Raw genomic sequence first — 50,155 nt, 5'->3', positions numbered from 1 at the left:
GATGAAACTATACCACGAATCAAACATTCTCATCAGGGAAATAGATTTTTCCCGATGCAGGCCATATAAAGATTTCGGGCAAGGTTTTTACTTGACCGAAATTGAAGAGCAAGCCACGAAAATGGCCGAAAGAACAGCAACAGCCATTAAATACCTCAAGCCTTATGAATGATAAAAAAATCGAATATCTGATCGAAGGAATCAGTAAAGACATCATCGCCTATTTGATGGAAGACAATGGCCTGAATTTGACCGATGCGATTTCCGTATTCCACAATTCGGAGACTTTTGCCAAACTCTCCGATCCGAATACGGGGCTCTACATAGAGAGTTCAGCCTATGTATACGAAATTCTGAAAACAGAATTAAGATTTGGAAAAATCACGCAGGAATAAACATATTCATAAATCACAAATTAAATTGGACATTTGAGAAAAATATTATAATTTTACATCGAGTATCACTCAGACAAACCCCTGTCAAATAACGACAGTGATTTGTGACTAATTTGTGACCGGGCAAGAAAATCGCACGCCAAGTCCCTGTAAATTAGTGAATTAGGCTACAATATTCTGAACCCAGCGGGTTCACCAAGAAAGTCCGGCAGTCGGAAGGCTGCCGGACTTTCTTTGTTTGCAGGGGCTCCCACCTTCGGTTACCTCCTCACCGAAACCCCGAACCGCCCCGTTGGCGACATCGGCGGCAAACCGCAACATAAACCGACAACAGACCCCGGCTGCAGGCACCGTATTCCGTCCGGCATCCCCGCGGTTACGGACAAGACCCGGACCCGCTGCCGCACGGCTTCCGCAAAGAGAGTGTCGCCGCACGGAACACTCCGGTCTGCGACCGACGGTCAGATCACTGAACCTTCCGAACCTCCCGCCATCAGGATAGGAGCCGTCTGAAAAAAACGGCCCCGATCCTACTCACAGGACCGGGGTCGGAAATCTGTCTGTGCGGTCGCTTACCGGCCGCAGGACAGCAATCAATAGTCGGCGTCCGTCATGTCATTCTGCTGGGAACCCGAATACTTGGTGGCAGGACCCTCCCATTCGATGACGAGCGTATTGCCCGTACCGCTCTCAAAGCCGTAGGACATGTACTTGTCCGTCATCGTGAAGGTGACTTTCCAGGTCTTGTCGTCATTCCGCACAACCGTAGCCTTGGCCTCCAACGGACAGTTGCCGTAAGTGGAACCATACATCGTATAGTTCTCCGTGTATTCGGTCAGTTGCAGGCCATATCCCTGGTATTTCAGCGCCCAGTGGAGGTCTTCGGCTCCGGAGGTGAGGTCGATATCCGACTGGCCGAGGTACGAAACCGGAATCCAGAACTGCGGGATCGAATACTTCGATTCGATGTCGTCGTCACTGTCCTCGGGACGGAAGTAGAAGACGTAGGTGTCAAAGGTGGCACCGCCGTACTGCGGATCGCCGCCGCGCAGCCTGTAATTCTTCTGCATGCGCACCTCCATGCTGCTCACAGTCGCGTCATAGACAACCGACACACCGTCGGACTGCGTAATGGTGATGTGGGGACGGAACGGCTCCACGGGGGTCATGTCGATGACTTCGCTCTGCGGGGTCAGTTCGCCGAACCACTCGCCTTCGAACGCCGGGCCCTCGGGATACTGAACCGAGAAGCGGATAAAGGTCTTCGAACCGTCGACGGTCCGGGCGGTAGTTACCGAGCCGGTCACACCGCTCGTGATGACGGCGTTGTCCCACGTCTTGTAGAGCTGGTAGTCGAAGAGCTGGGCGCGAACTGCCGCGATGTCGGCCGTGCCGCCCTGCAGTTGAGCAGTCGACAGCGTCAGCGAAACGGCATAGTGGCCGGTCTTCAGGTCCTCGGGCGATTCGGCCTCCACCAGACCGAAGGTCAGGATGTTGGAGGTTCCCTCATTGATAAATATCTTCGTCAGGGGCTGCTCCTCGACGGCATCGTTTTCGGTCACCTTGATGTAGTTGAGGCAATCGAAGCCCTCGACAAAGGCGCCCGTGTACGAAGCGCGCAGGCGGCTGTCGCCCTGCCGGGCATCGAGCAAGACGGTCAGAGCTCCGGTCTGGGCATTGATCTCAAGAGTAAGCGTTCCCGTCGTCGAGGCGTCGGACGTCTGGAACGTGCCGTAGACAGCCTTCACCTGCTCGGGATCAGCCGTCGAGAAATCGAAGCTCGTCCCGGCATCCTTGGCCACGGTAATTACCAGCCCGTTGAGACCGTCTTGAGGTTCGGTCACACCGCTCTCGGCGTAGAAATAGTAGTTTCTGGCACCGGTTTCGGGATCGTTCCAGAGCAGCACGCTGCCGATCGAGGTCGGCACACCGTCAAGTTCATACTCGTTGTTCAGCGGCGGAAGCAGGGCCTCGGGGCAACTGTTGTTGTAGTTGACACGCAACGTCTTGCCCGACACCATGGCCACTTCGGCAACGAGGTTCAGCTGCGAAGTCGCTACCTGCAGATCGGCCTGCAGCGTCACCGATTCGGCCTCGGACAGCGTCGACCCGCTGACCTTTATGTCCAAATAGGAGATTTCGAACTCTCCGGTCGCGGGATCGACCACTCCCTTCGGATTGCGGACCTTGACGGCGAGATAGTCGTTGGCACCGAGCATCTCCTCGATCCCCGTAATGCCGGCCGTCGGAGAGAGATAGAAGGTGTACAGATCGGTATCCTCCACCTCGTAGACGGCCGATCTGATATTGATCGGCTCACCACCGTCATACTCGATCTGATCGACGAGCTGAACGGGGGGGGGAACAGGTTTGTCTTTGTCATCCTTTTTGCAGGACGTGAAGCCTACTGCCGACAAAAGGATTGCCCACGTCAGGATACGTAATCCCGACACATAGCTTGTTTTCATAGGACTTGGTTTTTTGATGAGAAAAGAGAGCGCGGGCGCGGACGAGACTCGCGCTCTTTTTGTTGAGCTGAAAGAATTTATCGGAACGTAACTCGCTGAACCGGCTGCTTCGGCAGAGGCTGTGCGTTCTTGCAGTCGATCATCTTCGCAACCCGGCTCCTGCCTTGCGGTTCGAGAGTCGCAGCCGCTTCATTCGTCTTTGCCGGGGACGAGGCGTCGGCTTCGAAGTGTTTGCCGGAATCAACTACCGGAGTATCCGAATTGCCCAGCACGACCGGACCGGTCCACGAACCCCTGATCTTGTGGTGGAGCACATCCTGCCCGTCGATTTCGAAGGTAAACCAGTTGTCGCCGCCATCGGCCTTCGTGATGGTCACGGTGCCTTCGTAGAGGCTGGCGTAGCCATATACCGACGGGATGTTGAGCCAGCCGTCGATGACAAAATAGGTAGGATCGTGATAATACGAGGGATAACCGTTGCCGATGGCGCTGCTGATGTCGAGCCAGCGGCTTCCGACATGTCCCTCCTCGAGCTGGACGCCGCGGTAGCAGACGCCGGGCCACATGGAAACCAGGTAGCGGTTGGGCGAAACGGTGTAGGTTCCCGGCGTGATCTTGTCCTCGTCGCCGGGGTTGACCAGCAGGTCCAGACGGAAGATGTCGCCTGCGACGAGCTTGCCCGGATCATCGTATTCGCCCGTCGGGTCATGCTCGTAGACACCCGTGACCAGACCGAGGTCGATATACTGGTAGCCGCACTCCTCGGGAGCGGCAGGCGCCGCGATCGTGGTGATCTTGTCGACATCGACATACCCCAGGCCTTCGACATAGACCTTGCTTTGCGGGAAGCAGTTAGCCTGCTTCACGTGGTTCAGGTCGAGGTCCAGATCGGACGTCAACGTCGAGGAGCCGTCATTGTCGTCATCATCCGACGTATCCGTAAGGTAAATTTCGCTATCCTCGATGCCGCCCTTGATCGTATAACCGGTCTGCGCCAGAAGGTCGACATGGATGGTGTAGCGGTTGGTTCCGGTCTCCTCGATTTCGATCGTTCCGTCGACGGGATAGGAGTAATAGGCCGTTTGCGTACCGTCGTCCTCGGGGGTGAAGGCGGCATACGTTCCCAATGGAATCACCATGCCGAGGATGGTCATCTCGGAAGTAGGCACCCAGGTACCCTGCTCGCCCGAATAGGAGGCCGTGTAGGTGCCGGCAACGAGCTTGCGTTCATTCCGGGGATCGAGGAACTTGGTGCTGAAGACGGCCACGTTGAGCCCGTAGCTGTTCGGCTGGTTGTTGTCGCCGGCCTCATCGATGATGAAGACTTCGGACAAACCGCTTCCCGTATCGTTCACATCGCCTTCATAGGTGCCTTGGGCATAGAATCCCTTGATCTCGACATCCCGCATCAGGTGAGGCAGCGTGGGCATCGTGGTGCCGTTGCCCACACGCAGATCGCCCTCGAACGAAATTGGATGTTTCACGCCGTCGGTGTCGAGGAAGGCTGCGGAGACGCGGACGAGGTTGTTTTCGCCGCGCGAGATGACAACGTCGCCCGAGAGCGGCATGGTCGTATAGTTCATGCCGTCGAAATAAACGGCGAAACTGTTATAGCTGTAGTAGGTATGGTCGGCGTTGGAGTTGCTCTCCTTGAAGGTGCCGGTAGGGAAGGTCTGCCATTGCGAACCGCTGTCCACGTAGCAGTCGATGACCAGCGCATATCCGGGCTCGGACATGGCGATCGAAGTACCGTACTGAACGTGGGTCTTGACATTGCTCATGGCGAAATAATAGTCGTTCGGGCCGAGACTTGTCTGCCCGATCCACCAGCTGAAGAGCGGCGTGTCGAGGACGATGGCGTCTCCGGTCGGGACCTCCTCGACATGGCAGATGCAGGAACCGTCGTAGTTGGCCTCGAGCGTCTCGCCGGAAGCCATGGCCACATCGAGCGACATCTGGACGGAGGTCGTGGAGGTGAACTGCAGCGACAGAGTGCTTCGGGTCACATCGGCAGCCGTTTCGGGTGAGACCCTGATATTCTTGTATACCAGCGAGTTCCCTTCGGCCGTCAGATCGATGTTCCCCGTCGGGGCAGACGTCTTGATAAGAATATAGTCATCGGCCTGAAGCATGGATTCGAGGTCGGCAATTCCTTGAACAGATGAGAAATAAATGGAATAAACGAGACTTTCCTCGTCGACGGCATAGACAACGGATGCGATGGAAGACTCGACGCCGTTGTAAGAGAATGCGTTTTCGGACAGCGGGGTGTCGTTGTTCCCTTTCTTCTCGTCATTCTTAGTGCACGAGATCATCGGGAGAGCGCCAACTCCAATAACGGAGAGCAGCATGCACAAGGAATAGAGTTTTTTCATGTACTACGAAGTTTTTAGGTGGCCTGAGGCCGGGGTTGTTTTCTTTTTGGGGCCATCACGGATATGAGGGTTGAAAGGTCCCGGGCACCTGCGGAGCATCCATGTGTAGTGTGGTGCGAAGGCGGGAACGCGTGAAATACCGAGCACTTCGCGAGGAAGCCAATCCCAAATTTGCGCCCGTATCATTCAAAAGTGGCTACGCGAGGAACAAGCTGCCTGTTTCCCCTCCTCTCTTCCAATGTTGATGCTGCAAGACGGCCGACTTACACTTTCATACCCATCATTTTCCGAACAAAAGTAAAAACAAACATGGAAAATACAAGTATAAAAAAGGGTTTTTAGGGGTATATAAGTAACAAATTGAAAGCAATTTAACAGTATAATCCGAAAAATCGAAACATATTCTATCTATAAGTCCCGTTGTCGCCCATTTCCGAACAAAATTTCATTTCAGTTATACACATTATGTATAATTATGATTTTCTGACAATTAATGACCTATAATATATACATATGCCATATTTGCATTATATATGACACCGAGTATTTTACGATTTAATTTATGAAAGCGCGTGATTTTTCGGTAAAAACACTCCGGAGTATCACCGCCGGGGAATCGTCTGAAACTCCTCCAGACCGAACGGTTGCATAAAAAAGACGGAACCCGCTTGTGGCGGGTTCCGAAAGTTCATAATGTCGCAAGACATACAGCACTTCCCTTCTCATGCATCGGGAACAAGGTTCTTCCTTTTTTATACAGATGACAGGAGGCCTGCGTGAACAGGCCTCCTGTCGTAAATTTCAATAACGGCATTTGCGCTGAAAGTGTACACAGGGAATCGAATCCCAATTCACAGGTGTATCCGGATGGGGGACCACAGCGTTCGGTCCGGATACATTACATCCCGGTTCGTCCGCATATATCACAAAAGGATTCACCGACGAATACCTTGTGTTTTGAGTGTCAAGGCATATTCATCAGAAAATGCATGTATTTCCGTTTATTAGGGATTTTCACCTTTTCAAAGTCTCCACCACCAATAAGAAGAGCTGATTCGGGCCAGAAGCCCGGAGGACCTATGTAGATTAACTTATCCTCGGTTTGCAAATAGACAAGTTCATCCAAATCATCCAATCCCCCCTTCTCATTAAAAGCTGCATATAAACGGGAAATATTACTTCTCACAAACACAGAATCCCTATAGTCTTTATAGAATCGGGGATAACAATACAGCGTATCCTGACTTGTTCGACAAAGTCCGAATTCAACACTGTTCTTGTCATCAACATGCATATATATCCCGTTTCGCCGGTCGACATAAAAATAGTAACAATCCATATTATTGTTAGCTAAATTCCAAGACCTTATGGTATACAAATCCATCTTGGGCTGTTCGAGGTTGCGAAACTTCTTTCGGGTCAACCTGTAGTGATTGGGATCGGGGTGGTGAGGAACGTAGGATGCACACGAAACCATACATAATGTCACCAAACAGATACAGACAAAATTTTTCATGATCCGATTTATTTATAGGTTATACCTTCCAGTCTGAAAATGTTTTGCAGTTCCAACAACCTCGGCACTGCGTATTCTTGGATTCTCCCCGTCCGGGGCTTTTCAGCATAATGGAGCGGATCGACAGCCCCCGGCTACCCTACCGGTTGGCAAATCCGCGACGGAATCCTGCTGTCGATAATCTCTTTTGGCAAGTTACGATAATTCAGGCGAAAAACTAAATCCGAAACTCACTGAAATGCAATCGGATGGCTGCGGCGGCGGGTAACGGGGCTTCGAACAGTCATAAAAAAGACGAAACCCGCCACAAGCGGGTTCCGTCCGATCCATCGGCTGCGAAACAGCTACGAACGCATGAAGAGCAAGTTCCGCTGTCCGAAGCCGCCGCCCGGGCGGTTGCCGGAATCAACGTTTCGGCTCCGGCTGCATGTCGAACTCGATCACGGCACCCTTCTGAAGCTCCGAATAGTTCAGCACCGTCCGGTCGTAGAGCTTGCCGTTGTAGAGCATGCGGCCCACATAGCGGTTCCCGGGGCTGTTGTTCGGGGCGTCGATCTCGACCGTCTCGCCGTTCTCGAGATGGATCGTCACCCGGCGGAAGAGCGGCGAGCCAAGCTGGTACTCGTCCGATGCCGGGCAAACGGGATAGAAGCCCATCGCCGAGAAGACATACCACGCCGAGGTCTGGCCGTTGTCCTCGTCGCCGCAGTAGCCGTCGGGCTTGGCCGAATAGAGGCGGTCCATCACTTCGCGTGTCCACCACTGCGCCTTGTGCGGCATGCCGGCGTAGTTGTAGAGGTAGATCATGTGCTGTGCGGGCTGGTTGCCGTGGGCGTAGTTACCCATGTTGGCCACCTGCATCTCGGTAATCTCGTGGATGCGGAAGCCGTAGTAGCTGTCGTCGTAGATCGGCGGCACGACGAAGACCGAGTCGAGCATCCGCCCGAACTCCTCGCGTCCGCCCATCAGTTCGGCCAGCCCCTCGACGTCGTGGAACACCGACCACGTGTAGTGCCACGAGTTGCCCTCGGTGAAGGCATCGCCCCACTTGTAGGCGCTGAACGGCGACTGGAATGTGCCGTCGGCATTGCGGCCGCGCATGAGCTTCGTCTCCGGATCGAAGAGGTTGCGGTAGTTCTTCGCAGCCTTGTCGAGCAGGGCGGCATCGTCGCTGCGGCCGAGGTGCTCGGCCACGCGGGCAATGCACCAGTCATCGTAGGCGTATTCGAGCGTGCGCGCGGCATTCTCCGGGATGTTCACGTCGTAGGGGACGTATCCCAGCGTATTGTAGTACTCGTGTCCCCAGCGGCCCGTCGAGCTGACCGTCGGGTGCACCTGCGTGCGGCCGCTCATCATCGCCTCGTAGAGGGTTTCGACATCCCCGGCAGGCGTCACGCCCTTGAGGATGGCATCCGAAACGACCGACGCAGAGTTGTTGCCCACCATGCAGCCGCGATGGCCCGGCGAGGCCCACTCGGGCAGGAAGCCGCTCTCACGGTAGGTGTTTGCCAGGCCGGCCTGAATCTCGGCGTTGACCGACGGATAAACGAGGTTCAGCAGCGGGAAGAGGCAGCGGAACGTATCCCAGAAGCCCGTGTCGGTGTACATGTATCCGGGCAGCACCTCGCCGTTGTAGGGGCTGTAGTGCACCGGCTGGCCCTTTTCGTCGATCTCGTAGAACTTGCGCGGGAAGAGCGTCGAACGGTAGAGGCACGAATAGAAGGTGCGCAGCTGGTCGGTCGTGCCGCCCGAGACCTCGATGCGGCCCAGCACCTCGTCCCAGCGCGCCTGCGCCTTCTCCTTGAGCTGCTCGAACGAATCCTCGCCCAGCTCGCCGAGGTTGCGCAGCGCCTGCTGCTCGGAGATGAACGACGACGCCACGCGGGCCTCGATCCGCTCGCCGCGGCGCGTCGTGAAGTGCACCTTCGCCAGAGCGTGGTCGCCCGTCGCCTCGTGCGCCCCGTCGAGCACCTTGCCGTCGAGCATCACGTCGAAGCCCTCGAACGAGCGGTCGAAGCGGATGACGAACCAGTTGCGGAAGTTCTCCGGCACACCACCGCTGTTGCGCGTCGTGTAGCCCACGACCGTGCGGTTGTCGGGCATCACGCGCACGTAGGAGCCGCGGTCGAAGGCGTCGACGACCACGCCCGACTCGTCCGACTCGGGGAAGGTGAAGCGCAGCACGGCGGCGCGCTCCGTCGGCACAATCTCCGTGCGGATGTCATGGTCGGCCAGGTAGACCGCATAGTAGTAGGGACGCGCCTCCTCGCTCTGGTGCGAGAACCAGCTCTGGCGCGACTCCTCGTCGAACTTGTCGGCGCCGCGCACGGGCATGAGCGAGAACTGTCCGTAGTCGTTGATCCACGGCGAAGGCTGGTGCGTCTGCTTGAAGCCCCGGATCGTGTGGGCGCCGTAGGTGTAGGCCCAGCCGTCGCCCATCCTGCCCGTCTGGGGCGTCCAGAAGTTCATACCCCAGGGCAGGGCGATGGCCGGATAGGTGTTGCCCGTCGAGAGCGAGAAGTCCGAGAGCGTGCCCACGAGCGTCGAGACATACTCCGAGGGGCGCAGCTGCGGCTCGGTATTCCCGCCGGCATCGCAGCGCGCGCAGGAGTGGGTGCCGCAGCATACGGCGGCGGCCAGCAGCAGGGTGAAAAGATGTCGTATCATGATTTTTCGGGTTTTTCGTTTTTTGCGGGTCAGTCAATCGAGTTGAGCAGGTCGACCTTGCCGTCGTTCACCAGCTTGAGGATCAGCTCCCCGAAGAGGGTGTTCTGCCAGGCGAACCAGGCGCGCGTGAAGTCGGCGGCGTTGTGACGCGAGAAGGACTCGTGCATGAAGCCCGTACCGGCGTCGGTGGTCATCAGGGCGATGATGCAGTCGCGGATTTCGGCGTCGTCGGTCGAGGTGAAGGCGCGCATCATGATGCTCATCGGCCAGATCATCTCCACACCGATGTGCGGGCCGCCGATGCCCTCGCCTGCCGCACCGCGCCAGAAGTAGGGGTTGTCGGTGCTCCAGACGAAGCGGCGCGTATTCTCGTAGACGGGGTCCGTGCGCTCGACATCGCCCAGGTAGGGCATGGCCAGCAGCGACGGCACGTTGGCGTCGTCCATGAGCTGCACGCTGCCGAATCCGTCGACCTCGAAGGCGTAGATCTTCCCGTAAACGGGATGCTCGACGACGGCGTACTGCTGCAGGGCGACAGCCACCTCGTCGGCCAGAGCCGTGCAATCGGCGGCAAGCTCCTGCTCGCCGTTGACCGTCGAGAGAATCTCTGCGGCCTTGCGCAGCGACGAGACGGCCATGAAGTTCGACGGCACGAGGAACCCGAAGGTTGTGGCGTCATCCGACGGACGGAAGGCCGACGAGATGAGCCCCACGGGCTTCACCGGATTGCCGCGGCCCACATGGCAGCGCGTGTCGAGCTGACGGTCCGTGACGCGCAGGAAGGTGTAGTCGCCCGGACCCTCCTTCATCTGCTGGTCGCGCAGCGTCGTGAGGATGTTGCGCATGGCCGCCACCCACTCCGCATCGAAGACCGACACATCGCCCGTGGTTTTCCAGTAGTGGTGCGCCAGACGGATCGGATAGCAGTGCGAGTCGATCTCCCACTTGCGCTCGAAGACCCACGGGCTCTGCACGTGGCCCGGGTAGCCGACATCCTCGCCGGCACCCGTCGGGCCGTCGTTGAAGGCGTTGGCGTAGGGGTCGATGTTGATCAGGCGGAACTGCCGGCGGATCACCCCGGCGATCATCTTCTGCAGCGCAGGGTCACCGCCGCACAGCTGCACGTAGGGCCACACCTGGGCCCCCGAGTCGCGCAGCCACATGGCCGGAATGTCACCCGTGTAGACGTAGGTGTCGGGATTGCCCTCCCCGTCCTCACGGTAGTGCACCGTCGTGTCGAGCGTATTGGGGAAGCAGTTGGCGAACATCCAGCGCAGGCGCTCGTTGGTCAGCAGGCCGCACACGCGGGCGATCTCCTGCTCGACGGCTTCCGAGCAGAAGAGCCGCTCTTCCGCCGCGGGCCGCTGGTCGGCATACTGCTCCGGCTCCTGCGGACAATACCACACGTGGGGCTCGTCGTCCATCTCGAAGCGCAGCTCGCCGCCCGCCATCACCTCCGCATGCCCGATCCAGGGCTTCGTCCAGGGGCGTCCGTTGAGCCATACGCGGCGGATGTACTTGTTCTCCGACGAGTTGTTCTCGGCCACGATCGTGAAGGTGCCGCCCGGCACCGCGATCTCCGCGCGGTCAAAGAGCGGCGACCCGAACCAGTAGCGGCCGCCCGCCGGCTCGACCTCGTACATGCCAAGCGACGAGAGAATGTACCAGGCCGACATCTGGCCGACATCCTCGTTGCCCGACAAGCCGTCGGGCTGGTCGTGGTAGAGCGTCGTGAGCACCTCGCGGACCTTCTCGGCCGTCTTCCACGGCTGGCCCAGCATCGTGTAGAGGTAGAGGATGTGGTGGCTCGGCTCGTTGCCGTGGGCATACTGCCCGATCAGGCCCGAAATGTCGGGCGAGGTCTCGGCACCCTCGACCACGGAGCTCACCGTGAAGAGCGAGTCGAGCTTGCCTATCATGCGGGCCCGGCTGCCGAAGCAGGCCTCGAGCCCGGCGACATCGTGCGGCACGAGCCACGTGTACTGCCAGGCGTTGCCCTCGCAGTAGTCGTCGGCGCGGTGCGTCGAGGCAAACGGGTTGAAGGGCGTGCGCCATCCGCGGCGGCTGTCACGTCCGCGCATGAAGCCCGTCGACGGGTCGAAGTAGTTGCGGTAGGAGTGGCTCCGTTCCGTGAAGTAGCGGGCATCCTCCTCGCGGCCGAGCGCCTCGGCAGCCCGGGCGGCGGCGCCGTCGGCCAGCGCATACTCCATGTCGTAGGCCACGGCCTCGTTGAACAGGTCGCACGGGATATAGCCGTACTTCATCCGCAGGCCGTTGCCGCGGTCGGGGTTCATCGCCGTGCGGCGGATTGCCTCGAAGGCCCGCTCGCGGTCGAAGCCCCCGATTCCCTTGACGATGGCGTCAGCGACGACCGGAATCCCCGGATTGCCCACCATGCAGTCGGTCTCGTTGCCCCAGAGGTGCCATACGGGCAGGCGGCCCTGCTCGTCGGCGATCGCGAGCATCGTGTTGACGATGTCGGGCATGCGGTCCGGATGCAGGATCGTCATCAGCGGCATGGCCGCGCGGTAGGTATCCCACAACGAGAAGGTCGTGTAGGTCGTATGGCCGGGATTGCGGTGCACGGCGCCGTCGGCCCCGCGGTAGTCGCCGTTCACGTCGCAGAACTCCGACGGAGCGACCATCGTGTGGTAAAGGCCCGTATAGAAGATGCGCTTGGCCGTCTCGTCCGACGTCGTGATCTTCACCTTCGCGAGTTGCGCGTTCCACGCCGCAGCCGCCGCAGCGGCCGTCGCGTCGAAGTCCCAGCCGGGAAGCTCCGCCGCGAGGTTCGCCTCGGCGCCCTCGACGCTCACGGGCGAAAGGGCGACCTTCAGCATCAGCTGCCCACCCTCCGTCGTGTCGAAGTTCACGCGGGCGTAGTGCTCGCCGACCTGCTCGAACGAGGCGAAGGGGCGCGAGAACTCGGCGACGAACCACACGCGCTGGTCCTTGGCCCAGCCCGACGAGTAGCGCCAGCCCACGAGGCGGCTGTCGCCCGACGGCTCGATGTGGGTCTCGGTGGCCTTGTCCCAGCAGCCGCCGTTCTCCAGGTCGAAGATCACCGCGGCATCGTCCGCAGCAGGGAAGGTGTAGCGGTGGAAGCCCACGCGCGAGGTGGCCGTCATCTCGGCCGTGATGCCGTAGCGCACGAGCGGCACCGAGTAGTAGCCCGGGCGCACGACCTCCTTCGTGCGGTCGGCATAGGACCACATGCCCGAGGCGGGATCATCGGCCATACCGCGGGCGCAGGTCACCTCGCCCACGACGGGCATGACCGTCACGTCGAACAGGTCGCCGATACCCGTACCGCTCAAATGCGTGTGCGAGAATCCGATGACGGTCGAGTCCGACTCGTGGTAGCCCGAGGTCCAGTCCCACTCCTGCGGGATGCTCGTGGGCCCGAGCTGCACCAGACCGAACGGCACGTTCGCGCCCACGAAGACGTGGCCGTGGCCGCCCGTTCCGATTTTGGGATCGACGTACCGGGTCAGGTCGTCGTCGGCCGCGGGCTGCGCACAGGAGGCCAGCCCGAGAGCCGCAATGAGGAAAATTCTTGACAGGTTCATCTATTTGTTCGTTTCGTTGTTGAGTTCAAAAGTCAGTGTGCCGCCCCGCAGCAGTTCGTCGTGCGTGAGGCGGTATTTCGACAGCGGACGGCCGCCGAGCGTCATCCGCCGGATGTAGCCTTCGCCGTGCTTCTCGATCGTGAGCGTGCCCTGCGGCGTGTCGATCTCCGCCCGGTCGAACGTCGGGGCCGTCAGCGTGTAGGCCGCCTCGCCCGGACAGTCGGGATAGAAGCCCAGCATCGTGAAGACCGCCCAGGCCGACATCGTGCCCGTGTCGTCGTTGCCCGGAATGCCGTCGGGCTCGACCGTGAAGTATCGCTCCAACAGACGCCGCGTCTCGCGCTGCGTGCGCCACGCCTCGCCGGGGAAGCGGCTGAAGAGGTACGCATAGGCGATGTCGGGTTCGTTCGCCGGGTCGTAGAGGCCCTCGTCGAAGACCATCTGCAACTTCTCGACGAAGCGCTTGCGTCCGCCCATGAGCCGGACCAGCCCCTCGACGTCGTGCGGCACGTAGAACGTGTAGTTCCAGGCCGAGCCTTCGTGGAAGCCGGGCGCCGCCGAGAAGTTCTCGCCGGCCTTCGGATCGAAGGGCGTGAGGAACGACCCGTCGGGCATGATCGGGCGCAGTGTGCCGTACTCCTTGTCGTAGTAGTGGCGGTATCCGAGCGAGCGTTCGCGGAACAGGCTTGCATCCTCGCGGTGGCCGAGCGAATCGGCCAGCCGCGCCAGCGCCGCATCGGCGACGTAGTACTCCAGCGCGTGCGACACCGAAACGTCGCCGGCCAAATCCTGCGCATAGAAGCCCAGCGGGATGTAGCCCCGCTCGATGTAGGGGTCGATGTCGGGCCGCAGGAGATTCTGCGCACCGGGCGTCGTCGCCGACTTGCGGAAGGCCTCGTAGGCGGTCCCGATGTCGAAGTCGCGCAGCCCCTTCATCCACGTGTCCGTGATGACCGGGATGGCCGGGTCGCCCTCCATCGTGAAGGTCTCACGCCCGTAGAGCTCCCAGCGGGGCATCCAGCCCCACTCGCGGTAGATGTCGATCATCGAACGCACCATCTCCACCTGCCGCTCGGGGTAGACCAGCGTCAGCAGCTGGTGCACGTTGCGGTAGGTGTCCCACAGCGAGAAGACCGTATAGCGCTCGCCCTCGGTAACGCCCACTTCGCCCGAACGCTCCATGAGCGGATACTCGCCGTTGACGTCGCTGAGCAGGTTCGGGTGGATCAGCGCATGGTAGAGCGCCGTGTAGAAGACGCGGCGCTGCGCCTCCGTGCCGCCCTCGACGCGGATGCGGCCCAGATCGGCGTTCCACCGCCCGAGGGCCGCGTCGCGCAGGGTGTCGAACGACGCTCCGTCCGCCTGCTCCGCCTCGAGGTTGCGGCGGGCGTTCTCCGCCGAGACATACGAGATGCCCATGCGCACCTCGATCTGCTCGCCCGCCTGCAGGCCGTCGAACGTGAACCAGTAGCCGATGTCGTCACCCGCCAGCTCGCGCCCGTACTGCGTGTAGAGCTTGTACCTGCCGTTGTCGGGCGTCCACTCGGCCTCGACGCCCGTCATCGGACGCTGCTTCTTCCAGTAGCCCGCGGCCGAGGGGACCTTCGAGACGCGCAGCACGAAGTAGACCGGAAAGACCTTCTGCGGATTGTAGCAGAACGTCCCCAGCAGCTTCATGCCCTCGATCTCGGTGGCGCTCACGCGGCGCACCATCGCTCCGGACTCGTTCGTGAGCCCCTCACCCAGATTCAGCAGCAGGTGTCCCTCGCCGCCCGGGAAGGTGTAGCGCTCGACCGACGTGCGCGGCGTGGCCGTCGCCTCGGCGCGGATGCCGTACTTCGAGAGCGTCACGGCGTAGTAGCCCGGCGAGGCCTCCTCGTCGCGGTACTCCGAGCCGTAGTTGCGGTAATCGACCTCCAGCGCGCCGGTCGTGGCCATCGTTAGCAGCGAGCCCATGTCGGGGCACCCCACCCCGCTCAAGGCGCCGTGGGCGAATCCCGTGAAGAATCGGTTGTGGTACTCGTAGGGCGTCGACCACCAGCGTGCATCCTTGTCGTAGCGGTTCAGATCCGACCCCATCACATTGAAGGGCACGACGGCCATCATGCCGTTCGGCACGACGGCCCCGGGATTCGTCGTCCCGAAGTTCGTCGTTCCGACGAAGGGGTCCACATATTCGGCGGGCGTCTGCGCCAGGGCGGGCGCCGCACCCAGCAGGAGTGCGAGCGCCGCCGTCCGCAGCATTCGTCGCGCGCCCATCAGAGGATCGAGTTTTTCTTCGTGAACTCGATGATCTCGGGGATGTAGCCGAAGGCCAGTCCCGTCACCGTGTCGGCGCAGCCGTAGTAGATCGCCACGCGGCCCGTGGCGGGATCGTGCAGCGAGGCGCACGGGAAGGTCACGTTGGGCACGTCGCCCATGCACTCGTAAGTCTCGCGCGGCGAGATCAGATACGGGCCGCTGCGGGCCAGCACCTTCCACGGCTCGTCGCGGTCGAGCAGCGCCGAACCGAAGGCATAGACGTAGCCGTTGCACGAGCGCAGCACGCCGTGGTAGAACAGCAGCCACCCTTCAGACGTCTCGATGGGCACCGGACCGGCACCGATCTTCATGCACTGCCAGGCCGAGAGTTCGAACGCGGCGGGCGCCATCACATGGCGGTGACGGCCCCAGTAGGTCAGATCGGGGCTCTCAGAATAGAAGATGTCGCCGAAGGGCGTATGTCCCGTGTCGCTCGGGCGCGACAGCATTGCGTAATTGCCGTTGATCTTGCGCGGGAAGAGCACGCCGTTGCGGTTATAGGGCAGGAAGGCGTTTTCCAGCTGGTGGAACGTGGCGAAATCGTCGGTCCACGCCACGCCGATCGTCGGGCCGTGGTAGCCGTTGCACCACGTCACGTAGTAGCGGTCGCCGATCTTCGCCACGCGCGGGTCGTAGCCGTAGACCCACTCCCCGACCTCGGGATCGGCACCCGTCAGGCGGATGTCCTCCTCGTCGATGTCCCACTTCAGGCCGTCGACCGAGAAGCCCACGTGCAGCCGCATGCGGCGGTTCGTGTCGTCGCAGCGGAAGACGCCGGCGTAGTTGTACTCTCCCTTGCGGAAGGGCACGACCGCCGAGTTGAAGATCGAGTTCGAGGTCGACAGCGCGTCGCGGCCGATGATCGGGTTTTTCGAGTAGCGCCATACGACGCTCCGGCAGCCGGCGGGACGCTCCTCCCACGGCATGCCGGGCTGGGGTTCGCCCATGATTTCAAGTTTCGATTGCATAGTATGTTACTGATTTATTTGGAATTTGTCGGTTCGTTTCAACGGATTACGATCTCGTCCGTAAAGAGCCAGCCGCCCGCGCGGCCGTTCGACACGGCATGGTAACGCACGTAGCGGGCTTCGTCGGAGCCTTTCCATGCGAAGGTGCGGAATTCGGGACGCTCCTCCTCCTGCGGATAGTCGTTCTCGACGACGCCGAGGCTGCGGAACGTTTCGCCGTCATCCGAGACCTCGATTTCGACCCGTGCGGGCAGCCACACCCACGCCGTATACCACTGGATGAAGTCGGCCGCCACCTCGCGGATCGGCTTCACCTCGCCGAGGTCCACCGTGACGTCCACGTCGCAGTCGAGGAAGCCCAGCCAGCGTTCGCCGTAGCTCCACGGGCCGTGCCGGCCGTCGGTCAGCGTGGCGGCCCCGTCGGCCGAATAGGCCTTGTGCCACGGCGTGGCGCAGGTCACCGGACAGCCGACGGCCAGGTGCTCGACAGGCTCCAGCGACTGGGGACGCTCGCCCTCCTCGGATTCGAGGTCGAAGGCATTGTACCCCGCCGCATGCGCCCGTTCGGTATAGATCAGCGCCCGGGAGCGGAAATCCTCGTAGTCGCGTTTCTCCACGGGGCTCCAGGCCACCTCGGCCAGGGCGAAGGCCCGCGGATAGAGCATGTATTCGGCCTGCTCCGGGGTCGGGATGTACTCCGTCCAGAGATTGGCCTGCACACCCAGCACACGGTCGCGGGCCGGCATCTGTTCGGGAGCCGGATCATACGAGTAGACCTTCGACAGCGGAAGGTAGCCCGAAAAGGCCTGCGGCTGGGTCATGGGGTTGTCCTGATAACCGTCGAAGTAGCAGTGGCTGCCGGGCGTCATGACGACGTCGTGTCCCGCAGCGGCGGCCCGGCGTCCGCCCTCCTCGCCGCGCCACGACATCACGACGGCATCGGCCGGGATGCCGCCGTCGAGAATCTCGTCCCAGCCGACCAGCCGGCGGCCGCGCGCCTCGAGGAAGCGGCCGATGCGGTGCACGGCGTAGGCCTGCAGCTCGGCCGGCGTCTTCAACCCTTCGCGCTGCATGAGGGCGCGGCACTTCGGACAGGCCATCCATGCCTGCGACGAGGCTTCGTCACCGCCGATGTGGATGAACTCCGAGGGGAAGAGCTCCAGCACCTCGGAGAAGACCCGCTCCAGAAAGACGTAGGTCTGCTCGTTGCCGAGGCAGAACTCCCCGTTCTCGCCGGGCCTGCCCGAGCAGGAGAGCTCGGGATAGACGGCCAGCACCTCCTCCGAATGGCCCGGCATCTCGATTTCGGGCACGACGGTGATATGCAGCGAGTCGGCCAGCGCCAGCACGTCGCGCACATCCTCCTTCGTGTAGTAGCCGCCCGCAGCTTCGGGATCGTCATAACGGGCATAGCGGTTGCCGCCGCTGCGCCACTCCCGCCACGTTTTGCCGACACGCCAGGCAGCCTCCTCCGTCAGCCGCGGATAGGCATCGACGGCCAGGCGCCAGCCGGCACCGTCGGTCAGGTGCCAGTGCAGGCGGTTGAGCTTGAGCGACGCCATCATGCGCAGCTGCTTCTTGACGAACTCCTTGTCGAAGAAGTTGCGCGAGACGTCCAGATGCAGGCCGCGCCAGGCAAAGCGCGGATAGTCGGTGATCTTCTGCGCCGGGATGCGGTCGCCGTACTGCGCATGCAGCTGCAGGAGCGTCTGCAATCCGTAGAAAAGACCTGCCTCGCCGTGCGAACGGACCGTGATGCCCGCCGGGCGGATGGCCAGCACGTACCCTTCCGGAGATTCGGGCAGCGAATCGCCTTTCGAAAGGAGGAGGTGCAGGTAGTTTTTGGCCGCATGGCGTTTGCGCTCCTCGCGCACGCACTCGATGGGCGTCGTGCGCAGGTAGTCGGCCAAAGGCCGGGCTATGGAGTCCGGCGCGTCGATCCACAGCGACAGGGGCTCATGAATCTTGAAGCTGCCCGGATATTCGCGCACGGCGACGGGTTCGGGAAGCAGCGCATTTTCCCGGGCGCTGTGTTCGCAGGCACAACAGAAGAGTGCCATCGCGGCAATGAGAAGAAAACGGATCGAAGACATAGGCAAAAACCGGTTAGGAAGTCGCCGGGCCGGCGACGGAAAAGACGACGGTTCCGGATCGGGATTCCCGGGACAATCCGGCTTGCCGACACGGGACACGGCATCGGGGAACCGGCTTGCAGGGAGGGATCGGGACACGTTCATTGTCATCACAGAGTTTTGTCCAAAAATACGAATAAAAATGCAAATATAACCATTCCGGCATTCAAAAAAACGGAGACTTTCCTTCAGATACAGAAAGTCTCCGTTCGAACGACGGTTTCACGGCGCCGTCACCGGCACCGTGAAACACTCAATCAGTTTTTGCCGTAGATGTCGAACTCGGCAAAATAGTACCAGGTTACCTGCAAAGCCTCGAACTTGATATAACGGGCCGAAGAGGATTTGACAAGTGCAATATACAATGCCGTGGAGGTCGGTGCAGTGTAGCGGTTCATCTCGCCCCACGAAACCCACGATTCTCCGTCATCCGAGACAGAAATCTTGAATAGCGTAGGAAGATAGCCGTTGTAGTTGTATACAGCCGTCATCTTGAATCCGGCAATGGATTTCTCGGACTGCATATCGATCACAAACGTTCTGTCCACAATGTACGTATTGGTGTTGTTGTCGAACAGGACATTGCCGATGGAAGCGGGATCGATCGTCCAACCCGTCGTGTCGAATTCGGTCCATGACGGATCGACGGCGTCAACAAAGGTCATCCGGTCGAAGACCTTGGTGACGGTAATCGTACATCCCGTCTGCTCCGACATCACGACCGAAGCGTCTTCACCCTCCGGAACCATCGTAAGCAGGATTTCGAACGAAGCAGGATCGTTGTTGGCTCCGAGGAAATCATCCGTGATGGTCCACGCAATCGGATCCGACTCCAGTTCGCCGGCACGGACCGTCACGGTCTGCGGCGTGAAGCGCTCATCATCCGCATTCTCTTCGGGAACACCGGAGGAGAGGCCCGCAAAGGTCAGGTCGCGCAGCGCCGGTTTGTCCAGCACCACCTTGTACTCGTAGCTGATCGGGTCTTCGCTGGCGAATTCCCCGTCGATGTAGCCGCGCTTGAACGATGCCGTAGTTCCGCCGTCAACACCCACTACCGATGCAGTGGCCACATAGGCCTCCTTCTCGACCACTACTTTGGCTTCGGTCTGGCCCATTTCGAGTTTCGAACCTTCGATGTCGACCAGACGGAGACCCAGCTCATAGGTCTGGGCACCCTCCTCTTCGGCCATGAAGGTCATGTCGTCATCGACCAACGATACGGTCACCGACGCCGAAATGGCACCGGCCGGGATGAACAGTTCCGTCTCGCTGATGGCGATGCGGTCTTCGGGAATATTCTTCGAGAAGGCCTCCACCCGCAGCGTGGCATCCTTCGGGCTGGGCGTAGCCAACGCGACGGTATAGGTGCGGTTCAAGGTACCGTCGAGTACCAACGCACCGGTTCCTGCCTCGTAGGAGCCCTTTACGGTAACGGCAGCGGCATTCTCCGCATCCGCAACGGCGACGCCTACCGGGACCTGGGGATAACCGGCCAGATTCAACTCCTCCTCCTCGCGGCAGCCCGCAAGCATGCCGCTGCCGAGAACCAGTGCGGAGAGGAGCGTCAGTTTCCAAATATTTTTCATGGTTGTAGTCGTTTTATGTGGTTATTACAGATCGTCGGGGAAGACATACGGCTTCGGATCGTCCTTCTTGTAGAAGGTAGTCGGATAGGCCAGCGGCGAGCCGTAGAGGGTCTCCACACCCGACAGCATGGAATACGAACGGTCGAAGTTCTCCGGTGCGAGCGCGAAGCCCATGATCCAGCCGTAATTGCGGTCAAGGATGTTCTGCGCCGTGCTGGAATTCATCGAGGGCCATCCCTGGTTGAACTCGATGGAGATGCCCGAGCACTTGGCATTGGTCATGTTGCCGATCGGATAGGCGCGGCTGCCGTAGTTGGCTACCACCACGTCGATCCATTCGTCGGCATCCACGCCGTCCACGCTCTCTGCTCCGTACATGGAGCCGTAATCGAAGACCGTCACCAGTTTGTCGGGCATCAGCTGCTTGGTCTCGTAGCACAGGCGTGCGGCAGCTTCCTGCGAACGCGAAGCGAAGTAGGGATTCGACAGATCGGGCGAGGTCGAGTACTCGTCGTCGTAGTTCACGCCGTCGAGGTTGTAGGCGTAGACATACTCGGCCACTTCGGCGGCGAAGTCACGCGCACCGATCTCGGAGAGCTGCGCCAGACCGGCCTGGTCGTGGTTGCCGAGCAGACCCAGCAGCACCTTGATACCGCGCTTGCGCAGCGGCTGGAGATAGGTCTCGTTGTTGTCGAGCAGGAACTGCACGTTCGGGTTGCAGTTGACATAGGCACGGCCGGCCTCGGCATCCCAGTTGATGTTGGCTGCGAAGAGCACGACAACATCCCACAGCAGCTTGCCGTTCTCGAGCTTGAAGGTCAGGGCATTGAGCGGGTTGGTACCGTTTACCTCGAAGAAGAGGAACGCCTTGGGATGACCTTCGCCCTTGTCGCAGTCGGCGAAGTTCCCGGCCTGCTCCGTATCGCCGTTGATCAGGTAAAGGCAGTGCGAAGCCTCCTCCTTGAGCGTGATGCCGTCGGCCTTCACGACCACCGGAATGGCATAGATGACACCGGCCTCGAGTTCCGAACTGGGCGAAACGGTCATCGTCACCGTAGCCTTGGAGGCATCCTCGGCGTTCACGGTGAAGGCGCCTTCGTTGGCGAAGGTTACCAGCTCGGCGGGATAGAGCTGGTAGGCCGTTCCGTTGTCGGCATTGTAGGTCGTCAGGTAGTCCCCGTCGAACGATGCAACGGCAGACAGCGTTCCATTGTACTCCTGTGTCAGGCCCAGCGACAGCGTAGCCGTGTACTCGTGACCCGTCGGAGCGATCGTCACGACAGACTTGTTGCTGGCCTGATCCAGCAGGTAGCCGTTCGTCTCGTAGATGGTCTCGTAGGGAGTCTCATCTATCGGATTTCCGGCCTCGATCTCCTCGGAGCATGCAACCCCGAGCAGTGCTCCGGCCATGAGGGCTGCGGCAGCAAACGTGCGGATTTTAAAATATCTGAAGTTCATAACAGATTTTCGCTATTGTAATTTGACTTGACATTATTCGGGAAGCTCGACATTCACCCACTCGGGAGTCTTCGTACCCGTCAGGTTCGTACCGTTGCCGGTGGCGTCGTTGATGACGTTGCCGCTTCCCTCGTTGAATTTCCAGTAGGCCAGCAGACCCTCGGTAGTCGGATCCACCGAGTACATGTTCGAAGCAATCTGCTCCTTCGTGCGCTGGATGTTCCAGATGCGCAGCTCGGAAATCTCGCCCGGCAGCCAGCGGCTGTCGTCATACGACTTGCCGACATAGCAGTTGTTGTTCAGCGAAACATTGCCGCTCGCACCCGTATCGGAAGCTACGACCTCGCCGTTCTGGTAGTAGATGCGCTCACCGGTCGTGGCATCCCATACCACGGCAATGTGGATCCACTCGTTGACGGGAAGACCCGGAGCCGCATTGGGTGCAGGCCAGTTGCCGTTGGGGTTCACCAGCTGGAGCTGGTTGCGCGGACGGTCGGCGTCGCCGATACGCACGAGGAACGTGCCCTCAATACCGAAGACGGAGCTCAGGGCATTGCCGCGACCGGCTTCCCAGTCGGACGAACGGACGAGCGCCTCGACGGTGACCGTCTGCAATCGGGTCACGTTGACCGTGCTCGACCAGTTCACCGGGAAATACATCTCGGAGATGTTGGCCACGACGTTGATCAGGGCAGCGCCCTTGAAGACGAAGTATACGGCACCCGAACTCTCGAGCAGCGATACACCTTTGATGTCGGAGATGACAACGGGCAGCACGTAACGCAGATCGCCGTCCAGTTCGTTTGTGTTGAGGAAGTTCACAACGATATCTTCACCGGTCACGTCACCCTGACCGATCGAAATGGTCGTTTCGGACATTTCGAAGTGCTCGGCAGGCAGACCCACGGCGTTGTCACCGTAGATCATGTTGTACTTCGCAGCCAAATCGGGGCGTGCCTCGAACGTAACGGTCACATCCTCCTTTGCAGGCAGTGCCAGACGGGCCGAAATCGTACGGGAATCACCAGTAATGTCATTGCGGATGAGCAGATCGTCGGTGACGATGGCAGACGAAATGTAGAGCTTGTTGTCAAAATGATGTTCCGCGGGATCCTCATTCTCGCAACCCGTGAAAGCCACGGCGGCAAGCATGAAGAGCGTCAGCGATATTTTATCGAATTTCATGGCGAAGATTAGTTTTTAGGTGAAGGATTCATGATGTCAATGGCCTCACGCAGATGGAAATAGATCGGCGTGTTGTCGTAGTAGTCGTACTGTGCATTGAGAATCAGCATGCCTGCACGCGTGAAGTCGGAGGGCTGCCCCACCCAGACGGCACCACCGCGGATCGAACGCTCGGCATTGCCGTTGGCGTCAACCGTACCGAGGTATCCGTAGATCATGTCCTCGTCGTCATAGCGCGTCGTCTCGGTCGTGATGATGAAGCGCGGTGCGAACGGTTCGGTCTCCGACAGTCCGGCAAGAGCCGTAAGCGCCGCATTGGCGGCAATCGTCATGTCGGAGGTGTTGCTGGCCGACGTGGTTTCCAGAATGATGTAGTCACAGTCGAGCAGCAGCGACTTGCTCTCCTCGACAAGGTACTGCGCCTTGCCGCGGTAAGCGAAGAAAGCCGACTTGTGGCTCTCGCGCCATGCCGATACCGTATTGAAGAAGGCAGCCTGACGGGCGCTGTACTGTGCCAGCGTCTCCTCGGTCATGCTCGCCGTCGAACGGCCCACATAGGTGAAGACAACACCGTCATAGCGATACTTGTCGCACAGGCCGAGCTGCTCGTTCGTGCGGTCGGCAATGTAGGTCAGGGCCTGCTCCTCAGTCAGCGTGGCATCGGCCTTGACCATCTCGCTCCACTCGGACTCGATGGTGGCGAAACTGATTGCATATCCGACGCGCGTGCCCTTCTTGCGGACCTCGCCCATCTCACGCACGTACTCGGCGTCGAGGTTGTCGGGATTGTTCAGCAGGATGACGTCCAGACTGTCGGGCAGAGCGGTAAGACGCTGAGCCTGGTGTACGGGAGTATCTACGGCATTCTCCAACGACGTCATCGCGATCTTGTGGGCACCGGCCTTGTAGGCCTTCAGATTCTTTACATAGTCCGCATAAAGTCCCTCGTCCATCGTCGGGGTCTTTATCTCGAGACTTTCATATTCCGTCCAGTCGCTGCACCCAGCCAGAAGCAGGGCCGATGCGGCAAACAGTGCGGAAAATCGCAAGCCTTTCTTTACAATATTTTTCATAGTTGTCGGTTTTCGGTTAATTAGTTCTTTTTCGCCCACCACAGGTCGGTCGACATCAGGTCGGGACCGCCCAGCAGCGTGGATACGGCATTCTGTACGTTCTGCGCGTTGCTGACATACTCGTCAAGCGGATAACGCATACGGCGTGCACCGCGGTTGGAATCCACCTCGCCGTTGCTCATGTTGCCGGCGGCGGTAGCGGGAATCAGGTGCGGATACCCCGTGCGGCGGTAGTCGGCCCAGGCCTCGTTGCCCAGCGGATAGTTGGCGATCCACTTCTGGATCAGGATGCGCTCCTGCATCTCATCCACCGAACCGTCAACCCATTTTACCGAAAGCGTCGAGAGCTGCACGTTGTAGTCGTTCGAACCCGACGGATCGTCGTAAAGCTCGGGCAGAGCCGTCTCCTGTGCCAGGTAGGTATCGGCTCCCGTTACGCCCCACTGCTCGAACGACAGGCGGACACCCTGCTCGTAGAAATCCTTGGCCGTGCCGCCCATGTTGAAGCCGTAGACGGCGACACCCTCGGCGCGCAGGAAGGCAACCTCGGCGGCGTTCATCCACTGCAGAGCATCGCTGGCCTTGACGTTCGGGCCCGAGAACTTGTGACCGATGGTGTTGTGGTCGGGAATCACGATACCGTGACGCAGGCCCACATAGTCGTAACCCTCCCACTCGCTCTTGGTGAAGTACATCTCGCGGCGGGGATCGGAGTATCCGTTCATGTAGCAGATGATATCGGCTGCGGCGTGCGTATCACCCGTCGTGATACACTGCGTACCGTCATCGTGCGTGGCGGGGTTGTAGTTCACGGCCACGAAGAGCGGGTTCTGCACGCTGCCGAAGTAGTTCCATGCGGCGTTGTCGGCATTCGACGTGATCAGACCGCCCGGATCGTTGACAGCCTCCTCGGCCTTCTCGCGGGCCACATCGGGGCTGACGTTGGCGATACGGATGGCAAGACGCAGCTTGAGCGAGTTGGCGAAACGGATCCACTTCTTGATGTCACCGCTGTAGACGTAGTCGGCCGTAGCCACGAGCTTGTACTCCGAATTCTCGTTCAGCGTGGCGATCGACGCGTCGAGCTCGTCGAAGAAGGTCATGTAAATCTCCTCAACCGAGTCATAGGGCGTGTTGATGCTGCCGTCGGCACCGATTTTCGAGTAGGGAATCGGGCCGTAGGTATCCGTAATGCGGTGCATGGCGGCTACCTTGATGATGTTGGCGATGGCCAGGGGCACGGGCGAACCGGTCTGCTCCGAGACGGTCTCGATGATGCCGAGGTTGGTATAGATCACCGGAATCACCTTGCCAGACTTGAGCAGCACGTTGGTCCAGTCGTCCGTCGGGTTGTAGTTGGCGATGGTGTTCTTCCAACCGGCATTCGCGGGAGCAAAGTATCCGGCCATCGGACCGCCCATCAGGGCCTCGGTGAACTGCGTCGTGTTGACGTCCGACGAGATCACACCGCCGGCCAGCGAGTTCATGGCCGACCCCAGCGCGTAGTCGTCGGCCGTCAGGTCGCCCGGCTGGTAGGGGTTCGAGTTGATGTCCAAATAATTCGCCGTACACGACACGGTGCCCAGGAGCAGTGCGCCGGCAAATATCTTGCTGATTGTATGTTTCATGGTCGTAAGTCTTTAGAATTTGAGTCGCACGTTGAAACCGATGTTGCGCATCGAAGGCATCATGAAGTAGTCGATACCCTGATAGAAGTTGCCCGTCGTGGCGATGCTCTCCGGATCGAACGGCGCCTTGTTGTAGATCATCCACAGGTTGCGGCCCACGAGCGATACGGTGATCTCGCAGACGCCACGCAGCGCCTTGCGCGGGATCGTATAGCCGATCGAAGCCTCCTGCAGGCGGACGTTCGTAGCCGAGTAGGTGTAGTACTGCGGGATGGAGTTGCCGCCGCCGACGGTCGTGTACCATACCTGCGGGTCGATGCGGTCGCCGCCGTTGATCGAGACGTAGCCCAGGTCGCGGGCCGCAGCCGTAGCCTCCGACACACCGTAGTTGTCGAGCATGGCCTGCGTGCGCGAGAAGACGACGCCGCCCAGACGGGCCGATACCATGAATCCGAAGTTGAAGTTGTTCCAGCGGAAGTCGTTGCGCCATGCCATGTTGGCATCGGGCAGCACGGAACCCAGCTTGATGTAGCGGTCCGACGAGAGCTTCTCGGTTGCCAGCTGGCCGTTCTGGTCGACGTAGATGTTGTTGTTGCTGTCGCGCTTCAGGTCGACGAGCGAGTAGAGGTCACCCATCGTACCGCCCTCCTTGAGCAGGAAACGCGTGTCGCCCAGACCGCCCATGTTCAGCAGCGAGAGGTTCAGCGTCTCGCCCGTCACGGGGTTGACGGCGTTGTCCGAGAGCGAGATAATCTTGTTCTCGTTGGCCGAGAAGGTGTAGCTCGTATTCCACGAGAACTTGTTCCACGTGTTGCGGTAGTTGAGCGCGAGCTCGACACCCTGGTTGCGTACCGAACCGGTCTGCAGGTAGATCTTCGACCAGCCCGATACGGGCAGCTGCGGGTCGAACGTCTGGTTGGCGGTCTTGGCGTTATAGTAGGTCACGTCGAGTTCGAAGTGCTTGAGGAAACGCATGTTCAGACCGACCTCGAACGACTTGGTGCGCTCGGGCTTCAGGTTCTCGATCGGGTACTGCGTGGTGTTGGCCCACTGCTGCAGGCTGCCCGACCACTCGTAGCGCGGGTTGGCCAGGAAACGCTCGAAGGCCACACCGACCGATGCGTAGGAACCGCGGACCTTGATGTACGAGAGGTTCTCGGGCATGTTCGGGATGATCTGCGAGAGAACGACCGAACCGCCGATCGAGGGATAGAAGTACGAAGAGGTGTTCGAACGGGGGCCTGCCAGCTGCGAGGGCCAGTCGTTACGTCCCGTGAGGGTGAGGAAGTAGGTGTTCTTGTAACCGATTTCGGCCGAGAGGAAGACCGACTGCGTCTGCTCGCGCCAGCCCTCCTGCATGCGCTCCGTGCGGCTGGGCGAGAGGTTCTGGATGGCAAAGAAGTTCGCCAGGCCCACCTTCTCGTCGCCGAAGGCATCGCCGCCGTCGGCAATCGGGCCGCGCACCTTCATGGCGTCGGACTTCATGTCCGAGATCGAGGCACCGAGGTTGGCCTGCAGCGACCAGTCCTCACCGAAGGTCTTGTTGATGTTCACCAGCACGTCGCCGTAGGTCTGGCGGTCCTTCGTGCGGGTGATGCCGTACAGACCGTTGTTCGAGCTTTCGGTCAGCTGCGTGTTGGTCGTGGCGTAGAACTTCTCGGTATAGTCGTTCACCGAGTTGTCGATGCGCAGACGGCCCGAGACGTTCAGCCAGTCGAGAATGTCATACGAGAGCTGTGCACTGAGCATGTAGCGGTCCTTGCTGTTCTCGCGCAGGTTGCGGTAGTTGATCCAGTAGGGGTTCTGCATCGTCATGCCGGCATCGCCCACGGGCCAGTACTGCGTGTAAATCTTGCGGGCGGCGTCGTAGCGCTCATACATCTTGATGTCGTTCCAGTCGTTGCCGCGCGGGAAGAGGTAGGCGCCGACCAGCGGGTTGTTGTAGATACCCTGGTTGGTCATGTTGCGGTCCTCCTGCTTGACGTAGCTGGCGCTCACGTCGAGCGTCATCTTGTCCTTGAGGAACGAGGTCGTGTTGCGGAACGTGAAGTTGTAGCGGTCGTAGCTGTTGTTGGGCACGATACCGCGCGAGTTGACCGAAGCGGCCGAGAAATAGGTCTGGTTCTTCTCCGTACCGGTCGAAAGCGACACGCTCTCCGTGCCGGTCACACCGACCTGGAAGTAGTCGTCATAGGGGTCGTAGCCCTGGTAGTTGAACTTGTTCAGACGGGCACCCCAGCTGTACGTTGCCGAACCCTCGCTCGACGAGAGGTCGCCCGTACCGTAGCGGGTCTGGAACTGCGGCATGACGAACGGCATCGAGACCTCCGTGTTGCTCGATACGGTCACGCTCAACGTGCCGGCCTTACCCTTCTTCGTGGTGATGATGATGGCACCGTTGGCGGCATCCGAACCGTAAAGGGCGGCTGCGGCGGCACCGTTCAGCACCGACATCGACTCGATGTCCTCGGGGTTGATGTCGGCGATGGGCTCCGAAGTACCCTGCGAAGAGAACTCCGTACCGGCGCTCGACGTCGAGGCGTACATCGGCACACCGTCGATCACGTAGAGGGCGTTCGACGACTGGAGGATGGACTTCTCACCACGCATGACGACCTTCGAGGCACCGCCGACACCCGACGACGAAGCGTTGATCGTCACACCGGCCACCTTGCCGTTGAGCGAGTTGATGAAGTTGACGTCCTTGTTGGCGAGGATGCTCTCCGAGTCGACCTGCTGCACGTTGTACGACAGGGCCTTCTCCGAACGCTTGATACCGAGGGCGGTCACCACGACGGCGTCGACCACCTGCGACTCCTCCTTGAGCGTCACGTCGATGCGCGTGCGGTTGCCTACGGGAATCTCAACCTCTTCGTAACCCAGGTAGTTGATTACCAGCACGGCAGCATCCGCGGGGGGGGGAACCTGCAGGCTGAAGCGGCCGTCGATGTCGGTGCTCACACCGATCGTCGTGCCCTTGATGATGACGGCGGCACCGATGACCGGAAGGTTCGAGGCGTCAAGCACCTGACCCTCCACGACTACCGGACCGTCCGACGTGCGGGCGGCACTCTTGTTGGAGATGACGATGTGCTTGGCCTCGATCTTGAAATCGATGTTCCGCGAGGAGAAAAGAGCGGAGAGTGCTTCGGGAACGGGCATCTCCTTCACGTCGAGACTTACGGTCTGCTTGACGTCGACGTCCTTGTTCAGAAACACATACTTGGTCTGCTGCTCGAGTTCGCGCATGACCTGTTCAATAGGTACGTTTTTCAGGTTGATGGTCACCAGATCCTGGGACTGGGCGAACACCGAGAGGCTTCCTGCACACAGGACCAGGGTTAGTGCGAATCGAAACAGTGTACAAATTTTGTGGAATACTGTTTTATTCATAAATTCATAAAATTAAGGTAATAGGTTAGAGAATTGTACTGCGGCTTCATCATGTCGGGGGGCTGCCGTCATTCTCCTTCGGGCAGGCCAGATGCGCCGTTCAGAATACAGCTGGCATCAGATCATAGGCAAGTAGTTTTTTACGGGTAATTGACTTATGTTTAATGAATCGTTATCGTGTTGCTCGCCACATCCTTCGTGTAGGAGAAGTCGCACGCCTGCTGGAGCAGGTGCAGGGCGAAGTCGACGCCCTCCGAAGTGCGTATCTTTCCGCTGGCGTACCCGATGGCGGGCATCGTCGGACGGTCGATCACGATGCGCACGTCGTAGGCGTTCTCGAAACGCTCCATGAGCTCCTCGAAGGCCACGTTGCGGATGTTGATATAGCCCTCGGTCCAGCACAGGGCGTCCAGGTCGGCGACCTTCGACGGGACGAGGTGGCCGTTGACGAGGCGCACCATCTCATTGGGATTCAAGACAATCTGTTCCTGGCGGTTTCCGACGAGGTTCTTGGCGCGGATTTTTCCTTCGGCGAGCGTCGTCGTGAAACGGCCGTTCTCGTCGTCGGCATAGACGTTGAATTTCGTGCCGAGCACCTCGATCTCCGAGGCGAAGGTCTCGACGACGAAGGGATGCTCCGCATCGTGGGCCACATCGAACAGCGCCTCGCCCGAGAGCTTCACGTGGCGCTCGTCGCGGGCGAAAAGCACCGGATACTCCATGCGGGAGCCGCCGTTGAGCCATACGAGCGTACCGTCTTCGAGCGTGATTGACATGCGCTGTCCGGCCGGAACCTCGAGCACGTTGATCCGGTCGGCCATCTCGCGGTAGACACCCTCCTGCATGATGCGGCCGCCGGCATAGCCCGCCCCGGCGACCAGCACCAGCGCAGCAGCCACGCGCACGGCCACACGGCCGATCCGCCGCAGCGTCCATACGGGAGCCTTCTTCCGCCCGGGCATGTCGTATCGCGCCTGCCGGAGCACACTCGCATTGAAAAGCATGTGCATGGCGTCGAACTCGCGCTGATGCGCGGGGTCCTCCCTGAGCCATGCCTCGATCCGCCGCACCTCCTCGGGTGCAGCCTCGTTGTTAAAGTATCGGTACAGTAACTCGTCTTCCATATCATTATATAGACGACCGAAGGCGGGCTCTTTACACCAAAAAAGAGCCCTTTTGACATAAAAAATATTTTAACAAATATTTGAAATAATTTTAATAATTTAAGGATTTGAAATTCAGCAGTAAACATATCAGACACGACGGGCAAACAAAAACGGGCAGATAAAAATTTTTTGCAGGAACTCCGAAAAGCGGAAAAGGCCGCTTGCAAATCAAAGAACAAACCGTTACATTTGTTATAAATTATCTCCATGCCCGAGAAGCAGACACATAAAAGGATGCTCAGCGAAGAGGAGTTCGGACGGCTGTTCCACAAGTGCCGGGGCCTCTTCGTCACGGTAGCCAACTCCTACGTGCACGACAGGTCGATTGCCGAGGACCTCGTGAACGACAGTTTCGTAAGGCTGTGGGAGAAGCGAAGCGAAATCCTCACGGAGAACTTCGAGGCCTACCTGTTCCAGATTCTTGTCCGCAAATGCCTCGACTACCTCCGTTCGGAACAGACCCAGACGAAAATCCGGCAGAACATCCACGACACGAGCTACCGCATGCTGACCTACGAAATCAACTCGCTGGAGAGCTGCGACCCGGGCCGGCTCTACGCCAGCGAGGTGGAGACGCTCTTCCGCGAGTGCATCGACCGCATGCCGGGCACTACGCGCGAGGTGTTCCTCGCAAACCGCTTCCGGAACATGACCTATCAGGAGATTGCCGAAGAACGCGGCATGTCCGTCCGGCAGGTCACCAGCGAGATGCAGTCGGCCCTGCACCTGCTGCGTCTCTCGCTGAAAGACTACCTGCCGCTGGCGCTGCTCCTGCTTCTCAACCGGTAAACCGTCCGCCGGATGATCCGCATCCGGAAGACATCCCCCCTCCGCCGCAAAAGCCGCCGCCCGTTCGGAGGTCGGACGGCGGCTTCGGGGCACACCTGCTCCGCGAAGACGCGGCAACGGCGCCGCAAGTCCGTCGTCAGAACGGATAACCGATGGCCAGGTGGAATCCCAGCCCGTCGCGGAAGCGCGAAATGTTGTAATAACCCCGCCTGTCGGGGTTCGGATAGGGCGTGTGGATGCCGATTCCGAGGTCAGCGCGCAGTACGAGGTAGTTGATGTCGTAGCGCAGGCCGAAGCCCGTACCGAGGGCTATTTCGTTCCAGAATCCCTTCCATTTGAGTTCGGCGCCCGGCCGCAGGGGGTCGTTTTTCAGCAGCCAGATGTTGCCCGCATCGAGGAACAGAGCGCCGTGGAGCCGCCCCATGATTCCGAAACGAAATTCGACGTTGGCCTCGAGCTTGAAGTCGCCCGTCTGGTCCAGGTAGCCGTTGCGGTCGCCGGCGGGCGGGCGGTAGCTGCCCGGGCCGATCGACCGCACGGTGAAGGCCCGGATGCTGTTGGCGCCGCCGATGTAGAACTGCTCGCTGTAGGGCATCACCTCGGAGTTGCCGTAGGCATACCCCACCCCCACAAGGAAGCGCGTCGCCAGCCAGTTGTCGCGGCGCCCGAGGCGGTGAAAGAACTTCACCTCGCTCACGTTGCGGACAAACTGCGAGAAGCGGTTGCCGAAGAGGTACTGCGGCTGCCGCTCGCCACTCAGGCGCAGCACGCCCGCCAGCAGGTTGCCCGCGGCGGAAAAGCTGTTCTGCCAGCAGAAGCGGCGGTTGGAAGTAGCGCCGTAGCTCCGGTCGAACGTATAGGTGTACCCCACCGACGGGATGAACTGGTCGCGGAAGCTCAACGCAATGGCCGGATTGGCCTCGAGCGTCTCGTCGAACGACTCGGTCGTGTGCAGCAGCCGGTTGTAGGCAAGTTTCAGGACCGTGAGCGTATGGCTGCTCGACGGTGAGGTCCGGAAGTCGTATCCGGCCGAGCCGCTGAAGGCAATCAGGCGGAAATAGTCGGGACGGTTCATCAGGTTCAGCCCCAGCTGGAACGAGGTCCTGCGCGGCGCGGGCAGGCGCTCCGACAGGCGGCCGAAGGCCAGCAGGCGCGGCAGGTTGAGCGTTGCGTTGAGCCCCAGTTCGTAGGAGTTGAGCCGCGAGGAGCGGCCGCCGGAGTTCTTGTTGCCGGTCTGCCACTCGTAGGAGCCGTCGAGCGCTACGGAGAAGACCTCGCCGCCGCGGAAGAGGTTGTTGTCGGTCACCTTCAGCGAGATGCCCGGTCCGAGAAAGCTGTTCGACTTGGAGGTCACGTCGGTTTCGAGCGAGACCGACACCGGGTAGTCGAACTGCGCGTCGATGCGCACGTCTATCTCCCGGCCGCCGTGCAGTGAGTCGAGCGGCGGTACGCTCATGCCCACCGAGCGGAAGACGCCGAGCTTGTTCAGCTCGTTGAGCGTGCGGTTCTGCGCATCGACCGTGAAGAGTTCGCCCCGCCGGAGGGCCAGCGCCCGGGCCAGCACCCGCGGGCGGAGCTTCAGCGGCCGCTGGGCCACGACCTCGGCATCACGCAGCCGCAGCGTGTCGGCCGGTCCGGGTTCAACGTTGCGCAGGGCGACGGTGATCGCCCCCACCCGGTAGGGTTCGAGCGCCGCGGCGGGCACGTCGGGCTTGAGCACGAGCCGCAGATCGACGCGCCGCGGCGCGAGGGTCGTGTCGGCGAGGTATTCGAGGTACTCTGGACGGAAATAGTAGCAGCCGCGGTTGCGCAGCTGCGCGGCGATGCGGCTCCGCTCCTGCGTGAGGGTATCGAGGTTGTACTGCGCCCCGGGACGCAGCGGCGACGTCGCGTACAGGCTGTCGAACAGGGGCCGGAGCGCCCCCTCGGGCTGCGGATAGGCGACCTGCGAATAGGTGTAGGGCGGCGCGACGCGCAGCGTGTAGTCCACGCGGGCCTTGCGGCCGTGTTTTCGGTAGCGGAGGCTGCATGCGGCCTGCGTGCCGAAATGGCCGTAGTTCTCGAGTGCCTGCACCGCCACGCGGGTCCGCAGCTCGGGCTGCACGGCCGACACCAGCACGGGCTGCTTGGCCAGCCGCTTGTAGAACCAGTAGCGGAACCCCTTTTCGCGGGGCGTATAGCAGTAGTTGTAGGCCCACAGTCCGATCGGGAAGGGGGTGCGCAGGTAGGGGCTGTAGAGGGGGTTGTTCGGTGCCACGGACAAAGGCTCCCGGGCCGCGGACTCGGCCGCCGCGGAGAGCACGACGCCCGAATCCGCCTCGATGCGGATCCGGTGCACGCCCGTATAGAGGACCTCGCCCTCGCCCAGGCGGCGCGTCGTGGAGCAGGCGCCGAGCAGCAGCGCCGCAGCCAGCACAAGACAGCTAACGGGATGTCGCAGCGGATTCATTGTCTTTCTGTTGTTTTTCGAGCCGGCGTTTCGTCAGCCGGAAGAGGTCCGTAAAGCGGAGCAGCCGCTTGCGGATCACGAAGCCGACGCCCGTCTCAGTGATCTCGCCCTCGAGGATGCTCTCGTAGCCCGTATGGCGGAAAAGTTTGATGAACATGTTATCCCGCTTGTCGAGCATGTACTCGAGCGAGACGTCGCCGATGATGTTCTCGCGCAGGTTCTGCGTCGGGTCGGCATCCGTGCTGAACGACCCGCCGATCACGGCCCGCACGCGGTTGCCGAAGAGGTTTTTCGATACGCGGTAGGAGTAGTCCGTATGCTGTCCGCCGGGGTCGCTCTCGCCGTAGGAGTCGATGCCGAAGCTCAGGTCCACCCCCTTGATGCTGTTCTGCGCCCAGCGGTTGAGCTCCTGCTGGAGGAAGGCGTTGAGCGGATTCGCGGTGGCGACCTTCGCCGTCGTACCGGGGCCCGAGTAGGTGTTGTAGACGAGCAGCCCCATCGCCTGGTTGGCGCGCTGTTCGGCCGTCAGCGAGTTGAGCTCGTTCTGCATCGAGAGGTCCTCCGGAGCCGAGAGGCCGAAGCTGATCTCGAGGTTGTCGAGCGAATTGCGGATCGTGATCGAGATGTCGAAATTCACGGCGCGCGACTCCTGCCCGTCCGCCGAGACGTTCGCCCGCACGGTCTCCACGGCCGTGATGTCGAACGACGGGTCGGCCACATCGCCGATCCACTCGACATAGCTTCCGGGACGTATCTTGAAGACCTTGCGCGAGATGACCGGCGGGTTGTAGCTCACCGTGCCGCCCGAGAGCAGGTATTTGCCCGTCAGGCGCACGTCCCCCAGCGGGTTCATCGAATAGGTCAGGTTGCCGCCGCCCTCGAGGTCGACGCGGTTCTGCCCGTCGGCCGAGAGGTCGACGCCGGCGCGCACGTCGTCGCTGATGTCGACATCGAGCTGCAGGTCCATGCCGCCGATGCGCACCGTGCGGGCGGGCCCGGCGGGCGGCTCCTGCGTGTCGAGTTCGTCGAAGGAGACGAACGAGACGACCTGCTGCGGCCTTTCGCGCACGTCCATCGGCGCATCCTGCATCACATAGGTAATGTCCGTGCCGCCGAGCAGGGCCACGCGGCCGCGCACCGACAGTTCGTCGATCGGACCCCGCGCCGCGGCATCCAGATCGAGGTAGGCCGTGCCGTAAACCTGCGCACGCTCCCTGCGGGCGACGTTCACGGCCTGGAAATCGGATGCGTGCAGCGTGATGTCGGCCGTCGGCGCCGCCAGGTCCGACAGATCGAGTGCACCGTCGAGGGTAAGGGCATGTTTGTTGGGAGCCGTGACGGCATAACGGTCGAAGCGCACGCGGCTGTCGCGGATGCGGATTGTATCGGACGAGAGGGCGAAGGTCGTGCCGATCATCGGCACGCGGAGTTTCGTCCCCGTAAAGTGCAGCCCGCCGTCGATCTGCGGCGCAGCCGTTGTTCCCGTTGCGCGGAGCGAGCCGCCGAGCGTGCCCGACAGGCGCAGCAGGTCGGCCGGAAGGAAGGCATTGGCCCGTTCGAGCGGGAAGCCCGGGATCGCGAGGGCAAAGTCGAGCGGTTGGGGCTGCTGCGGCTCGTAGCTGCCGCGGGCCGTCATCACCTCCGCGCTGTCGAGCGTCATGCGGAGCGCACCCCGGTAGCCGCGCCCTCCGGCATAGGAGAGGTCGAGCCCCACGTCGCCGAAGCGCTGCCCGTCGTAGGCCAGACCGGACACCGAGAGACCGCCTCCGACAGCCAGCGAATCGGCCCGGCGCTCGAGCTGGATGCCCGCCCCGAGCACGCCGTCCAGCGGCGGAGCTTCGGGCAGCGCCTCCAGCATCGAGGCGATGCGCAGTCCGGCCATATCGAGCCGGAGGGCATCGGGAGCATCGGGCGTCCCCGATACGGGAAGCGTGCGGAGGGAGAACCGTTGCGCGTCGTGCGTAAGGTCGAGATCGGCCCGCAGCGTGCCGTCGAATCCGCAGACGACGTAGTTGTCGGGATTCACCGACCAAAGGGCCGAGCCGAAGAGCGGCGCGGCAGGTCCCAGCGTGGCACGGACCAGCGAATCGGACCACACGACATCCCAGCCGAAGCGGGTAACGTCCGCCCCGGCACGGTCCTGCAGCCACAAGTCGAGGCGGCAGCTGTCCGCCACGAGGCTGCCCGAGAGCCCGGCACGCGCAGCCCGCTCCAGCCCGCCCGAGGTATTGTCCAGCAGCACGTCATAGGTCAGCCGCCGCCCCTGCTGCCGGAGCCGGAGCCCCGCCGTATCGAGCCGCAGTCCGCCCGAAGCAAGGTTTGTCACTCCGGCCCGCACCAGCAGGGGCAGCGTATCCCCATGCACGGCCTCCACACGCAGCGAGTCGAACGAGGCGCCGCGCATCTTCAGCAGGTTGTTCACGATGTTGTTGCGTCCGGCCGTCAGGTGCAGTCCGAATGCCGGAAGCGAGCCCCCCAGCCGCTCCATGTCGAGACGTTGCCTGCGCAACTGCCCCAGCAGCGTATCGGCTCCGGCCGCGAATGCCGCCGCAAGCGAATCGAGCCCTCCGGGCGCGGCGAAGGCGAGCGACAGATCGCCCGAGTGCAGCGCAGCCCGCGTCGTCAGGCTGTCCGTAGAGAAGCTCGCAGCGGTCGGGCGGATGCGGTCCGTGCGGCCGTCGCTGCGAATTTCGATGCTGTCCAGCCCGATCCGGGCCGCGAAGCGCCGCCCGGCCGCCGCCGAAGCCTCGGCATCGAGCGTCAAGGCACCGCCGAGCGGCTCGGGCGTCACACCGAGGGCCGCCAGATCGACCTCCGCCACGCGGCCCGAAAGGGCGATCCGCTGCGCCTGCGCCGTCAGTTCGCCCTCGATTTGCAGCGCAAGCCGCAACGCTTCGTTGTTGTCGAGCAAGCGCCCCGTGAGGCGGTGCTTCGCCAGATCGGCTTCGAGTTCGAGCCCGCCCAGATCGCGGCCCTGCCAGACCACGCGGCCGACCTGCGCCCGCAGGGCCGCCGAGGTCCGCGCCGCATACGGGTCGAACCCTTCGCCGCGGGCCGTGAGGAGCAGGTCGAGCACACCGAGCGAATCGGCCGGAAGAAACGCCCCGAGCGGGAAGCTGTCGCAGCGCAGCAGGGCGTCGTAACGCTCCGACCGGCCGTCATAGCGCCCGTCGAGAAGAAGCCGTCCCTCCCCTGCCGTCAGCGTCGCCGTGCCATCGTATGTCGCACCGTCGGCGCGGACCCGGCCCCGCAGACCGGCACCTCGGGGAATTGCCACGCGGCGGCGCAGCGCCGTGTCGGGCAGCAGCGCCAGCAGCGGATTCATATTGTCGAAATCGCCCCGGAAGCGGAGGTCGGCCGCCAGACGGCGCGCATCGGTCAGGTTGCGCACCGCACCGTCCGCCTCTACCGCGGCCAGCCCGGGCGACGAGACGCCCAGCGTCAGCCGCCCGATGTTGCCCAGCGTACCGTCCGCGGCAAGGGTCACATGCACGTCCCGCCCCTTGAGCACGGCAAGCGGCAGCCCGGGGTACAGCAGCAGCGCATCCCCGGCCCCGATCCGGGCCGCGAGGTCCGCGGCAACAGCCGCCGCAGGCTCCGCCCGCAGCGCCCCCGCCCCGGCCGACAGGTCGGCCCGCAGCGAGGAGTTCGCCGTGCGCAGGTTGAAGTCCGAGAGTGCGATGCCGGCCGAATCCATGCGGAAGCCGCCGTCCAACTGCTGCACGTCCAGACCGCACCGCTCGGCAAAACGCATCTGCCGGATCAGCAGGGCGACCTCCGCACCCCGGTTGCGAATCGAGTCGATTTCCAGGTCGAGCCCCGACAGGGCGATGCACTCCGGATCGAAGCCCGCCGCGGGCGTGTGGCCCAGCGTTCCGTATTCGACGCGGTTGTCGGTCAGCACGACGCTCCCGACCCGCACGCTCCACGGCTGCGACTCCGCGGCGGCAGATACGGGGCCTGCAGCCCGCTCCGCCGGATCGTGCCCGGGGCTTCCGGCCGTAGCATATGCCGGAACCGGCTGCGAAGCGTCGGCCACCGCGGGAGCGGTCCGGTAGGCATATTCGCCCCGTTCGAGCAGCAGGCTGCCGACCGTCACATCGCGGTCGCCCAGCCGGACCACGCACTGCCCGACCATGCCGCCCGGCAGGCGCACCGCCAGTTCCGTAACCGCGGGGGCGGTCCGCATGCCGAAGGCGGTATTGGCCACGACGAGCCGTCCGACCTCCACCGTCCACGGCTGCGACGCCGTGCTGTCCGTCTTCTCCGGGGCCTCGGAGGCCCGCAGGTCGAGCGAGATATCGGCATCGGAGAGCGACACCGACCCGAGGCCGATCCTCCGTGCGGAGAGGCCGACGCGGCACTCCCCGAGCATGAACCGCCCGGCTGCAAGCTGCAGCTCCATCCCGCCGAGCGAATCGGCATAGCAGGCCGTGAGGTCGCGCACCTCGAAGCGGTCGACGACCACCTCCTTCCGCAACAGGGGCCACAGCGCAGCATCGAGCGAGAGACGCCCGCAGCGCAGCAGCGTGTCCGCCCCGTCGCGCAGAAGGGTCTCCTCGACGGTCAGGCGCAGCGGAAAGGCCAGGCGCAGCCGTGCGACCGATAGCTCCATGCCGAGCGCCTGCGAAGCATACGCCGCAGCCTTCCGCCGGACAAGGTCCTGAACGGCCGGAACATACAGCAGGGCCGGCAGCAGCAGCGCCACGAGCAGGAGCAGCAGCAACGTGCGGAACGTATATTTGACGATCTTTTTCAAAGCATATATCCGGCAACAGATCCGGGCCTTCAAATTTTGTGCAAGGTACTAAAATCTCGGCGATTCATCATCGAAATGGGCCAAAAACATCCATCCACATACCGTCCGGGAGCCTCGGCGCGCTCTACCCTCCCGACCAGGGCAGGCGCACGGCATACGCCATCGCCGACCGTACACGGTTGCGCCGCCGAATCCACAACTTTCATACGAACCACTCAAATATTCATAAAATATTTTGTGGCAATCGTTTTATATATGTGCAATATTTCACCAATAACACCTTTAAACGCAACTTATTTAGTCTCTTTCAGACATGGAGAAGAAAAAAATCCATATATTTAAACGACTTTAATACCAACTCACCGATCTATGTTTACATTATTTTCATCAAGGTCCATGAGACCTTTAGGCATTCTGATGGCAGGAATGCTTCTGTTCGCATGCTCCAAAGACGACACCGGAGGAAAGACCGACAGCCCCGTCATCGAGGTGCTGGAAGCGCAGGGCATGTCCCTGACGGCCGATGCCGGCAGTGAGGAGTTACACTACACCATCAAGAACGCCACGAAAGAGGGCAGCATCACGGCCGAGTGTGCCGAATCGTGGATTGAACTGAAAAACGACGGCGAATCCGGCACGATCCGGTTCGACTACGACGAAAATACCGATCGGGAAGCCCGTCAGGCGACTATCCTCCTGACCTATCCGGGTGCTGATGACGTACAGGTGAACGTCACGCAGCAGGGAAGTGAAAAATGGATTCTCAATATCGAGGTTACCGGGATAACCGCCTTCGCGGCCAGCCTCAAGGTCTCCTCGACGGAAGCAGCCATGCCCTATGTCCTGCTGAACCTGCCGAAATCCGACTACGACTCATTCACGTCGGACGAGGAGCTGACCAACCATTACATCGAACTTTTCCGCTCGGTAGCCTCGACCTATGGCATCAAACTCGAGGACCTGCTCGCACAACTGCTGTACGTGGGCGACACCGAAGGCAGCTTCGACAAACTGACTCCCGAGACGGAATACGTCGCCGTCGCATTCGGTCTGAACACCGACGCGACCGTAACAAGCGAAGTATTCCCCTGCGCCTACACCACGCCCGCACCGCCCTATTACGACCAGGGCATTTCATTATCCGTCAAGACGCTCAAACCCAACTACATGGAGATTGAGGCAACACCCGGATCGGATGAATACCGCTACTACGCCGACGTCCTGAGCAAGGAGGAGGTCGATGCGTTCTCTTCAATGGACGAGTTTGCGGACAACATCATTGCCCGGCTGCAGGAGGTCATCGACCTCAACAACGCCTTCGGCACCCCGACAACCTGGGACGACGTCACGGCCCAGGGCCCGGCAGCCTTCAGCATCAACACGCTCTATTCGAACACCGTCTACACGGATTTCGCATTCGGCATCAGCAACGGATACCGCACGACGGATGTCACCACGCACGACGTCACGACGCCCGAACCCAACATCACCAGCAGCTGCACTTTTGCATTCGAAACGCTCTCCACGGATCCCGCCCTGACCAAAGTGCGCATCACTCCCTCGGACAACAGCGAGTATTTTGCCATCATCGCCCTGTCGAGCGAGGCCAACTCGATGACACCCGAACGTTACGCCGACGACTGCATCGTCTACGCCAACAGTTACGATGTGTGGAACACGTGGACGGGCGAGCAGGTTCTCGAGGTTACCGACCTGAAGGACGACACGGACTATACGGTCGTCGTATTCGGCGTGGGCGACTACTACGAGCGGAACACCTCTGTCAACTATTTCACGCTGCATACGAACAAGCTGGGCATGGTTGACATCACGTTCGACCTGCAGGTTACCGAGGCAACCCAAAGCTCCGTATCCTACCACTGCACCCCGTCCGATCCAGAGCAGACCTGGGTCGTTGGTGCCGTACTGAAGGAGAAGCACGACTCATTCGCCTCGGAAGAGGAGTTCAAGGAGTACCTGCTGACGGCCGGCAACGGCTTCCCCATCGTCAACAAGGGCGAAGCCGACGGTTCGCTGATGTACGACTGCGAATGGGGCCTGTTCCAGCCGGGCGATTACCTGCTCTACGCAGTGGCCTGCTACACCGACGGAACAAACTATACGATACTCTCCGACCTCACCTACGTGCCGTTCACGATCGAAGAACGTGTGCTCAGCGACGCGGCTACGGAGATAGAGCTGATCGTATATGACGGCGACGAACTCGTGGCCTACGATCCGGAAAAGTTCCCCGCGGAGGATTATGCCGGCAAGGCTGCCGTCGACATCGTGTTCACGCCGAACACAGCGTGCGCCGCATATTACGTGTGCCTCCAGAGCCGTCCCGCATCGGTCATGGAAGGCCTCTTCATCGACACGCTCATCGAGGTCATCAAAGCCTACGGCGACAAGATCGAGGGGAACGCTCCGGCCACCTTCGGAGTCGCGCTCCCGTGGGAATACAATAACTACTGCATAATGGGCATGGGCGTCGACAGCAACGGCATGGAAGGCCAACCGACGATCGTCAGCCTCAATGTCAGCCGCGACCAGATCGTACCGTTCAACCCCGCATCTGGTTCATCGAAGAAACTGGTTCCCGCGGCATTCACCCTTCCGTCCGAGGCTGCGGCCAACGCACAGCGCGTCATGAACGGCGCCGCACAGCGCGTAGAGTCGAGCGGAGTGATGCCGGTCATGAAGCAGGCGGTGCGCCAGGCCGGAGATACAGCCAAGACCCGGATCGTCGAGAAGTACATCCGCAAACAGATCGAGCAGGCCGGCGGCAAATACTATGCTCCCGCCGAGCGGAAGCAGGCGAGCGAATTTGTCAAGGTCAGCTCGTTCAACGTTCGCTAATTCTACCTGACACTCCCTCCTGCGGCTGACCCCGCACGGGAGAGGGAAAAAGCAACCCCGGCACCTTGCGGTGCCGGGGCTTTTGCATACTTACGTCGGTTACTCTCATACAATCTCAGCCGGAAGTTATGCCCAGATAGAGCATCTAAAAAGAAAAACAAATCAGACAAGCGAAACATATCCGATAAAAAACACTATATTTGTAATAACAGAAGATACTGAAAGTTTATCAAGATAAATACACAAGAAAAGCATACTATCTGCCTTCCAAATCTGATAACCAAGGAACTTCCTAAATTGATAACACTGATAAAAACATAAATTATGGGATTATTTTTTAATATAATTTCGTTACTACAATCTGGTAATAACGAAAAATATTATACCGACTCTAACGGTAGAAGGCTATCTACCCAAGAAATTGTTGATACCTACAATGAGCTGTATACCCAATCCCAAGAACTGTATGAACAATACACCGAGTTATGTAATCAATACGATGAATTATGTAATCAATACAATGAATTATTAGACTCGTACAATCAAATATGCGATGCTTATGATAATTTAATCGCGCAATAACATAAAAATTTAATCATATAATTTACAGATTTCAATCATTAAACAAATTAAATCATGGGAAGAGGTGGCTTTTCATGGAAAAGGGCAACGGGCCTTTCCGCGGCAAAATCAAATATTTCTAAAAAAATTGGAGTCCCATTAACCAAAAGTGGCAGACAGCAAAAGATCGGACGCGCTGCTTCTGGTGGATGTATGATAGTTTTAACAACTCTTGTAACGATCCCTGTATTATTTATATTTCTAATTTCTTTTATATTTTAATTAATACAAATATCATCACAATCGTAAAAAATAAAGATTAGTAGGAAACTGCCCTGCTAATCTTTGTTTATCTATGTAACAATATATTACATCTCAATCCATCAACAATCTTCTCAGTATCATATTTATCGAAAAGACATTAACCCACCATTTTCCTCCAAGTGATACCTGATCGGTATATTCTACGAAGTGTTCAACGGTGCTCTGATCAAAATGTGTATGTATACCCGAGCTATTGTCAAAAGGCTCGATCATAAAGGGATTGGTGACGATGTGATAATCATCACCAATCCAGAAAACAGAAGTTGAGGTCCTATTTATCTCTTACTGCTGGCGCGGTATCCACAAAATCAAGCAGCCGGAATTTGTCCCCGTCGTAACGATAGATCCATTGCGAATGGCTGTCATCCGGAAAGAGAAGAAGTACCGTCTTCCCGTTCTCTTCGTATGCCGAATCCGTATAAAACTTGACCCGCCGTTTCGCCCCGGACCGGTTAAAAATCCGCTCGTCAAGATAGGCTCCAGCCACAAAAAAAAGAATGACCGCCGTACTCTATCACGCCGTAATAGTCCTCAGAAGCTGTTTCAGAGAGGGAGAAAAGGAGATCAAAGGCCTCAATCTGAATGGTCGAATCGGCCTGAAAGAAGATGGAAAATTTCGTGTCGGACCGATAGTAGTCCCGTGTACGCTCCTCGGCAAGGACCGCGTCCAGTACCGGCAGGAGCTTCTTCTCCGCCACCGTGAGAAGGTCGAGGTCATCGCAGCGTTCGACCTCGGAGGTTTGGCCATATGCGCTGCACAGGGACAGGCAGAACAGAGTCGCAAACAAATATTTTTTCATAGCATCAGGGGTTGATGATCATTGGGCACAACACGGCCGGGTGGGATATATCCGTCTAAAACTCATTCCAGCCAACCGTCACTACCATCGTCCATATTTTTTATCATATATGGCAAAAGACCGGCTATTGACAACGATGGAATCCGATCCCGGCATCTTTTCTATGCACATTCCGGTTTTGGCATAATGCAACAGAGGCTTGTTTGCGAGCAGCTGCAATATGCCCTCTCGGTCATCATACCGGTATGGATATTCGACTGGCAAAACCTTGCTGAACAAAAGAGGCTCCGCCAACCTGATATGGAGACGTTCGTCCTTCACATCGACGATTTCCCCCGTAAATTCAGCCGCAGCAATCTCCCGCTTCGCCTCCTCGCAATGTTTTTTCATCGTTCGCATGTACCCGATACCGTAAGGCAGATAAAACACGGAATAAATCGTCAGCATACAAACAGCAACGACAGCGCCTGCAATTGCAATTGATCGTTTCATGGAATAAAAATCTATTGGTTTCACCTTCCCGTTGTCATCGGCAATGCCCGCAGGCTCGGTCAGACGGGTCATCCCGATGTTAATTGTTACAGATTATTTTATGTTTTCCATCAACTCCCGAATCAGGTATACCCACAAATCCGGATTGATGGGGCACGGAGCGGTTATCGATGGCAGGCAATATTCCCCATACCGGTTATCATACTCGTCCTTTATAACAAAATAGGAGGGAACTCCAGCCATACAGGTTGCATCGGGGAGGTCCGTTATCGGCTCCGTATGATATTGTTTCAGATCAAATGCCTCTTTCAGCATTTGCCGGTCCGTTTCCGCCCTTTTCAACTCTTTTCTTTGTTTTTGGGATATGTGTCTCTTTCGCTTCAGCTGATCGATGATTGAATCGTGGTCGATTTTTTTCATACCGACAACATGGCAGGCACTGTCGATTGATACGACATATTCATTGCAGGCACTGTCCGAATGAATGACAACATAGTAATGCTCGTTCTTAAGTGAGTATACCATTTTTCTTCCTGGAATGATCCCGAACCCGGACAATACAATATCCGCTTTGGCCCGACTTTCATCCAGCGAACGGGATAACCCCGCAGTTTCCCCCTGTTGAGCGAAACAGCAGCTTGCCGCTACAAGAGCAAAACAAAGGATGATAATTCTTTTCATTGTAGGACTTGATTTACCGTCATGTATTATCATCTTGTCGCTCATACCCCTCCCGTATTTCCCATGCAGCAGCCACACGGCGGAAACGGATGAACGCTGCTTGCCAAATTTACTGAAAATAAGGCAATCATACAGGTTGCCGCAATCAAAAATTTCGGTTTCATAATAGTAGGACCTGTTTCAACGCCGAGGTTCGATTCTCATTATCTGTTCCGGATTCCGGACGGCACGACTTCAGTTCGTCTTCTTGGGAACCAACCAAACATCACACCCCCAAATGATCCCATAGCCCCCAAATCTTGTCACATCATCCCTGTCTCTACACGACAGTTGTTTTGACCATTCCCGATATTTTCGGGAGCAGGCTTCATAAATACGGTTTTCCAATTCCGATACGGTCTCATTCTCGAACTGGGACTTCCATTCACCGGTATCCTCATAGTATATCGACTGCGAGCGGACGACGCTGGCTTCGTCAATCCGGGCGTCATCTCCGAATAGAACAGCTGCCATATAATACGCCTTTATCGTATCACGGATACAATCTGCTTCGATCTCTACGGGTGTGTACTTGTGGCCCGATGAAAGCGGTGCCAAAAGAGTGGGGGCTTTCTGTACAGACGAGGCGGGATTCTCATTAACCGCCCCGGAATCCAGGCAGTCAACCGCTCGATTCGTATTCCTGGGCACCAGTCGGACTCTATACCTCCAGGCAAACGCAGTGTGACCATAAAATCTTTTCACATCAGGCAGATCACTATACGGCTGCCGTTTTAACCATACCAGAAACTTTCGGGTGCAGGTTTCATAAATACAGTTTTCTAATTCCGATCTGGGTTCATTATCATAACAAGATATAGGCTTCAATTTACCTGCGTCTTTCGCATCTCGATAATATATAGAATGCGTGCGAACCCGGCCGGCTTCATCAACCCGAATGTTCTCTCCGAATTTCTTGTCGAAGTAAATTCCTGCAGTATATAAAACATGTATCGTAGTATCACGAATACAGTCTGCTTCGATCTCGATGGGAGTAAACTCCTGATCCTCTAAAAGCGGTATCAAAAGAGGAGTTACCTCCTGTCCAGACACCTGCAACGTCCATCCCAATATGGACCCTAATAGCAAAATTCGTTTCATATGCTTTTATTTATTTTTTTTACCCGTCCAAAAGTCGAATAATATCGAGTGAGTCGGGCTTATCCTTATCAGAGGATATGTACTATATGTCCCGCTTTGATTCACTTGTGCCCCTGCTTTAAAATTACAAACAGCATCAACCATTGCTGCTTTCGAATAGCCATTATTAACCAAATCAGTAAAAGATGTCTGCCAGGCAACTGCCGCAGCAGAACCATCAATGCCCATATCAGTCATCGAACCGAAACCTTCTCCTCTGCTTGATGCATAGTTCGAAGCAACCCCATATCCAAAAACATAAGCCTCGACCTCATTGAAAATTGTTTGGCCGCCTTGTCCATATTCATACTGCACACAATGCATCAATTCATGGGCCGTACCCTCAACAGTCCTAACGTCATGTGTAGCACCAAGCATTTGGGCAGATATTTCCTTCCCTCCATTTTCATGCGACCTAATTGTAGCTCCCGCACCTTTTATTGTCGGGGAGGGGCACCTTCTCTCCCGTTCGGGGCAACGAACTTGATGGGATTTCCCATGCAGCAGGCATACGGCGAAAACGGATAATACCCGTATGCCCAATCAACCGATCGGAAGAAAGTTCCGAACGGCATATACGACACACAGGATTTCGCCCAGAATCAGCAGGAAGATGAATGGCAGATAAACATACCACCTCTCCGGCCGGCGCTCCTTTTTGTTGATGACAAACAAAAGGATAAAGAAGACAACAGGCATGATGCATGATAAATCCAGAACATTGGACCGGAACATCACACCCGCAATAAGACAATAGACCGGGAACAGCAGAAATCCTGCCGCTGCAATATTTGCCAGGATCCATCCCAACAAGGGATACCGTGCAAGATTCGACAATCCGACAACGGCGCACAGCGCAAAAAACAGATCCTGTGCCGAGTATAGATACGATTTATAACCGACCAGACCCAAAACACCTTCCTGAAAATAGCGGTCAATCGGATCTGCCAGTATATACACACAGGACAGCACAATGACGCATCGGATAAAGATACATGTCTTCCTACCAGTCAGACACTGCATTTCGGTAGTCTTCCTCATTGTCGAAATGTCTATAATGAATATTTTGATCTTTATCAATATAAACTTCTATGTAAAATGTTGCTGATATATCACCCGAGGTGCTGACATAACTAAATCCAGCTTTGTTCCCGTCTTGACTGGAATCTATTTTTGTGAACCCGGATATTTTTGCATCATCAGGGAAAAAGAAGGGAGTAAAATTAGAGAGGCCACCGTATTTGGATCTTATTGGACCTTCGTCCCAGGATGAGCGTAAATAATTGGCAAAGCCCACAGCTGCTTCTTCAAGAAAAATAACTCCTTTTATTACACCATTATATCGTCTTATCTTACCGATATCATCCTGAAAACCATGAAACAGTTCATGACCCATTGCTATTGCGCTTGAAAGTGAACCTCCATCTACCTTTGAATGCCACGGATTCCTGACATATGAAATTGTTCGGCTTTTATAATCGTAAGAAGAACTCATCGTCCAAAAGGTCCCATCAAGGGTGTATGTTTTGGCAGAGGTTATCATTCGATCTACAACCATTCTACCTTTATGTGTGGCAACAATCTTCCCCAGATTATACATAACTCCAGACGCATTATTTGCAACTCTTAATTTGTTCCCGTCCGGATCAACAAACTTGATGGGATTCCCCATGCAGTAGGCATACGGCGAAACCGGATAATACCCGTACGCCAAATTTACTGAAAATAAGGCAATCATGCAAATCGCCGCGGTCAAAAAATTCCGCTTTGCGCCGGCACGGAATCCTCTCGCGTGTTCACGGACCAAAAGGTGACGGCCGGACATACTTTTTTGAGGCGCGGATGCGTTATTTGCTATGAATCTGCCACCAACCTGCCCGAAAATGAAAAGGAAACTGGCCCTGCTGATCGGCTTGCTGTGCCTGCTTGCAGGCTCCGGACAAGCCGCGGAGCTCTCCCGCTACGCAGAATTTGCCCGTGCATACGGCATCGTCCGCTACTTCTCGCCCAATCCCTACACGGAAAAGTGGTCCGAGAGCGACTGGATGAAGGTCTGCACGCTGCTGGCCTCCCGAATCGACACGCAGCCGCTGGAGCAGGTATTCCGACCGCTCGCCCCGGGCCTCGTCTTCTCGGAGGAGCCGGTCCCGCCCCGGAGTGCCGACGCCGCGGACGCCCCCGCTCGGTACTACAGCTACAGCGGCTCCGGAGCACTCGACATTCCGTTTATCGCCCGGCTGTTCATCCCCGGTCTGGCCCGGTACATCCCCTATTACAAAAGGCTGGAGCGGGTCGCCGACCGGCAGGACACCGTGGCGGCGCCACAGCCCGGAACGTATTACACCTACCGGGTGGCGGAGGGGCGGTACCTGCATATCCAGCACGCCCTGCCCAAAGAGCAGTTCGACGGCCGGGCGACGCGTCGCCTGCTCGCCGAGGCGAAAAGCTACTGGGACAACCACCGAAGCGAGGACAAGAACCTCTCCCCGCGGCGCAGCTTCATTTTCGGACTGCTGGCCGATGAGGCGGTCCGCACGGCCGATCTGACGGTCCGCTGGAACATCATCCGCCACTTCTACCCCTATTATGAGGAGGAGGGTCTCGACTGGGAGCCCCGGCTGGAGCAGTACCTGCAGGAGGCGGTCGGGATGGAGCCCCCTGCAACCATCGAGGCGGTACTCGGCTGGCACGACCTGCTGTGCCGCTTTTTCCATCCGATCAGGGACGGGCACCTCTTCGTGCGCAGGGACATGACGCTCTCGGGCGTCCGGTCGACCTACCTGCCCGCCTGTTATGCGGACGTTGAGACGGTATGCGTGAACGACACGCTGCTCATCCGCACGGCCGGAGCACCCTGGCGCGTGCTCCACGCCATCGACGGACAGCCCGCCGCCGAACGCATGGAGCGCTGCCGGATGGTTACCTGCGCCGCAACGGACGGGCATCGCGACGTGCTGGCTGCCCGCGAGTTCTTCGCCGCTGCGGCCTACGGCACGCCGTTTGTCATCCGCAGCAGCGATCCGTCGGGCGCGGAGCGCATCGACACGCTCTACGCCTGTCAGCCGGACGCCCCGATGCCGCAGCGGGAGAATCCCGCGATCCGACGTTGCGGAGAGGGCGTCCTCTACGTCGACGCCACATCGCCCGAGGTGACCGAGAAACGGTTTCTCGCGGCGCTGACGCCCGACATCAAGGCGCTCTGCTTCGACCTGCGCGGCCTTCCTTCGGTCCGTTTCGAGGCCATTCTGGCGCATTTGATTGCTGCCGACGCGGCAGCCCCGGCGACGGAGGTGCCGATCACCCGCTTCCCCTTCCAGGAGGGTGTGGCGTGGCGCATCGGGTCGGAGACCCTCCGGGCCAAAGCGCCGCATGTAGCCCTGCCCGCAACCTTCCTGTGCGATGCCGGGACCGTCAGCTGGGGTGAAACCATCCTGATGATGGTACGCCACTACCGGCTGGGCGAGATCGTCGGACAACCGACGGCCGGGACCACGGGCGACATGACGCAGTTCGCGCTGCCCCTGTTCCCCTTCTCCATGACCGGCATGCGCATGCGCGGCATGGACGGAGAACCACACCACGCCCGGGGCATCGTTCCCGACCGGATCGTCCCCCGCTACGCCGTCGACCTCATGACGGGCTGCGACCGCACGCTGGAGACGGCATTGGATACTGTCCGATAAACGCCGACAACGAGGGACCGCCACACGCGCATGGCCCGGCAAATACGCCCCTTCATGCTGTCTGCGGCATGAAATTCGGAATCATGCGGGGTTCAGCGCGGCCGACAGACCGGGATTTTTGCTCCGTTCACAGCGATTTTGCGGCCAGCAGTTGCCGAAGCCGGTCTCCGGCTCCCGCATGGCTTGCGTTGACCATATCAATGAAGTCCGTATATTTCAACGGATACTTCCCGGCGTATTCCAGATAGAACCCGGCAATGATACCCGCCAGTTCGTCATAGCCGATCTCCTGCGCCATGCGGTCCAGAACCAGCGGTCCTTTTCTGTAGATCACCGTATTGTTGTTGTTAACGACAACGTCGACGATCGGCTCGTCCTGATCCGTGTCCCTGATCTTCCCGTATTCCGACCGGCACCAGTCGAGCTGTTTTTCGTATGTATCGGGTCCATAGAAATGACGGATAAACAGCAACGTCATAAACTCATTGAGCGACTCCTTGATGAAATAGGCTCCCGGCTCACCGTCGTCAATCAACAGGGTCCACTCGCCCAGCCACCGGTGTCCGATTTCGTGCACCAGCGGATAGATGTCGGGGCTGGTGGAGAACTTCTCCTGCGAAGCGGAGATAAAGCCGATGTTGTATCGGTTGCTGAACCCCTTACCGTTATGAAACAAATAGACAGGAAGCGCCGTCACATTCCGCTCCGCGGAGATATAGTCTTCGCCATACACCTTGCTGAAGAACGCGATGCCGGCCCCGGTCAGCTCAAGCAGCTCGTCGTATCGCTCCCGGCCGCATTGCATCCCCTTGATCTGGTAGACGGAGACTTCTCCGGGGAGGTCCGCCTCTGTCCGCTGATAAACGTCCGTGCGCAGAAAGGCCAGCGTGAGCGACTGGGACAGGATATGCCTTAACGTGCCACTGTATTTCGTGGCAGAGTTCGCCGCCAACGGATAGGAGCATAGAAAAGAGAGCGAATCGGGCGTCTCCACCTCGATGGCGATATCCATGCAGGTGTTCGGCACATACGGATAGAAGTATTCGCCGAAGCTGGTCTCCCACAATTCGGCATCACCCTCTCCGTAGATGAAGAATGCCGACAGGTTGGTATAATCGTAATCCATGCCGACACGCACCGTCCGGTCATCTTTTCTGCGGATTACGATCTTCTTCCGGGCATGATCATATTCATATCCGAAGCGGTCGTCATGCATCATCAGGTTGTCAACGGAGAACTCCTGACCGCCGCCGAAATGCATGGATACGCTATCCGTCCCCTGGAAATCCACCCCAAAAGAGCATGCGACATGAAGATTGGCCGCCTCCTGACCGGTTTTGCTGATATGAAGCTTGTAGTCACTGATCTTCTGGGCTGTTGCGATACGGCCCGCAGCCAGCAGAGCCACTATAACCATCCATTTTCTCATACAAATAAAATTTTTCGGATCAGAAGACCTCCGCGGCCGCTCCGGATTCCATGATATGCAAATATAGCGTTTTTGTTTCATATAACCCGTCGCCGCGAACCGGAAAGACAGCCATTCCGTTGCATCATGGTAAGCAACCGGTGAAGTGCGTATAGTGAATTTATTCCACGCGAGGTATCTTCGCGCAAAAAAAAGATGCTTACACGAGAAGAAATCGCAGAGATAGTCCAATACTGCAAGGAGAATGGAGTCACATACAAGAGCCGACTG

At 59.0% G+C, this 50,155-nt stretch carries 30 protein-coding genes; 5 read left to right on the top strand and 25 right to left on the bottom strand.

Going from position 1 to position 50,155, the window contains the following annotated elements; genetic code table 11:
* The first annotated feature begins 1 nt into the window (after nt 1).
* Both Q1Y33_RS00565 and Q1Y33_RS00560 read left to right on the top strand, forming a co-directional pair.
* Nucleotides 2-172, top strand: coding sequence for a DUF3990 domain-containing protein (locus Q1Y33_RS00565; RefSeq protein ID WP_300797251.1), 171 nt, complete (start codon nt 2-4; stop codon nt 170-172).
* Nucleotides 165-395 (top strand): hypothetical protein, encoded by a 231-nt coding sequence (locus tag Q1Y33_RS00560; protein WP_300797248.1) that lies wholly within the window; start codon nt 165-167, stop codon nt 393-395. The genes Q1Y33_RS00565 and Q1Y33_RS00560 overlap by 8 nt, the downstream gene beginning before the upstream one ends.
* 593 nt (nt 396-988) lie before the next feature.
* Here Q1Y33_RS00560 and Q1Y33_RS00555 read toward each other — a convergent pair.
* The 15 genes from Q1Y33_RS00555 to Q1Y33_RS00485 form a co-directional block, all read right to left on the bottom strand.
* On the bottom strand, nt 989-2,863 hold the full coding sequence (locus Q1Y33_RS00555; RefSeq protein WP_300797247.1) for a hypothetical protein: 1,875 nt from the start codon (nt 2,861-2,863) through the stop codon (nt 989-991).
* 77 nt (nt 2,864-2,940) lie between these two features.
* Nucleotides 2,941-4,869: a hypothetical protein gene (locus Q1Y33_RS00550; RefSeq protein ID WP_300797245.1), complete on the bottom strand. Its 1,929-nt coding sequence runs from the start codon at nt 4,867-4,869 to the stop codon at nt 2,941-2,943.
* Between the two features lie 1,333 nt (nt 4,870-6,202).
* The gene (locus Q1Y33_RS00545; protein ID WP_300797243.1) at nt 6,203-6,532 is read right to left on the bottom strand and encodes a hypothetical protein; all 330 of its coding nucleotides are present in this window, start codon (nt 6,530-6,532) and stop codon (nt 6,203-6,205) included.
* Between the two features lie 627 nt (nt 6,533-7,159).
* Nucleotides 7,160-9,421, bottom strand: coding sequence for a GH92 family glycosyl hydrolase (locus Q1Y33_RS00540; protein WP_300797242.1), 2,262 nt, complete (start codon nt 9,419-9,421; stop codon nt 7,160-7,162).
* 29 nt (nt 9,422-9,450) lie between these two features.
* Nucleotides 9,451-12,990: a GH92 family glycosyl hydrolase gene (locus Q1Y33_RS00535; protein ID WP_300797240.1), complete on the bottom strand. Its 3,540-nt coding sequence runs from the start codon at nt 12,988-12,990 to the stop codon at nt 9,451-9,453.
* Complete coding sequence (locus tag Q1Y33_RS00530) at nt 12,991-15,234, bottom strand: GH92 family glycosyl hydrolase (protein WP_300797250.1); 2,244 nt, start codon at nt 15,232-15,234, stop codon at nt 12,991-12,993.
* A 14-nt stretch (nt 15,235-15,248) separates the two neighbouring features.
* Entirely contained in the window at nt 15,249-16,259 is a 1,011-nt protein-coding gene (locus Q1Y33_RS00525; RefSeq protein WP_300797238.1) for a glycoside hydrolase family 130 protein, read from the bottom strand.
* Nucleotides 16,260-16,297: 38 nt separating this feature from the next.
* On the bottom strand, nt 16,298-18,352 hold the full coding sequence (locus Q1Y33_RS00520; protein WP_300797237.1) for a family 20 glycosylhydrolase: 2,055 nt from the start codon (nt 18,350-18,352) through the stop codon (nt 16,298-16,300).
* Nucleotides 18,353-18,648: 296 nt separating this feature from the next.
* The gene (locus Q1Y33_RS00515) at nt 18,649-19,977 is read right to left on the bottom strand and encodes a DUF4989 domain-containing protein (protein WP_300797235.1); all 1,329 of its coding nucleotides are present in this window, start codon (nt 19,975-19,977) and stop codon (nt 18,649-18,651) included.
* 24 nt (nt 19,978-20,001) lie between these two features.
* A complete protein-coding gene (locus Q1Y33_RS00510; protein WP_300797233.1) occupies nt 20,002-21,435 on the bottom strand; it encodes a DUF1735 domain-containing protein in 1,434 nt (477 codons plus the stop codon).
* Nucleotides 21,436-21,468: 33 nt separating this feature from the next.
* Entirely contained in the window at nt 21,469-22,620 is a 1,152-nt protein-coding gene (locus tag Q1Y33_RS00505) for a DUF1735 and LamG domain-containing protein (RefSeq protein ID WP_300797232.1), read from the bottom strand.
* 8 nt (nt 22,621-22,628) lie between these two features.
* Nucleotides 22,629-23,693 carry a glycoside hydrolase family 18 gene (locus Q1Y33_RS00500; RefSeq protein ID WP_300797230.1) on the bottom strand — a complete coding sequence of 355 codons (1,065 nt, stop codon included), beginning with the start codon at nt 23,691-23,693 and terminating at the stop codon, nt 22,629-22,631.
* Between the two features lie 20 nt (nt 23,694-23,713).
* On the bottom strand, nt 23,714-25,321 hold the full coding sequence (locus Q1Y33_RS00495; RefSeq protein ID WP_300797228.1) for a SusD/RagB family nutrient-binding outer membrane lipoprotein: 1,608 nt from the start codon (nt 25,319-25,321) through the stop codon (nt 23,714-23,716).
* A gap of 12 nt (nt 25,322-25,333) precedes the next feature.
* Complete coding sequence (locus Q1Y33_RS00490) at nt 25,334-28,714, bottom strand: TonB-dependent receptor (RefSeq protein WP_300797226.1); 3,381 nt, start codon at nt 28,712-28,714, stop codon at nt 25,334-25,336.
* A gap of 161 nt (nt 28,715-28,875) precedes the next feature.
* Entirely contained in the window at nt 28,876-29,838 is a 963-nt protein-coding gene (locus Q1Y33_RS00485) for a FecR family protein (protein ID WP_300797225.1), read from the bottom strand.
* 276 nt (nt 29,839-30,114) lie between these two features.
* Here Q1Y33_RS00485 and Q1Y33_RS00480 point away from each other — a divergent pair, with 276 nt between their 5' ends.
* The gene (locus tag Q1Y33_RS00480; protein ID WP_300797223.1) at nt 30,115-30,669 is read left to right on the top strand and encodes an RNA polymerase sigma-70 factor; all 555 of its coding nucleotides are present in this window, start codon (nt 30,115-30,117) and stop codon (nt 30,667-30,669) included.
* Between the two features lie 136 nt (nt 30,670-30,805).
* Here Q1Y33_RS00480 and Q1Y33_RS00475 read toward each other — a convergent pair whose 3' ends face one another.
* Nucleotides 30,806-33,118 carry a BamA/TamA family outer membrane protein gene (locus tag Q1Y33_RS00475; protein WP_300797221.1) on the bottom strand — a complete coding sequence of 771 codons (2,313 nt, stop codon included), beginning with the start codon at nt 33,116-33,118 and terminating at the stop codon, nt 30,806-30,808.
* Nucleotides 33,093-37,877 (bottom strand): translocation/assembly module TamB domain-containing protein, encoded by a 4,785-nt coding sequence (locus tag Q1Y33_RS00470; RefSeq protein ID WP_300797219.1) that lies wholly within the window; start codon nt 37,875-37,877, stop codon nt 33,093-33,095. Before Q1Y33_RS00470 ends, Q1Y33_RS00475 begins: the two co-directional genes overlap by 26 nt.
* 417 nt (nt 37,878-38,294) lie before the next feature.
* Here Q1Y33_RS00470 and Q1Y33_RS00465 point away from each other — a divergent pair, with 417 nt between their 5' ends.
* Nucleotides 38,295-40,736 carry a BACON domain-containing carbohydrate-binding protein gene (locus Q1Y33_RS00465; protein WP_300797217.1) on the top strand — a complete coding sequence of 814 codons (2,442 nt, stop codon included), beginning with the start codon at nt 38,295-38,297 and terminating at the stop codon, nt 40,734-40,736.
* A 1,352-nt stretch (nt 40,737-42,088) separates the two neighbouring features.
* Here Q1Y33_RS00465 and Q1Y33_RS00460 read toward each other — a convergent pair.
* The 7 genes from Q1Y33_RS00460 to Q1Y33_RS00430 form a co-directional block, all read right to left on the bottom strand.
* On the bottom strand, nt 42,089-42,421 hold the full coding sequence (locus Q1Y33_RS00460) for a hypothetical protein (RefSeq protein ID WP_300797215.1): 333 nt from the start codon (nt 42,419-42,421) through the stop codon (nt 42,089-42,091).
* An 81-nt stretch (nt 42,422-42,502) separates the two neighbouring features.
* Nucleotides 42,503-42,985: a hypothetical protein gene (locus Q1Y33_RS00455; RefSeq protein WP_300797213.1), complete on the bottom strand. Its 483-nt coding sequence runs from the start codon at nt 42,983-42,985 to the stop codon at nt 42,503-42,505.
* 21 nt (nt 42,986-43,006) lie between these two features.
* Nucleotides 43,007-43,639 (bottom strand): hypothetical protein, encoded by a 633-nt coding sequence (locus Q1Y33_RS00450; RefSeq protein ID WP_300797211.1) that lies wholly within the window; start codon nt 43,637-43,639, stop codon nt 43,007-43,009.
* A gap of 189 nt (nt 43,640-43,828) precedes the next feature.
* Entirely contained in the window at nt 43,829-44,734 is a 906-nt protein-coding gene (locus tag Q1Y33_RS00445) for a hypothetical protein (protein ID WP_300797210.1), read from the bottom strand.
* 6 nt (nt 44,735-44,740) lie between these two features.
* Entirely contained in the window at nt 44,741-45,151 is a 411-nt protein-coding gene (locus tag Q1Y33_RS00440) for a hypothetical protein (protein ID WP_300797208.1), read from the bottom strand.
* Nucleotides 45,152-45,316: 165 nt separating this feature from the next.
* Nucleotides 45,317-45,733, bottom strand: a complete 417-nt coding sequence (locus tag Q1Y33_RS00435) for a hypothetical protein (protein ID WP_295908808.1) — start codon at nt 45,731-45,733, stop codon at nt 45,317-45,319.
* A 43-nt stretch (nt 45,734-45,776) separates the two neighbouring features.
* Entirely contained in the window at nt 45,777-46,511 is a 735-nt protein-coding gene (locus tag Q1Y33_RS00430; protein ID WP_300797206.1) for a hypothetical protein, read from the bottom strand.
* Nucleotides 46,512-46,656: 145 nt separating this feature from the next.
* Here Q1Y33_RS00430 and Q1Y33_RS00425 point away from each other — a divergent pair, with 145 nt between their 5' ends.
* Nucleotides 46,657-48,456, top strand: a complete 1,800-nt coding sequence (locus Q1Y33_RS00425; RefSeq protein ID WP_300797205.1) for a S41 family peptidase — start codon at nt 46,657-46,659, stop codon at nt 48,454-48,456.
* Nucleotides 48,457-48,583: 127 nt separating this feature from the next.
* Here the strand turns inward: Q1Y33_RS00425 and Q1Y33_RS00420 are convergent, their stop codons facing one another.
* Entirely contained in the window at nt 48,584-49,885 is a 1,302-nt protein-coding gene (locus Q1Y33_RS00420) for a hypothetical protein (protein ID WP_300797203.1), read from the bottom strand.
* Nucleotides 49,886-50,155: the final 270 nt, after the last annotated feature.

The sequence above is a fragment of the uncultured Alistipes sp. genome (genome assembly GCF_949296715.1).
In the GTDB taxonomy this organism is placed as follows: Bacteria; Bacteroidota; Bacteroidia; order Bacteroidales; family Rikenellaceae; genus Alistipes.
This window is presented reverse-complemented; position numbering and strand designations above follow the sequence as displayed.

Coding starts and splice junctions, on each gene's coding strand:
- Q1Y33_RS00565 (WP_300797251.1), top strand. CDS start 2: ATGAAACTATACCACGAATCAAACATTCTCATCAGGGAAATAGATTTT.
- Q1Y33_RS00560 (WP_300797248.1), top strand. CDS start 165: ATGAATGATAAAAAAATCGAATATCTGATCGAAGGAATCAGTAAAGAC.
- Q1Y33_RS00555 (WP_300797247.1), bottom strand. CDS start 2,863: ATGAAAACAAGCTATGTGTCGGGATTACGTATCCTGACGTGGGCAATC.
- Q1Y33_RS00545 (WP_300797243.1), bottom strand. CDS start 6,532: ATGCATGTTGATGACAAGAACAGTGTTGAATTCGGACTTTGTCGAACA.
- Q1Y33_RS00540 (WP_300797242.1), bottom strand. CDS start 9,421: ATGATACGACATCTTTTCACCCTGCTGCTGGCCGCCGCCGTATGCTGC.
- Q1Y33_RS00535 (WP_300797240.1), bottom strand. CDS start 12,990: ATGAACCTGTCAAGAATTTTCCTCATTGCGGCTCTCGGGCTGGCCTCC.
- Q1Y33_RS00530 (WP_300797250.1), bottom strand. CDS start 15,234: ATGCTGCGGACGGCGGCGCTCGCACTCCTGCTGGGTGCGGCGCCCGCC.
- Q1Y33_RS00525 (WP_300797238.1), bottom strand. CDS start 16,259: ATGCAATCGAAACTTGAAATCATGGGCGAACCCCAGCCCGGCATGCCG.
- Q1Y33_RS00520 (WP_300797237.1), bottom strand. CDS start 18,352: ATGTCTTCGATCCGTTTTCTTCTCATTGCCGCGATGGCACTCTTCTGT.
- Q1Y33_RS00515 (WP_300797235.1), bottom strand. CDS start 19,977: ATGAAAAATATTTGGAAACTGACGCTCCTCTCCGCACTGGTTCTCGGC.
- Q1Y33_RS00510 (WP_300797233.1), bottom strand. CDS start 21,435: ATGAACTTCAGATATTTTAAAATCCGCACGTTTGCTGCCGCAGCCCTC.
- Q1Y33_RS00505 (WP_300797232.1), bottom strand. CDS start 22,620: ATGAAATTCGATAAAATATCGCTGACGCTCTTCATGCTTGCCGCCGTG.
- Q1Y33_RS00500 (WP_300797230.1), bottom strand. CDS start 23,693: ATGAAAAATATTGTAAAGAAAGGCTTGCGATTTTCCGCACTGTTTGCC.
- Q1Y33_RS00495 (WP_300797228.1), bottom strand. CDS start 25,321: ATGAAACATACAATCAGCAAGATATTTGCCGGCGCACTGCTCCTGGGC.
- Q1Y33_RS00490 (WP_300797226.1), bottom strand. CDS start 28,714: ATGAATAAAACAGTATTCCACAAAATTTGTACACTGTTTCGATTCGCA.
- Q1Y33_RS00485 (WP_300797225.1), bottom strand. CDS start 29,838: ATGGAAGACGAGTTACTGTACCGATACTTTAACAACGAGGCTGCACCC.
- Q1Y33_RS00480 (WP_300797223.1), top strand. CDS start 30,115: ATGCTCAGCGAAGAGGAGTTCGGACGGCTGTTCCACAAGTGCCGGGGC.
- Q1Y33_RS00475 (WP_300797221.1), bottom strand. CDS start 33,118: ATGAATCCGCTGCGACATCCCGTTAGCTGTCTTGTGCTGGCTGCGGCG.
- Q1Y33_RS00465 (WP_300797217.1), top strand. CDS start 38,295: ATGGCAGGAATGCTTCTGTTCGCATGCTCCAAAGACGACACCGGAGGA.
- Q1Y33_RS00460 (WP_300797215.1), bottom strand. CDS start 42,421: ATGAAAAAATATTTGTTTGCGACTCTGTTCTGCCTGTCCCTGTGCAGC.
- Q1Y33_RS00455 (WP_300797213.1), bottom strand. CDS start 42,985: ATGACCCGTCTGACCGAGCCTGCGGGCATTGCCGATGACAACGGGAAG.
- Q1Y33_RS00450 (WP_300797211.1), bottom strand. CDS start 43,639: ATGAGCGACAAGATGATAATACATGACGGTAAATCAAGTCCTACAATG.
- Q1Y33_RS00445 (WP_300797210.1), bottom strand. CDS start 44,734: ATGAAACGAATTTTGCTATTAGGGTCCATATTGGGATGGACGTTGCAG.
- Q1Y33_RS00440 (WP_300797208.1), bottom strand. CDS start 45,151: ATGCTTGGTGCTACACATGACGTTAGGACTGTTGAGGGTACGGCCCAT.
- Q1Y33_RS00430 (WP_300797206.1), bottom strand. CDS start 46,511: ATGATTGCCTTATTTTCAGTAAATTTGGCGTACGGGTATTATCCGGTT.
- Q1Y33_RS00425 (WP_300797205.1), top strand. CDS start 46,657: ATGAAAAGGAAACTGGCCCTGCTGATCGGCTTGCTGTGCCTGCTTGCA.
- Q1Y33_RS00420 (WP_300797203.1), bottom strand. CDS start 49,885: ATGAGAAAATGGATGGTTATAGTGGCTCTGCTGGCTGCGGGCCGTATC.